Genomic DNA, 57,671 nt, shown 5'->3' on the forward strand with positions numbered 1-57,671 from the left:
ACGAAGTCGGAGGTCAGTTTTCTGTAGGGAGTTTCGTCCGTGTTCAGGGGAAACAACTCGGCGGCCGCCACATCTGACATTCATCCAACCTTTCGCAGTTGCCGGAACGCAGCAGTCGACGCTCCTTTATCGGTTGGCATCTAATTATTGAGGGGCGGCGGTGACGTCAATTATAATCGTTCGAAACTAAACCGGCCGCTTTCACGGCCGGTTGGACGTCGTTTCGCTGCTCTGCGATCGTCAGCTTTCGGTGTCGCGGATGTAGTTGGCGATGTGTCCGGAAAGCTGCTGGTACTCGCCGCATTCACGACTGCTGCAGAGCTTCTGGATCGTCGCCAGCTGTTGCAGCGCGCCTTTCAGGTCACCCTTCTGAAGAAGGGCTTCACCGTAATATTCACGCACGAGCGTATATTCGGGATCGATCTCCATCGCCTGTCTGTAATATTCCATGCCCACATCGATACGGCCGAGCTTTCGGTTGGAGAAGCCGAGGTAGTTCAGAACACGCTTGTCGCTCGCGTCTGCAGTCTGCAGCATCTCGATGGCTTTCTCATACTGGCCGGCGTTTGCGAAATCGCGACCTTGCTGAAACCGGTATTCCATTTCATTTTCTGAATTCTTCCTGACGCATTTCTTGGCCGTCTCGTCCCAGACATAGCCGGAATTGCAGGTGTTGCCGCTGTTTCCGGCGGAAAACACCGGCGTAACCGTCATAGTGCCTGCGGTGACGAACAATGCGGCGCATGTGACTTGAAATAGCTTCATTTCATTCCCTCTGATGAAGTTGCGTTTCAGCGTTTCAGATCGGATGCCAATCCAGGCTTTGAGAATAGTAAAACTCAGGATTGACGACATTACTACAACGTTACTACCGATATTGAGATAGGGAGAATGGTATTTTTTCAAGGCAGGGTAGAAAATTGGAGATCCGGATTCGATGGCAAGAACCGGAGTGTGCGTTTTTACAGTTCGAAGTAGCTTGCTGCTCGAAATCGATCCATTATTTTTGAGGACAGGACAATGCTGGACCTGACGACGCCGATGAAAAACAATCCGTCAATCGACAATGACGACGCCTGCTGGGAGGCGGTCCTGAACCGCGACCAATCCGCTGACGGACGTTTCGTTTATGCGGTCGTAACCACGGGCGTGTTTTGCCGGCCGTCATGTCCTTCCAGAAAGGGCTTGCGCAAGAATGTGCGGTACTACGAAGATCCGGCTGAAGCCCTTAAGAACGGGTTTCGTCCATGCAAACGTTGTGATCCGCTTTCCTTGGCAGTTAATCGCAAACAGGATGCGATCGAGGCGGCTTGCCGATTGATCGAAGAGAGCGTCGAAATCCCCGACCTCGACGACCTCGCCAGAGAGGCCGGCATGAGCAAGTTTCATTTCCATCGCAAGTTCAAGGCTGCGACAGGCATAACGCCCAAGGCCTATGCGGCGGCGACAAGGGCGGAGCGGATGCGCGGCAATCTGGCCTCCGGCGCTTCCGTGACCGAGGCGATCTATGACGCCGGCTACAATGCGAGCAGTCGCTTCTATGATGAAGCGGCGAACCGGCTGGGCATGCAGCCGCGACAATTCCGCGACGGAGGACGCGACGCCGAAATACGGTTCGCTGTTGGAGAATGCTCGCTCGGTTCGATACTGGTCGCCGCCACAGATAAAGGAGTGTGTTCAATCGAATTCGCCGACGATCCCGAAATTCTTGTCACTCGCCTGCAGGACCGTTTCGGCAAGGCGCGCCTCGTCGGCGCGGACAAGGATTTCGAAGAACTGGTCGCCCGCATCGTCGGGCATGTCGAGAGACCCGAAGGCTCGCTCGATCTCCCGCTGGATATTCGCGGCACGGCCTTTCAGGAAAAAGTCTGGGCGGCGCTCAGAGCAATTCCCGCCGGCGCCACTGCAAGCTACGCAGACATTGCGGCGACGATTGGCCAACCCGGCGCGCAGCGGGCCGTCGGCGCCGCCTGCCGGTCCAATCCGGTGGCCATGGCGATACCATGTCACCGGGTTGTGCGGACGGACGGTCGCATCTCGGGTTATCGGTGGGGAATTGAACGGAAGGAAGCTTTGTTGACCCGGGAATATGCCCTGGCGGCGGAATGAAAGACTGATTCTCGTGGCCCGGTCCTGTCCCGATCCTGACCGCCCGCTCCGGGCCGCCGGGTGATTGGGTGGTGCATGAATACCTCAGTTGCAATCAAATTTTCATGAGATAGCCCTAATTTTACTATTTTTAACCATGATAATATTGCATGGCATGGCTTGCACACCGTAGCTATGTTTCCGGAGAACGCGGGTGGGAACGCATCTTTCATTCATTCGTTCTTGTGCGGGATGAACAACGGAGACTGATATGCGTGTGATCGTAACGGCTCTGATTTTTACGTTGGCGGTGGGTCTGGTTTTGCCGACGACACAGCCCGTCAAAGCAGAAAATGGCATATGGAATATTTTTCGCAACAAGGAGCGGCGTGAGCGCCGCCAAGATTTGCGTCAACAGCGCCAAGTCGAAATTCAGCGTCGCCAGGCAGCTTCCACGCCGACGGTAAAGGTCAGTTCTCCGCGCTACTACAATTACAAACCGGATGCGATGAAGGCGATGGACCTGAGCGTGCTGGCCAATTCTAATCCCGCCGAACTTCATCCGATGCACCGGCCGCCATCCGTCGATCCCATGCAGGAGAGCCGTCAAAATCTCGATGGTTATCGGGTTACGGTCTTTCCGGAAGTGGGCGAAGCGATTGTTAATTACTACAAGAACAATTCCGGTTTGATCTGGGTTTCCGGTGATCAGGCCAACGACAGGGCGCGCGAGGCGCTTGAAACCATGGCGCGCGCCGACGAAGTTGGTCTCGATCCGGCGATGTATCAGCTTGATCCTCCCGATTCTGATTACGATGCGTCCGATATGGAAGCGAGACAACGCGAACTGATCCGTTTCGAAATGGACATGAGCGCGAAAGCGCTGACCTACATCCTCGATGCGACGCGCGGCCTCGTCGATCCCAACAGGCTGTCCGGATATCACGACCTGGAACGCAACACCGTCGATTTCGAACCGGTGATGCTGAAACTCTCGGTTAGCGATGATATCGAAAGCGATCTGCTGAACAGCAATCCGCGCAATGACAAGTTCCTGGCTTTGCAGCAGGAACTCGCCCGTCTGCAGGAAATCGACGAGAAGGAACATGTCGAGATTGCGGAAGGCACGTTTCTGAAACCCGGAACGTCCAATCCGGAGCTTGCCAACGTCATAAAGGCCATACAGCTTCGGGGGTCGGATACCCTGCTGATGAACCACAGCCTGACCTTTGTCGAGTTCGAAAAATCGGACAGCGACGTCTACACGCCGGAGCTCGTCAACCTGGTCAAGGATTTCCAGAAGGAAAACGGTCTGAGCGCGGACGGGATCGTCGGTCGCAACACCATCGCCAGGATGGAAGGCGTGACAAACGCCGACAAGATCGAAATGGTGAAGCTGGCGATGGAGCGCCTGCGGTGGCTGCCGAAAGAACTCGGGCCGCGCCGCGTCTTCGTAAATCAGGCAGCCTTCATGGCTGACTATGTCGAAAACGACAAGGTGGCGTTGTCCATGCGCGTCGTGGTCGGAACAAGGGCCAACCAGACCAATTTTTTCAGAGATGAGATCGAGACGGTGGAATACAATCCCTACTGGGGCGTGCCAGGTTCGATCATCGTCAACGAAATGCTGCCTCGGCTGCGCGGCAATCCACACTATCTCGACAGCCTCGGGTACGAAGTCACGGACCGAAGGGGGCGTCGGATTTCATCGGCCAGCGTGAACTGGTATTCGGTTGGCGCGAATTCGATTCCCGTGGATGTGCGTCAGCCGCCCGGTCCGAAAAACGCGCTCGGCGAACTCAAGATTCTTTTCCCGAATTCGCACGCGATTTACATGCACGATACGCCTTCCAAGAGCCTTTTCGAAAAGGATAAGCGCGCCTACAGCCACGGATGTATCCGCTTGCAGGACCCTCGCGCGATGGCGGCGGCTGTGCTTGGCAAGTCGCGCGATCACGTGGCCGCCCAGATATCACAGGGCCGCAATCTGTCCGAAGAGGTGCCGGTCAAGATGCCCGTTTACATCTCCTATTTTACCGCTTGGCCGGATGACAGCGGTAAGGTCGGATATTTCGCTGACACCTATGATCGCGACAAATATCTGGGTCAGGCTGTGGAGAAGACCGGCAAGTCCCGCGCCGCCAACGGGTAAGGTCAAAGCGGATCGGTGGGGCGGCGTGAAGCGTTGGCTCCACCGGTCGCCATCATGCTGACGGGCTTTATCCGTTCAGAGTTTCTTCGGGCAGCTTGAGCGCACTTGCGATGCGGCGAAGAAGCGTTTCATCTGTTTCCTCTCCGCTTTCAATTCTTGCGATATCGCTGGTTGTCAGCCCACAGGTCACCGCCAGATCATCAAGACTGTAACCGAAGGACTCGCGAATCGATCTCACGGCGTTTCCGCGTGTCGTGGATGCGATTTCAGACGTTTCCGAGGTTTTGATATCTGGTTTGACAGTCATGGGGAGCGTTCTCTCAATATAATCGTGCAAACGAGACGAATGGATGGCTGCGATGCTGGAAACCAGACACGACACGCTACCTTTGCGGAGCGGCCGCATGGCTGAAATTGTGGAACTTTTAGTCCGGTTTTCAGATTTTTGCAACGCAGGATACAGGCGCATCCATTCGCTCGGCCGGGAACAGGGCCTGTCGACATATATGGGCGGTCTGGCGCAGAGGAAAAGGTCTGAACAATAATTGCCTGATCGCCGCCCGCGCCAGGTTGTGTATGTTCAGGCGCTTGCGGCGTTTTTCCTGTCCGCGGCGTCAACGAGCGTGTTGACCAGTTCCGGCGTCAGCAAATTGAAATGGTCAATGATATGATCAGCGCCCAATTGCTCGACCGGTATGTCGGTGTAGCCAAACGTTACCGCGATCGAAGGAACGCGGGCCTCGCGAGCAGCGACGATATCATTCGATGAATCGCCAATCATCACGGCTTTTTCGGCGCCGGATCTGCGGATCGTTTCCAGAACATGTTCCGGATCGGGTTTGCGAACGGCGATGCTGTCGCCGCCGAGAATCGTCACGAAACTACTCGTGAGGCCAAGACATTCGATCAGCCGCACCGCCAGCTGTTCCAGCTTGTTGGTGCAGATCGCCATCGGCATTCCCGCTTCGCTCAATCGGGACATTGCGGCGTTGAGGCCGGGATAGAGAGCAGACTCACCCGGCATCGATTCCGCGTAGAACGCCAGAAAACGGTCGAACAGCGTTTCGAATTCCTCTGCGGACACTGGTCTTTCCCGCATTTCGAGGGCCCGCTGTATCATCACCCTGGCGCCGCGGCCGACGAGAAAACTCATATCGTCATACTGCACGGGTTCAACGCCGACCGGTTCGATCGCATGATTGAGACTGGCCATCAGATCCGGCGCCGTGTGGATGAGAGTGCCATCCAAATCGAAGATGACTAGGGGCTGTGTCATGGAATTTTCCGGTTTGGGCAGGGATGGGTGTTTGGTTACGGCAGCTCGGCTGCGAAGGCAAGGCCTCACGCTTTTCATTTTATCCAACTCGACGGCTCAGTCCGTATAACGTCTTTGCTTGTTGTCTGCGACGTGCTAACAGCCCGTCACGGTCAATGAAGGGGAGCGGATGGCGCATGGATGCGCGCGCGCTGAAAATCGAGGCGGCGAAGGTCGCGCTGAGCTATGTCGAGGACGGCATGCGGCTCGGCATCGGAACAGGTTCTACGGCCGAGGAATTCGTCAATCTTCTTGCTGAAAAGGTCGATGGAGGGTTTCATGTGAAGGGCGTCCCGACGTCCGAAAAAACCGCTCATCTGTGCGTCCAGCTTGGCATTCCGCTTTATTCGCTCGACGAAATGCCCGAGCTCGATCTGACCATCGACGGAACCGACGAAGTCGATGGCGATCTGCGCTTGATCAAAGGCGGAGGAGGGGCTTTGCTGCGCGAAAAAATCGTGGCGTGCGCCTCCGGCAAGATGATCGTCATCGCAGACGAAAGCAAACAGGTCGAAACCCTCGGAGCGTTTCCGCTTCCAATCGAAGCGATGCCGTTCGGGCTCGAAGCCACGCGCAAGGCGATCGCCAACGCGGCAGAAAAGCTTGGCCTGACGGGCGAGATCGCGCTTCGCCAGGACCGGGACGGACCGTTTGAAACGGACGGTGGACACTATATACTCGATGCATCATTTGGCCGTATTCCGGATGCAGAAGCCCTTTCTGAGTCCTTGAACGCCATTCCGGGTGTCGTCGAGCACGGATTGTTTCTCAATATCGCGTCCGCTGCAATTATTGCCGGTTCGTCCGGCGTGCGGACTTTGACTGCCTAAAGAGATCAGGAGTTATGAACACAATGAACAAGGCTACGGGAATTCGCCAACTGAGATTCGCCCTTTGCGGGGCTATGGTGCTGGGGGTTGCTGCGCCGGCTTTCGCGCAGGAACCTTCTGCAGAGCACATCGCCGCCGCCCGTCAGGCGATCAGGGCGCTCGGCGCGACGCAGCAGTTCGACGCGATCCTTCCCAATGCGGCCCAGGGCCTCAAGGCGAGCCTGATCCAGACTGCGCCCAACATGCAGGACGTCATCGCCGCGACTGTCGATGAGACCGCGATCAGCATGGTTGGTCGCCGCGCCGATCTCGAGAGGGAAGCGGCTTCCATATACGCCAAGAATTTCTCGATCGAGGATCTGAACGCGATCACGCAATTCTATCAAAGCCCGGCCGGTCAGCAGTTGCTGGAAACCGGACCGCTTGTCACCCGCGAATTGCTGCGCGCGGCGGAAGTCTGGTCGAATGGCATTTCCCGCGATCTGACGATCCAGACCGAAGAGACATTGCGCGATCGTCTCGGCGAGGCTCCGTCTGCGCAAACGCCTGATACGGATGACGGCTCCGAAGGAAACTGATAGCCCGCCGGTTTTCTGCGGTCGCGGCTTCAGCAAGGAACAGGCGGCGTCGGGCGTTTTTTGACGCCCCGCCGCTTGAACGCGCGTTTTACCTATCGACAGGGATGTAAACCATGTCTGACTACGATTATGATTTCTTCGTGATCGGCGGCGGCTCGGGCGGAGTCAGGGCTGCGAGGCTTGCCGCGTCGATGGGCAAGAAAGTCGGCGTTGCGGAAGAGTTTCGTTATGGCGGAACCTGTGTCATCCGCGGCTGCGTTCCCAAGAAACTCTTTGTCTATGCGTCCCAGTTCATTGAACATTTCGAGGACGCGCACGGCTATGGCTGGACTGTTGGCGAGACCCGCTTCGACTGGAACGAACTGGTCTCCAACAAGGACAAGGAAATTGCCCGCCTCGAAGCCGCCTACCGCAAGGGCCTCAGCAACGCCGGCGCCGAGATCTTCGACAGTCGCGCCGAACTGGTCGACGACCACCGCATCCGCATCGTCTCCAGCGGCAAGACGGTCACCGCCAAAAACATCCTGCTGGCGACGGGCGGGCGCCCCGACGATAGCCACGCGATTAACGGCGGAGAACTGGCGATCACCTCCAACGAGGCTTTTCATCTTGAGCGGCTACCGAAGTCCATTCTGATCGCAGGCGGCGGCTACATAGCGGTGGAGTTCGCGAACATCTTCCACGGTCTCGGCGTCGAGACGACGCTGATCTATCGCGGTCGTGAAATCCTGAAGAATTTCGACATGGACATGCGCCGCACGCTGCACGCCACGATGGAGGAAAAGGGTATCCGTATCCTCTGCGGAGAGGTGATCGACCGCATTACGCGCTCCGCCGACGAGCGGCTTGACGTGATCACCTCGGGCGATCGCAACCTGAAGGTCGACGAGGTGATGCTGGCGCTCGGGCGCACGCCGAACACAGACGGTCTTGGCCTCGAAGCGGCTGGCGTTGTGACAGACGACAAGGGCGCGATTGTCGTCGACGAATATATGCGCACGAATGTCGATCACATCTTCGCCGTTGGCGACGTGACCGACCGGGTTCAGCTGACGCCGGTTGCGATTCACGAATCCATGTGCGTCATCGAGACGCTGTTCCGGGACAATCCGACCCGTCCGGATCACGATACGATTGCAACGGCGGTCTTTTCCCAGCCGGAGATCGGCACAGTCGGACAGACAGAAGACGATGCGACCGAAAAGCTCGCCGAGGTCGAAATCTATCGCGCGGTCTTCCGCCCGATGAAACACACGTTGTCGGGCCGGCAGGAGAAGATGGTCATGAAGCTGGTGGTCGATGGTCAGAACCGAAAGGTCGTCGGCGCCCATATTCTTGGACCCGACGCCGGCGAAATGGCGCAATTGCTCGCCATCCCGATCAAGGCGGGCTGCAGCAAGGAAGATTTCGATCGCACTATGGCCGTCCACCCCACCGCCGCGGAAGAACTCGTCACCATGTACAACCCGACCTACCGGATCAAGGACGGCGTCAGGGTCGATTGACCATCGCTACCGCGAAGCCGTCATGACCGGTTCGTGGCTCAATACCCAGTTCATGATATCCGGCCACAGCGTTTCCCTGAAACGCGATCGGAAAAAGCCGAGATGACCGATCTCCGGTTCTGTGGTCATGTCCGGCGATAGCCAGACCTCGCTGATATCCGCATTGGAATAATGTTTGAGAAGGCCGTGGACAGCGCGCGGCGTACCCCACAGATCGTCTGTCATTCCGACGGATAAGAGCGGGATCGTCACGGTGGCGTATCCCTTCCGTGCGCCGACTTGCGGATCGTCGAAGAAATACTCATGGTGATTGCACCATCGGGTCCAGTCCTGGAACACTGAAGAGGGGATGCTCTCGCCAAGTCCCATGAACGGCATGGTGCGTCCGAAGAGAGCCGTGACAGGCAGGCCGACCAAATTCATGCTGATCAGGTTTTGCCAGGGCGTGTCGGTGCCGCGCCAATAGCCGGAAAGGCTGGCCACCAGGCAGTAGCGGCTGAAGCGCTGCGGGTCGCCACAAATGCCCAGCGCCTGACCGCCAAAGGATTGCCCGACGCCGACCATTTCATGGCCGGGGGCTTCCTTGTCGAGCCGCCGCATCGCAGCCGCCATGTCCTGTATCGCCCAGTCGCGCATATTGATGCGCTGCGTCCAGCCTTTGGGCCGGGGTGATTGCGGGGTTCCGCGATAATCGTAGGTCAGCACGGCGCGGCTGCCGTTCTCTACCAAGGCCCGCGCGAAAGACGCATAAAATCCTCGCGGCGCGCCGGTTGCAGATGAAATCAGCACGGACGGTTTCGAGTTCTCTCCGCTCTTGGCGGTGAAAAGAGTACCTGTCAGCGGAAATCCGTCATCGCATTCGAATGTGACGATGGTCTCTCTCACTGAAGGTTCGCCGGACATCACTGGTGCTGGCCCATTGATGCTTTCCTTTTGTGAAACAATCACTTCCTGTCCGGGGTTCATAATCAGAATCCGTTATGTATCGAAATTGGAAATTTGTGTCGGCAGCGTCTGATATGAACTCTAGCATTGACGTTTACGTCAAAGTCAATACGGCGAGATATTCCTGTTGTGAAAAATGCAATGTGGCTGTAGCAGATGCTCCCATGACTGCTGAGCAATCCCCTGTGACAGATCTAAACGAATTTCGGGAACTCGCCGAAGAAGGGAGACTTGTCGCTTATTTCGGCTACGGATCGCTGGTCAACCGGCGAACCCTGAGAACGGCGTTTCTCGGCGCGTCCGCGGCGCGCGTGACGGGTTGGCGGCGATGCTGGCGTCCGCGCGATCCCGAACTGGCCGCCCTGGGCCACGACGCGTCATTGCTGAGCGCGCGACCGCAGGAAGGCTCCGTGGTGGAAGGTCTCGTCGTCTATGATCGGCTGGACCACCTGCCAAAGGTGGACAGGCGGGAGACCGGCTACAACCGCGTCAGCGTTGCGCCGGACCGCCTTGATTTTGTCGGCAGCGCGCTTGCCGATTGTCCGGTCTATATCTACGAGGCGAAGACCAACGATGCAGTGGACGATCCGGGCCACCCCATCCTGCAGTCCTATCTGGACGCGGTTTTGCAGGGATTTCTCGTCGAATTCGGCGAGCCGGGCGTACGCGGCTTTGTCGAGAATACGCTGGGGTTCGAGCGGCCGGTGCAGAGAGACAGAAAAAGTCCGATCTATCCGCGTTCGGTCGAATTGTCCGCCGCCGAGACGGAATTGTTCGACGGTTTGCTGCTTCGGCGCGGCGTAACCTGGCTGGATTGACGGTCCCGATTTGGCCGTCTTGCAGCATTATGACATGGCGAGGCGAATTGGCTGGCAATAGCCGGCAATTGCCGTTATAAGCGCGCCTCTGAGACGAAAGGGCCTCGCAAAAAACAACGGACAGGTGAGTGATATGGCACAAAAATGGACACCGGACAGCTGGCGCAGCAAGCCGATTCTCCAGGTGCCGGATTTTCCGGACAGCGCAGAATTGGAAAAGACCGAGGCGCGTCTCGCAACCTATCCGCCGCTCGTTTTTGCAGGTGAAGCCCGCAAGCTCAAGTCAGTGCTCGCCAATGTGGCCAACGGCAATGGCTTTCTGCTTCAGGGCGGCGATTGCGCGGAGAGTTTCGCCGAACACGGCGCGGACAATATTCGCGACTTCTTTCGCGTGTTCCTGCAGATGGCGGTCGTGCTGACCTTCGGTTCGCAGCAACCCGTGGTCAAGGTCGGACGCATCGCCGGCCAGTTTGCAAAGCCGCGCTCTTCGAATACCGAAAAGATAGACGGCGTCGAACTGCCGAGCTATCGCGGCGACATCATCAACGGCATCGAGTTCGAAGAAGAGTCCCGTATTCCCGACCCGCAGAGACAGGTCATGGTCTACCGTCAGTCGGCGGCGACGCTCAACCTGCTGCGCGCTTTCGCGCAGGGCGGTTACGCCAATCTGGAGAACGTGCATCAATGGATGCTCGGTTTCGTCAAGGACAGCCCGCAGGCCGAGCGCTACCGCAAGCTCGCGGACCGCATTTCCGAAACCATGGATTTTATGAAGGCGATCGGCATTTCCGCCGAAAACCATCCAAGCTTGCGTGAAACCGATTTCTTCACCAGTCACGAGGCTCTGCTTCTGGGCTACGAGGAGGCGTTGACGCGCACCGACTCCACGTCGGGCGACTGGTACGCGACCTCCGGACACATGATCTGGATCGGCGACCGCACACGCCAGCCGGACCACGCCCACGTCGAATATTGTCGCGGCGTGAAAAACCCGCTCGGTCTCAAATGCGGCCCCAGCATGACGCCGGACGGTCTGCTCGAGCTGATCGATCTTCTCAACCCGCAGAACGAGGCCGGCCGGCTGACGCTTATCGCCCGTTTCGGACATGACAAGGTGGCTGAACACCTTCCGAAGCTGATCCGCGCCGTGGAGCGGGAAGGCAAGAAGGTCGTCTGGTCCTGCGATCCGATGCACGGCAACACGATCACGCTGAACAGCTACAAGACCCGCCCGTTCGAGCGCGTGCTGTCGGAAGTCGAGAGCTTTTTCCAGATCCATCGTTCGGAAGGCACGCATCCAGGCGGCATCCATATCGAGATGACCGGCAAGAACGTCACCGAATGCACGGGCGGCGCGCGCGCGGTGTCCGCCGAAAATCTGTCCGATCGGTATCACACGCACTGCGATCCGCGGCTCAACGCCGACCAGTCGCTTGAACTCGCCTTCCTGGTCGCCGAGCTTCTCAAGGGCGGGCGCGATCAGGACATGTGTGCTGCGGCCAACGGCTGATTGATCCTTCGAAAGGGGATTTGATCCCCTTTCGTTCCGTTTTCGTCAAATTTGTTGAACTGCGCTTCAAAAGAACTGCGTTGTGTTGATATGCGCCTGTGCCGATAACCGGATGAGTTTGGCGGGAGGCGCAGCATGGAATCACATCAGGGGTCTTGTCTTTGCGGATCCGTTCGTTACACGACGGAAGGTCCTTTGCGCGGCGTATCCGTGTGTCACTGCTCGCAGTGCCGGAAACAGTCCGGCCACGTATACGCCTCCGTCAACGTCGCCGAAGAGGCTCTGATCGTCGAAGGCGCGTCGAACCTGACCTGGTATCGCTCGTCGGAAAAGGCGAAGCGCGGATTCTGCAATGTTTGCGGCTCAGCTCTCTTTTGGAAGCATGACGACGAAAAGCAGGTGTCAATTCTCGCCGGTTCGCTCGAAGGCGCAACCGGACTGTCGATCAGTCGCCACATCTATTGCGCTGACAAGGGTGACTACTACGAAATCGATGACGGCAAGCCGCAGGTTCCGTAGGCGTTCGTCGGCGCAGTGTTCATGGAAAGCTAAATGATGTGTCGCATTCCTGTGATGGCGTGCTTTCGCGACAGCCGCCAGCGCAGGGTGGTCGGCGACCAAAATCCATAGTTCAATGGAATTCGGCGACTTGTCGATGGATGCCTGTGCGTTCACCTGATAGCTTCCCGACGGGCCAGGTCTCAACGCATCCTATCGTCAGAGCGCATTCCTCATGAAGAAATTCTATCCCGCGTTTTTGAATTCGTGGCACGGACTTGTGCATGCCGCGCGCAACGAGCAAGCCTTTCGTTATGAGGTCTATTGCTTCCTCGTCAGTGTGCCTCTGGCCGCGTGGCTGGCCGACACGGCGCTGCATTCTGCGATGCTGGTCGGTTCCGTTGCGCTGCTGATGATCGTTGAATTGCTCAATACCGGCATCGAGGCGGTGTGCGACGGTCTGTCCGGGCACTACATGAAGGAAATCAAGATCGCCAAGGACTGCGGCTCGGCTGCAGTGCTTCTTTGCATTCTGCTCGCCACACTCGTGTGGCTGGCGGCAATCATCGAACGGACTGGAATTTTCAATTGACCGCCATCGACGCGAAAGACGCGCTCTTTCAAAGATCCGGACTTCCGGATGATCTTCTGTTTCTGTTGCAGAAATATCCGCGCGACAGGTGGGGTCAGGACATAACGCTGACCGATATGTGCCAGTTCTGGATCCAGCGTCACGACATGTTCCGCGAACTCGGAGGCGCGCTCAGCGGCAGCGTGGTGATGCTGCGCGAGGAGAAGGTTGATCCGGCTTCCTTCCGGCAATGGTTTGCGCCTCGGGTCAACTTCCTCCTGTCGCAGCTGGAAGGTCACCATCATATCGAAGACACCCATTATTTTCCGAAATTCCAGGTGGCCGAGCCCCGTCTGAAACGCGGCTTCGATATTCTCGATGCGGACCACCACACGATTCACGATCTGCTGGCAAGCAATGCGGAAGCCGGAAACGCGTTCCTGAAGGGCCTTGCCGAGGGCGGCGACGCCCTGAAATACGCATCGGAAAAATACAGTCACGAAGCCGATCGCCTGCTTGCCGGACTGATGAGGCATCTCGAGGACGAGGAAGATCTGATTGTCCCGCTGCTCGTCGATCGCGAGGGGATGGGCGAGGTCCTGATGTGACAAGGCGATTGCCCTTGGACCGGGCGCGCGCTACACGGCTTTCATGAGCACTGAAATCGAAAATGTCATGAGAATTGCGATTGCCCAGCTGAACCCGACAATGGGTGATGTGGCGGGCAATCTCGAGCTTGCGCGCAAGGCGAGGGCGGACGCGGCGCGCCACGGCGCCGATCTGGTGTTGTTCACCGAGTTGTTCCTGTCCGGCTATCCGCCGGAGGATCTGGTTCTCAAACCCGCCTTCATGCGCGCCTGCGACCGGGCGCTTAACGATCTGGCCGCCGATACGGCCGACGGCGGGCCCGGCGTCGTTATCGGGTTTCCGCGCTTCAGCGAATTCGGCCGGTTCAATGCGGTCGCGCTTCTCGATGGCGGCGAGATCGTTGCTGAGCGCTACAAGGTCGATCTGCCGAACTATGGCGAGTTCGACGAAAAACGCGTGTTCGATCAGGGGCCCATGCCGGGTCCGGTGAATTTTCGCGGCGTGCGGCTCGGTCTTCCCGTTTGCGAGGATATCTGGGGCGATTTCGGCGTTTGCGAGACGCTGGCCGAAACCGGCGCAGAATTGCTGCTTGTGGTCAACGGCTCGCCCTATTACCGCGGCAAGGTCGACACGCGCCATCAGGTGGCGATCAAGCAGGTTATCGAAAGCGGCCTGTCCCTAATCTATTCCAACCAGCTTTGCGGACAGGACGAACTGGTGTTCGACGGCGCGAGCTTCGCCATCAACGCCGACAAGTCGCTCGCCTTTCAGATGAGCCAGTTCGAGGCCCAGACCGTCGTGACGACATGGCGGCGCGATGGCGACGGCTGGACTTGCAGCGACGGTCCGATGTCGCGCATTCCCGATGCGCTCGAAGCCGATTACCGCGCCTGCATGCTGGGCCTGCGCGACTACGTCAACAAGAATGGCTTCAGCAATGTGGTTCTCGGTCTGTCGGGCGGCATCGACAGCGCTATCTGCGCCGCGCTTGCCGTGGACGCGCTCGGCGAGGAACGGGTGCGCGCGGTGATGCTGCCCTATCGCTACACGTCCGGGGAATCGCTGAAGGACGCGGAGGATTGCGCGCGCGCGCTTGGCTGTCGATACGACATCGTGCCGATCTCCGAGCCGGTGGAAGGCTTCTCCAACGCGCTGTCGCAGATGTTCGAGGGAACGACCGAAGGCGTCACGGAGGAAAACTTGCAGAGCCGAACGCGCGGCGTCATCTTGATGGCGATCTCGAACAAGTTCGGCTCCATGGTGGTGACGACCGGAAACAAGTCCGAAATGTCGGTTGGCTACGCCACGCTTTACGGCGACATGAATGGCGGGTTCAATCCGATCAAGGACCTCTACAAGATGCAGGTCTACGAATTGTCGCGCTGGCGCAACGACAATGTGCCGCCCGGCGCACTGGGACCTTCCGGAGAAGTGATCCCGCAAAACATCATCGACAAGGCGCCGTCGGCCGAACTGCGGCCAGACCAGACGGATCAGGATTCTCTCCCTCCTTATCCGGTGCTGGACGACATTCTGGAGTGTCTCGTCGAGAAGGAAATGTCCGTCAGCGATATCGTCAAGCGCGGCTATGATCGCGAACTCGTCCACCGGATCGAGCACCTGCTCTATATCGCCGAATACAAGCGGCGGCAGTCTGCGCCCGGCGTCAAGATCACGCGCAAGAACTTCGGCCGAGACCGGCGCTATCCGATCACCAACCGCTTCCGCGACAGGGATTGAGCCGACGGGCTCACAAAATTCCGGCTATCGAGCGAACCAGAATGTAGACGCCGAGCACGCCGAGCGCCATCAGGAAGATGACGCGAAAGCCTTGCTCGGAGGTCCTCCGGCGCAGCCAGGTCCCGGCCGCCAGGCCGACGAAAGTCGGTATCACGGCAATGGCTGACATCACCGCCAGTTCCACGGTCAGGAGCCTGTTTCCGCCCAGCGCCAGCGCAAGCGCAACCGTCGACAGGGTGAACATGATACCCATCAGCTGGACGAGTTGCTCTCGCGGCAGGCCGACCGACTGGAAATAGATGACGCCTGGCACGGTAAAGGTTCCCGTCATCCCCGAGAGCAGCCCGCTGATCGTTCCCAGCACCGGGTTCAGGATTGGCTCCGATCGTGGTTTGACCCGAAATTTTGGATTGAGCAACGTTACCGCGACGAAGGCGAGCAGGAGAACGCCCAGCAGCGCGGTGACGTAGTTGACGTTCAACCGTGAAAGCACGAGGGCGCCGGGGAAAGTGAACAGCACAGTCATCAGGAAAAACGGCCAGAACCTTCGGATGATCTCGCGGAAATGATTGCCTGAAAGTCCCTGCCACAGATTGGTGGCGATCCCGGGAAAAATGATCAGCGCCATGGCGTTGGGCAACCCGATGAAGGCGGTCAGCACTCCGATGCTGACCGGCGGAAGACCGAATCCCACGAGACCCTTCACGAAGGCCGCGACAAAAAAGGCGCAACTGACGATGATCAGCATTTCAGTTTGGGACATGGGCGTACGGGCTGGTTTGCGGCGAGGGAGGACAGTTCAGTCTTAGCCGAAACCACCCTTGACGGCCACAAGAAACTCTGTGCATAGCGGGGCGATCCATTTCGATCGATTGAAGAATGCCGTCGGACAGGACGAAAACGTCCGATACATGCACGCCTCCGGCGAGCGAGGTTCCGACATGTCTTTCTTCGCGTTCATACGCGACAATATGCGCTGGCTCGCCGGCGGACTGCTCCTCACTCTGTTTTCCAGTTTCGGGCAGACTTTCTTCATATCCCTTTCGGCCGGACAGATCCGGGAGGAATATGGTCTGAGCCACGGCGGTTTCGGCACGCTCTACATGCTCGCTACGCTCGCCAGCGCCTTGTCGCTGCCCTATGTCGGCAGGATCGTGGACTATGTCAGTGTCGCGAAGGTAACGCTCCTGATCATCCCCATGCTCGCGCTGGCCGCTATCTCCATGGCCCTGTCCCACCATATTGCGTTGCTGGCGCTGACGATTTACGGGCTGCGCCTCTTTGGCCAAGGTATGATGACTCACAATGCGATCACGGCGATGGGCCGCTGGTACGTTGCCCGCCGGGGCAGGGCCGTGTCCATTGCGACTCTGGGTCACCAGTGCGGCGAGGCGACATTGCCGTTCGCCTTCGTCCTGCTTTCCGCTGCTATTGGTTGGCGCGGTTCATGGCTGGTGTCCGCCGCCTTCCTCGTTTTGGTCGCCTTGCCGCTCATCTATCTGCTTATGCGCGTCGAACGACAGCCGCAATCCACGGACGGCCCGGAGCTCAACGCGGCCGCCCGCGACTGGACGCGCGCTGAAGTCATGCGCGATCCGACTTTCTGGGTCTTGCTGCTTGGCGTGCTGGCGCCGGGTTTCATCGGCACCACCATATTTTTCCATCAGGTCTATCTGGTGGAATTGCGCGGCTGGACTCTCGAGCTTTTCGCCGGTTCGTTTCTGGCGATGTCGATCATGACCGTGATCTTCGCGCTCATAGGCGGTGCATTGGTCGACCGGTTCTCCGCCGTTGCGCTGCTCCCTTCCTTTCTCGTCCCGCTTGGGCTTTCCTGCATGGTTCTCAGCATGGTTGAACAGTCCTGGGGCGTATTCGCCTTCATGGGTTTGCTCGGAATTTCCTATGGGTTTTCTTCAACCCTGTTTGGCGCCCTCTGGCCGGAAATCTACGGCAGCCGCTATCTGGGCTCGATACGCTCAGTCGTCGTGGCGTTGCTTGTGTTTGCGACAGCCATGGGTCCGGGCGTCACGGGGTACCTGATCGACGCTGAAATCAGTTATCCGCTTCAAATCGGGGTCATGGGTCTGTATAGCTTCGCCATGTGTTTCTTGATGCTGTTCGTCAGCCGCAAGATCATCCGCAGAAATTCCATCGCCGCCGCCGAGGCGGCCGCATAGGCCGCGCCAAACCAAAATGACTTCCGCAATGACTGAATCAGACAAGCCCGTCGTCGTTCGCTTCGCTCCTTCGCCGACAGGCAATATTCACATCGGCAACGCCCGCACGGCGCTTTTCAACTGGCTTTACGCCAAAAAAACGGGCGGCGAATTCATCCTGCGTTTCGACGATACGGACAGGCAGCGCTCAACCGTTGAATTCGCCGAAGGCATCGAGCGAGACCTGCGTTGGCTTGGCGTTGAACCCGATCGCATGGAGTGGCAGTCGCGGCGTTTTCCGGCCTATGATGCGGCCGCGCAAAAGCTGAAAGACGCCGGCCTTCTCTATCCCTGCTACGAGACCGGAGAGGAGCTCGAACGAAAGCGGAAACTGCGTCTCGCCCGTCGTCTTCCGCCGGTCTATGGCCGGGACGCGTTAAAGCTGAGCGCCGAGGACAAGACCAGGTTCGAGGCGGAGGGAAGGCAGCCGCATTGGCGGTTCATGTTGCCGAATTTCGAGGGCGATCCATTCGAAACGCGTCGAACGGAAATCCACTGGGACGACGTCGTTCGCGGCCCGCAGACGGTTGACCTCGCCTCGATGTCGGATCCAGTCCTCGTGCGTGGAGACGGCACGTATCTCTACACCCTGCCTTCGGTCGTCGACGACATTGAAATGGGCGTTTCTCACATCATTCGGGGCGACGATCACGTCACCAATACCGGCGCTCAAATTGCGCTGTTTCAGGCGCTTGGCGCCGACGCTCCGGCGTTCGGGCATCACAATCTGTTGACGGCGGCCAGCGGCGAAGGCCTTTCCAAGCGCAGTAATGCGCTGTCCATCGCGTCGCTGCGGGAAACCGGCATCGAGCCGATGGCGGTCAACAGCCTCGCCGTTTTGATAGGAACCTCGCACAGCGTGGAGGCAGTGCCCTCCATGGCAGCGCTACAGGACATCTTTACGCCGAACATGGCGTCAAAATCCGCCGCGAAATTCGATCCGTCGGAACTTGGCGCGCTCAACAGGACGCTCATCCATGAGACACCCTATGACAGGGTCGCAGCCAGGCTGACCGATTTGGGCGTGGACGGGGAACAGGCGGAAGTCTTCTGGCTTGCCGTGCGCGGCAATCTCGATGTCGTCGAGGACGCCCGTCATTGGTGGGACGTGGTACAGAATGCCCCGGCTGGCGACGCGAACCTCGAAGATGACGACGTCGCCTATGTGCGGGAAGCCTTTGCGCTTCTGCCGCCCGAGCCGTGGGGCGCGGACACCTGGTCTTCCTGGACATCAGCCGTCAAGCAGGCCAGTGGTCGCAAGGGCAGGGCGTTGTTCATGCCGTTGAGGATCGCCCTTACGGGGAGTCGCTCCGGTCCGGAGCTTGCTGATCTGTTGCCTCTGATTGGTCGGGAAGGAACATTGGCCCGACGACCCTGACTTCGCGGTCCGGGTCCATATCCTCGAATTCGTTTTCATCATCCGCGGATCGAGGGGCCAGCTTTACCTGATTTTCCCGCGACGCGCTTTCGTCCGGCGATCCATTTGCGGAGGCGCTATTTGTTGCTTCCGAAGACGGTTGGGGTTTGGTTCCCGGTATGGGAATTTCGTTCGGAAGAATAATCGACGACTGTTTCTTCGGCGCTGTCGATCTATTGGCGGTGACCGGGGCTTTGTCGCAGCTGCAGGACGACGTCAGGCCATTGCGATAGGCGAAGGCGTTGGGAAGGCTGACATAGGGCGATCCGTCATCTGCGGAAACCATGTCTTCACTCCTCTCTTCCGGAACCGAATGAATATAGAGGCTGACATCAGCCCCCGGACATTGCCTGGCGCACTGTTCGGCGTCGCGATCAAATTCAGCCGGCGACGAGGAAAAGGAAATGGGGAAATAATAGCCGTCACAGGCGCGCACGCACATGGTCCTGTACCGGCGAGACGGGTCGTCCTGAGCGCGCTCGCGGGCCTGATCCCGAAGGCGCACGGATTCGCGAATCACGACCTGCGGCTCCGCCACCGGGCAACCGTTGGCGCGCAACGCCGCGACAATTCTGCTCCGGCCTGTCTCACGCCCTTCGGCGGCCAGCGCATCGCGTTTCTGCGTGAGGAGAGCAACTTCCTCCTCCAGCCGCGCGATACGCACGCGCATCCGGTCGCAGACAGAATTGTCGCTGGAGCCGTATACGGTGATGCTTCCGCTGGTGCACTGGCCGTCGGCGACCGCAGCGCGAGCCCGGTCCAGAACAAGTTGCTGCTCCCGAAGGGTTTCCTCGAAACGCCTGAGGTAGGGAGATTGAAGATTTTGCGAGGGATATTGGTCAAGCTGGCTCTGTAGACGCAGGCAGACATCCGAATTCTGAGCCTGTATTTCAGAGCCGAATCCGACCGCCGCCAACGCCGCTATCGCTGCAACCCGCTTCAAGAGTCCATATTTCATTGGCCAAGTCGTTGAAGATCAAAACGTTTCCTACGCGCATCATGCAACGACAATACGTTTATAATCTGACCTGGACATGAACAAACCGATCAAGACGGATCGTCTATGCCGGCATGGAGGCCTCGACAACCGCAAGCGTCGCCATGTTGACGACGCCGCGCGATGTCACGGAAGGCGACAGGATATGGGCGGGCTTGGCGCTGCCCAGCAGGATCGGGCCGACATGCAGCGCGTCCATCATCGTCTTCAAAAGGCCGGTTGCGATATTGGCCGCGTCCAAATTGGGAAAGACGAGAAGATTGGCTTCTCCTGTCAGGATGCTGTCTGGCATGACCCGCCGTCGCAGGTCCTCGGAAATCGCGGAATCGCCGTGCATCTCGCCGTCAACCTCCAGATCCGGGGCCATTGCGCGGATCAGTTCCAGCGCTTTGCGCATTTTCAGCGAGGACGCGGTGTCGCGGGTCCCGAAGTTTGAATGCGATACCAGCGCCGCGCGCGGCGTGATGCCGAAGCGACGGATTTCATGGGCCGCCATCAATGTGGTTTCCGCAATTTGTTCCGCCGGCGGATCGAAGGTGACGTAGGTGTCGGTCAGAAAGGTCGCGCCGCGTTGCGAAATCAGCAAGCTGAGCGCGGAGAACTCCTGAACGCCCTCGCGCTTGCGCAAAACGTCCTCGACCACTGTAAGGTGGTTGGCGTATCCGCCTTCAATACCGCAAATCATGGCGTCAGCCTCGCCACGGCGCACTGCAAGGGCGGCGATGACTGTCGTGTTGGACCGGACAGCGGTGCGCGCGGCCTCCGGATTGACGCCCTTGCGCCCGACCAGTGAGAAATAGAGATCCACATAGTCGCGATAGCGCGGATCATCGCTGGGGTTGGTGATGCTGAAGTCTCGCTCCGGCTTGATCTTCAGGCCGAAACGCTTCAGCCGCGTTTCTATGATCGCCGGCCGGCCGATCAGGATCGGCTCCGCGATCTTTTCCTCGATCAGCACCTGAGCCGCGCGCAAAACCCTCTCATCCTCGCCTTCGGCGAAGATCACCCGCTTGTTTGTCGCCGCCTTGGCTGCGGTGAAGAGCGGTTTCATGACGATGCCGGAGCGGAAGACGAAGCGGTTGAGCTGGTCGTTGTAAGCGTCCCAGTCGGTTATGGGGCGGGTTGCAACGCCTGTTTGGCAGGCGGCTTCTGCGACCGCGGGTGCGATACGCAGGATCAGGCGGGGGTCAAAGGGCGAGGGGATGAGATAGTCCGGCCCAAAGACCGGCGTTTCGCCGGAATAGGCCTTCGCCGCCACGTCCGACGGTTCCTCTCGCGCCAACCCGGCGATCGCCTTGACCGCAGCCATCTTCATTTCCTCGTTGATCGTCGTCGCGCCGCAATCCAGCGCGCCGCGGAAGATGAAAGGGAAACAAAGGACGTTGTTGACCTGGTTCGGGAAATCCGATCGGCCGGTGCATATCATCGCGTCCGGCCGGGCATTTCGAGCGTCTTCCGGCATGATTTCCGGCACCGGGTTCGCCAGGGCCATAATCAGCGGATGCTCCGCCATGGTTTTGAGCATCTCGGGCTTGAGCACGTTAGCGGCGGACAGGCCAATGAAAATATCGGCGTCCTTGATGTTGTCGGCGAGCGAATGCGCATCGGACGCCTGCGCGTAAGCGCCCTTCCAGCGATCCATGTTCTTCGTCCGGCCTTCAAAGACCAGGCCGTCGATATCATGCGCCCAGATATTTTCCTTCCTGGCTCCGAGAAAGACCAGGAGGTTAAGGCAGGCGACCGCCGCAGCGCCTGCGCCGCTGGTGACGATTTTCACGTCCTGCAACTTCTTGCCCGACAATTCCAGCCCATTGATGATCGCCGCCGCGACTATGATCGCGGTGCCGTGCTGGTCGTCATGGAACACCGGAATGTTCATGCGCTCGCGCAGTTGATGCTCGACCTCGAAACATTCAGGCGCCTTGATATCTTCCAGATTGATGCCGCCAAAAGTCGGTTCGAGCGCGGAGACGACGGAGACCATCCGGTCGACGTCCTGGGCGTCGATCTCGATGTCGAACACGTCGATGCCGGCGAACTTCTTGAACAGGACCGCCTTGCCCTCCATCACCGGCTTGGAGGCCAGCGGGCCGATCGGGCCAAGTCCGAGAACAGCGGTTCCGTTGGAGACGACGGCCACCAGGTTGGCGCGTGACGTATAGTCTGCGGCGGTGGCCGGATCGTCGCGGATTTCCAGGCATGGAGCGGCCACGCCCGGCGAGTAGGCGAGCGCGAGGTCGCGCTGGTTGCCGAGCGGCTTTGTGGCCTGGATCTCCAGTTTGCCGGGCCTCGGATATTTGTGGAAAAACAGCGCGCTCTGGTCGAGTTCCGACAGAGCGGGTTTGCTGGTCTTGCTCATGTGATTGTCCACCCCTTCAGCCCTTCGGCAGATTGCTCCAGCGCAATTGGCGCGTCAACCGTCAGAAAGACTTCGGTACGAGACCGCCGTCGACGAGCAGGTTCTGTCCGGTGATATAGCCCGCCTGGCGGGAGCAGAGAAAGGCGCATGCGCTTCCGAATTCCTCTGCGGTGCCCGCGCGTCCAGCCGGAACAAGCCGCAAAACGCTCTTTTCGGCCTCTTCGTAGCTGACGCCTTTCTTCTGCGCCGTCGCCTTGATGTTGTTCGTCAGGCGGTCGGTGTCCATCTTGCCGGGAAGCACGGTGTTGATCGTCACATTCCGGTTCGCGACGGTGCGGGCGACGCCGCCCAGGAAAGAGGTCAGGCCGGCGCGCGCTCCCGACGACAGGTCGAGTCCCGGGATCGGCATATAGACGGAGGACGATGTGATATTGACGATGCGGCCGAACCCGCGCTCACACATGCCGTCGATCACCGCCTGGATCAGTTCGATGGGCGTGACCATGTTCTGCGTCACGCCTTTGAGGATCGCCTCGCGGTCAAGCTCCCGGAAATCCTTCAGGGGAGGGCCGCCATTGTTGTTGATGAGAATATCCGGTTTCGGGCAGGCCGCGAGCAGAGCGTCCTGTCCTTCCTTCGTCGATACGTCTGCAGCGACTTCGGTGACTTGAGCTCCGGTGGTCTTGCGAATCTCCTCGGCTGTGGCGGCGAGCGTCGACGCGTCCCGTCCGTTGACAACGATGTCGCAGCCGGCTTCTGCAAGCGCGATCGCGCAGCCCTTGCCGAGACCCTTGCTGGATGCGCAGATGATGGCCTTCTTGCCGGCTATACCGAGATCCATTGCGATTTCCTTCCCGATTACTGTGACTCTTTGTCGGATCCAGCTTCGAATTTGTCCTTATCGAAGCCTTGTCATCTGATTGTGACACGACTCTGGTTAGCCAACCATCAACGGACATGCAATGGTGGCGCAGATGACGAAAGCTCCAAAGGCTCGGCAATTCAGGACCCTGTTCCTCTCCGATATTCATCTGGGTTCTCGCGCCGCCAAGGCGGACTGGCTGATCGATTTCCTTCGCTATCATCATGCTGACACGATCATTTTGGTTGGCGACATCGTCGACGGATGGCGCCTCAAACGCAACTGGTACTGGCCACAGGACTGCAACAATGTGGTCCAGAAACTGTTGCGTCAGGCCCGCAAGGGGACGCGGATCATTTATATTCCCGGCAATCACGACGAATTCCTGAGAGATTTTCCCGGAACCCATTTCGGCGGGATCGAGGTGGAGTTGACGACGATCCATGAAGCCGCTGACGGGCGTCGTTATCTCGTCATGCATGGCGACGAGTTTGACGTCGTTGTGCGCCATGCGCGCATGCTCGCCCATCTCGGCGACTGGGCCTACGACCTGGCGATTTTCATCAATCGGCTCGTGAATTACGGCAGACGCCGGCTCGGACTGCCCTATTGGTCGTTCTCCGCCTGGGCGAAGCTGCAGGTCAAGCAGGCCGTCAACTTCATCGGCGAGTTCCAGCGCGTTGTCGTCGAGGAAGCCAGAAAACATGACGTCGACGGGGTCATTTGCGGTCACATCCACCACGCCGTCATCGAGGACATGGATGGAATACGCTACATCAACACCGGCGACTGGGTGGAAAGCTGCACGGCGGTGGCGGAAGACTTCGACGGCGAAATGCATCTTATCGAGTGGCGTCGCCCCGTCGCCCTGCCTGCTGAACCGAAGCGCCGCAAGGCGTTGGACGCCAGCGACGCCAGTTCTGAAAAACCCGCCAGGGCTGCGTGATACTTCGGCAACGCCGGCGTCGATAACGTTCCCGATCCGGAATTCCGTTGGATTGTCATAGCGGTATGCGGTGACAGACGGTGATTTACTGGCTATGTAAAATCAATGTCCAGCCAGCAAGCTACAGAGTCGGTTGCCTCCGGCGCCGCAGGTTCGTCCGCCATCGCGGAAAAGGAACGTGTGGCGGCGCAGTTTGAAACCTCCGGTCCCGAAGACGGCAAGGTTGTCGTCAGGCTGTCGGGCGGCTGGAACCTGTTCGGCGTGTCCGGCATCGACGCTGCGATGCGCCAGTTGGGGCGTAATCTTGACGGCGTCGAAGTCACGATAGACTTGTCGGCCATCACGGCGTTCGACACGTCGGGCGCGCTTGTGATCGTGCGCCTGAAGGACCGGCTGGAATCGCGCAGCAAGACTGTTGCCTACAAGGCGATCAGGCAGGATCGGCTTGTGCTTCTCGACGCTGTCGAGAAGGCGATGCACTCGGAATACGACGCCGACGATGCGCCGAAGCAAAAAGCCGGATTGGTTGAGAGAATCTTCGCGCCTATCGGCGAGATGGCCTACGAGCTGTATAACGACTTTCTTGCGATGATGTTTATTCTGGGCTCGACGGTGTGGGGCGCTCGCGTCCGAAGAAAGAAGTCCTCGGGCATCTCCTCCGCCGCGATCTTCAGCCAGATGGATCATGTCGGCGTTCGCGCCATTCCCATCATCACGCTGATGTCCTTTCTGATCGGCGGCATCATCGCTCAGCAGGGGGCTTTCCAGCTGAGATATTTCGGCGCCGAGATCTTCGTCGTGGATCTGGTCGGAATCCTGCAATTGCGCGAGATCGGCGTGCTTTTGACGGCGATCATGATCGCCGGCCGATCGGGCTCCGCAATCACCGCTGAAATCGGCTCGATGAAGATGCGCGAGGAGGTCGACGCCCTCAAGGTGATGGGCCTCAACCCGATCAGCGTCCTTGTTTTCCCGCGTCTCGTTGCACTGACGATCATGTTGCCGCTGCTTACGATCATGGCGAATTTCTCGGCCCTGTTCGGCGCCTTGCTCACCACCTGGATCTATTCCGGCATCCAGCCGGAGACCTTCATCAACCGGTTGCGCGAGGCCATCGATTACACGTCCGTCGCCTCCGGAATGATCAAGGCGCCGTTCATGGCGCTCATCATCGGCATTGTGGCGTCGGTGGAAGGCCTCAAGGTCGAGGGCAGCGCGGAATCGCTCGGCCGCCATGTGACGTCGGCTGTCGTCAAGGCCATTTTCGTGGTCATTCTCGTGGACGGCTTGTTCGCTATCTTTTACGGGGCGATTGATTTTTGATGTCTGTGACAGAGACGATAACCGGCCCTCAGGATTCGACGCGGGAACGCCATCCGGACTTCGGCAAGGTCATTCTCGAGGCGCGGGGCATCAATGTCGCCTTTGGCTCGCACAAGGTGCTGGAGAATCTCGATCTCGATATCCGGCGCGGCGAGATACTTGGATTTGTCGGCGCTTCAGGCGCTGGCAAGTCGGTGCTGTTGCGCACGATCCTCCAGCTCACGTCAAGACAAGGCGGCGCCATACGCATCCTGGGCGTGGACTACGACGCTGCGACGCCCGCCCAGAAAACCCAGCTCGACATGAAGCTTGGCGTGCTGTTCCAGCAAGGCGCCCTGTTTTCTGCGCTCACGGTGCTTGAGAACATCCAGGTGCCGATGCGCGAATATCTGGAGTTGCCGCAGAAGCTGATGGACGAGCTGGCGCTGCTGAAGATTGAACTCGTCGGCCTGCGGCCGGAGGCGGCCTCGCTCTATCCCTCGGAACTCTCCGGCGGCATGATCAAGCGCGCAGGCCTCGCAAGAGCTTTGGCGCTCGATCCCGACCTTGTGTTTCTCGACGAGCCGACGTCGGGTCTCGATCCGATCAGCGCCGCCGAGTTCGACGAGTTGATCGCGAAACTGCGCGACACTCTCGGCCTGACCGTGTATATGGTGACGCACGATCTCGACAGCCTGTTTTCGGTGTGCGACCGCATTGCGGTCCTCGGCAACAGGAAAATACTTGTCGAAGGAACGATAGAGGACATGCTTGCGTGCGAAGACCCCTGGGTCAGGTCCTATTTCCACGGGAAAAGAGCCCGTTCTATTGTGCCGCAGAACTAGACCTTTAGTGTATCAGCGAGAATCACCCGGAAAGGAATGACGGGAACGCGAATATGGAGACAAAAGCCAACTATACCATCGTCGGTATTGTCATCATCCTCATTATTACCGCCGGTTTTATGGGCGTCTACTGGATGGCCACGGCCAACAACCAGGGAGAGACGGCTCGTCTGGAGATTCGCATTCCGGGTTCCGCGAGCGGCCTATCGGTCGGGGCGCCGGTTCTGTTCAACGGCATTCGCGTCGGTTCCGTGCGGTCTCTGACGATTGACGGCGTCGATCCAAACTACGTGCTCGCCATGACGGAAGTTCGCGCCACCGCGCCGGTATACGCGTCCACCAAGGCGGTGCTTGGCATCCAGGGGCTGACCGGTTCTGCGCATATCGAGCTCAGCGGCGGCAACACCAGCGACCTCAATATTCTCGGGGAAGCCGTCGAGAAGGGCAGTTACGCGGTTCTGACAGCCGATGAATCCAGCGTTACCAACCTCCTTGCAACCGCAGACGCCATCCTGCAGCGGGTCAACAAGGCCGTCGTCGGCATCGAGGAATTCGTCACGACCGCGAAAGGCCCGCTGACCCAGACCGTCCAGAACGCTGAAAAATTCTCCGAAGCGCTTGCAGCCAATTCAGGCGGCGTCGACAGTTTCCTCAAAAACGTCTCCTCGCTGTCCAAAACTCTCGAGGGCGTTTCCGGCAAGCTTGAAGGGCTGGTCACCCGCGCCGAGGCGATCGTCGGCGCAGTGGAGCCTGCGAAAGTCTCCGAGATCGTTCAGAATGTCGAGACTGTCAGCAAGAACATTTCGGATGCATCCGGTGATTTCAAGCCGATGATCGAGGAGTTCAAGACGGCGGCCACAAACATCGCCGAGCTCAGCCAGAACGCCGAATCCGCGGTGTCAAAGGTCGAAGGGTTGCTCAATTCGGTTGACACCCAGAAGGTGCAGGAAGTCGTCGACAATATCACCGTCGCCAGCGCCCAGGCCCGTGAGGGCATTGCCAATCTGACCATGGTGTCGGAGACGATCGGTCAGCGAAACCAGGAAATCGGACAGATCATAGAGAATACGGATCAATTGACCGCGCGCCTGAACGAGGCCGCCCTGCAGGTTCAGACGACGCTCAACAAGCTCAACGGCGTCATTGACGGCGCAGATGGTCAGGGCCTTGTGGCCGAAGCGAAGGATACGTTGAAATCCTTCCAGGACGTCGCCAACAAGATCAACGCGCAGATCGGTCCGATCATGAGCAATGTCGACCGGTTCTCGAATTCCGGTCTCAAGGATATTGAGGCCCTGGTCAATGAGGCGCGCCGATCGGTCGCCCGGATCGAGAGAGCAGTCGCGCAGATAGGGGAAGATCCGCAGAGTTTGATTTTCGGTGGATCGGGAAGCGTAAAACAATATGATGGGCGTCGTCGTCGTTGACAAAGCAGAGTTAAGGTCCAAGAGTTCGTAAATCCTGCGTGGATGGCAGGGACGAGGGGTATTCGTGAAGAGTTGTAGTCAATCCGGACTGGCCGTAGCTGTCCTGCTGGCTGGCGCTGCATTTTTGAGTGGATGCGGCGGCGGACCATTTGCTCCAAAGCCCGACACCTACGAATTGACGGGTATTCCGACAGTCAAGGGACCGTCCTCGAGAAACCGTCAGATTGTCGTAACCGATCCGGCTGCGCTGAAGTCTCTGGACGGCTCAAATATCGTTGTGCGGACCTCTCCGGAGGCGATCCAGTACCTCTCCCGATCGCAATGGAATGACAATCTGCCGTCGATCATTCAGGAACAGCTGATAGCGGCTTTCGAGGACAGCGACCGCCTTGGCGGCGTGGCGAAACCCGGCGACAGCATCGCCGCCGACTATCTCATCTCTCCGACGATCCGCGCCTTCGAGATTGTCGCCAGCGACAACGGGGACACGGCCGTCGTCGAGATTTCCGTTCGCATCGTCAATGATCGCAACGGCGTGGTGCGGTCGCAGAAGGTCTTCCAGGCGACTGCGCCTGTCAGGGGATCTAACAATATCGATTTCATCCGCGCGCTTGATCAGGCCAATGGCAAGGTCGTCACCGACATCGTCGCCTGGACGTTGAAGATCGTCTGATCGTCTAAACAGTTTTATGAACGGCAAAGGCCGGCTCGCGAGAGCCGGCCTTTTTGGTTGTGCGTATTCGACCGTTCGTCTATTTCAGCCTGCCGCTGGCATGGGCGAGCATTGTGTAGACCTTGCCCGTATCCGACGTCAGATAGGTCTGGGCCACGGACTTGTCCCGATTGTTTGCGGAGACATCGGCCAGCAGTTTCTCGAAGTCGGAGATGTAGTGATCCACGGCGCTGCGGAACTCCGGTTCCTGGCCGTATTTCTTCTTGATCTCCTCGAAGGTCTTCTGGCCCTTCAGCGTGTACAGGCGGCGGGTGAAGATGTCCCTTTCGCCGGCCTGGTAACGGCGCCACAGCTCCACGGATGCGTCGTGGTCGATGGCGCGGGCGATGTCGACCGACAGCGAGTTCAGGGACTCGACCACTTGGCGCGGGTTGCGGGAACGGCTGCTGTTGGCGGACTGCGCATTGGAGTTGGACGCGCGCTGTTCGCCGCCGGTGTCGCCTTCCTCGCGTGATGCGCCGCGCAGCAGGTCCTTGACCCAGCCTTCACCGAAAGACTTGCGCGATGCATTGCCGGCGTCCGCCTTCGGTTTGGCGCCGCCGCTGTCCATCACGCCGAGGCCGCCGCGCAGGCTCGATGTGGTGTTTGGCGTCGGGCGCTTGGCCGGCTCGACAAGTCGAGCGGTCGCGGCGCCGGTCGTTCCTGTGCCCTGCGCGGCTGCAGCCGGCTGCGGGGCAGGGGCGGCCTGCGCCTGCACAGGTTCGGCGACAACTGCCGCAGCTGCTGCGACGGGACGCGCTCCCGGACCGGAATGCTCGAACAGGCCGGATGACTGGTCGACGATGTTCGCAAGGTCCTTGAGAGCCTTGATCTGGTCGGCGACCGCCTGACGCATCGCTGCGGTGCTTTCGCGGGTTTCCTCAGGCAGGTCGAACACGCCGCGCTTGATTTCCGAGCGGGTGGTGTTCAGCTCCTCGCGGATCTCGCCGGCGGCGCGACGGATTTCTTCCGTTGCTCCGTTGAAGCGCGACACAGCTTCTTCGACGGCTTCCTTGATCGCCTGCTTCATGTTCTGCGACGCGTTCGTCGAGCGCGTTTCGGTTTCGGAAAGCAGTTCGCTCAATTCCTTCATGGAGGAAGACAGGCTGCCGGAAAGCTGCTTGGCCGTGCTGTCGGCCTTTTCGGAGGCCTTGCCGAACGCATCCTGAACTATGCCTTCCAGCGAACGCATGGTCACGCCGATTTCCTCGGAGCGCTCGACCAGACCCTTCGACAGGTTGTCGAGCGCCTCGCGGCGTTCGTCGAGCGTATTGGCGAGGCTCGACTGCGCAGCGCCCAGCAGGTCGGAGGCGGTGGAAAGCACCTTCGAATGATCGGAGAAGCTTTCGGCGATCTCGCCGATCCGGCCGAGCGTCGATCCCGAGATGCCGTCGAGCTTGGCAAGGTTGCTTTCAAGCAGTTGCGCCGAATTCGAGATCGTTTCCGCCGAGTTGGTGGCCGAAGAGTTGAACTTCTCCGTGGTTTCCACCAACCTGGTGTCGACGCTGGAAAGCGTCGTTGCGGCGTTCTCGATAAGATGGGAGATCGACGTGTTGCTCTCTCCCAGTTGCTCGATAAGGCTGACGACGTCCGACCTGAGGCTTGCGCCGGCGCGTTCGATAGCAGCCAGCGTTTCGCCCGTGCGGGAGGAGAGGGCGCTGACCAGAGCAGAACTCTGCGCCTGCAGCTGATCGGTGCTCGACAGAGTGATCTGCTCGATCTCGGCTGCGATTTCCTTGCCGCTTTCGAGATAGCGATCGATCAGCGGGCGAGCCTTCTGCTCGATGAGGTTAGACAGCTCCGTGGAGCGGCCGGCGAGCATCGAGTTGAGTTCGCGGGTCTGCTCGTCGAGAACCGACTTGATCGACTCGTTGCGCGCGGCGATCGCCTGTTCGCTGTTCTCAAGCTGCGCAGCGAAGTTCGTTGCCTGCTGGCCGATCTTTTCTTCGGCGTTCATGGCAGCGCTGGTGATCGACTCCGCAGCGCCCAGGAAACTGTTCTCGCTGTCGACCAGCCGGGTGGAAAGGTCGGCAAGCTGGTTGGTCCAGGATTCCGAACGTTCCGACAGACGACTGTCGATGGCGTCGGAGTAGCTGGCGGCTGCGGCGCTGAGCTGGCTTGCGAACTGTTCGCCGAGACCCTGCAGCGACTGCGCGGAGCGCAACGCCTCGGTATCGAACTGGTTGACAGTTTCGGAAACCGTGTCGCGCAGTGTCGTTGCGAGATTGCGCGCCTGTTCCTCTATCATCGAATTGACGTTCTGCATGCCGGTGCTGAGCGCGCTGTCCATTGTGCCCAGACGTTGCTCCATATTCGACATCTGCTCTTCGACGGATTGGTTCATCCGGCCGATATTCGACTCGAACACGGTGTCGAGCGCCTTGACGCCGTCGTTGATACGACCTGAAAGTTCTTCCGTTTCCTTGGAAAGCGTATCGTAGATGGCTCCCGAGCCGCCGCTCAGAAGCGCATCGATGCGTGCGGCGTTGGTTTCCAGCGTGTTTGCCAGTTGTTCCGTATTGCCGACTACGGAATTCGAAATTGTTTCCGAATGATCGCGCATGATGCCGTCGATACGCTCGGCGTTGGAGCCGAGGGTGACTGCCAGCGCATGCGTATTGTCGGTGACAGCCCTTTCGACAGCCGATGCGCCGTCGCGCAACAGGGTTTCCAGACGGTCGGTGTTCGAGCCCAGCGTATTGGCGATGGACTGGGTGCCTTCCGTGGAGGCGTTGGTGATGATGGCTTCGCCTTCGCGGATCAGGGCGGCCATGCGCTCCGTATTGGAGCTGAGAGTGGTTTCCAGATCGCTGGAGCTGGATTTCGCCGCCTCGTTGATGGCGGACGTGCCCGAGGTGATGAGACCTTCCAGGCGGTCGGCGGATGCGCCCATCGTGCGCTCGAGCGCGTTGGCTCCCTGTTCCGCCGCCTGATTGAGGCCGGACGTACCGGTGTTGATCAGGTTTTCGAGCCGGTCTGCCGACGAGCTCAGCGTCCGCTCGAGAGCGCCGCTGCTCTGTTCCGCGGCTTCGTTGATTGAAGCGGATCCGGATGTGATCAGTTCTTCCAGGCGCGCGGACGAGGAACTCAAAGTCTGTTCCAGTTCCGAAGCGCTCTGCTGGGCGGTAAGGCTGATGGAAGAGGTTCCCGAAGCGATAAGGTTTTCCAGGCGATCCGAGGATGCGCCGAGGGTCTGTTCGATCGCACCCACGCTCTGTTCTGTGGTGTGCTGGATCGACGATGTGCCGGTGCTGATCAGGTCTTCGAGGCGTTCTGTCGAAGAACCGAAGGTGCTTTCGATCGCGCCTGCGCCCTTTTCGGCCGCCTGGTTCAGCGTGGAGGCCCCGTTGTCGATCAGCCCCTCGAGCCTGTCGGTAGAGGCGCTGATGCTCTCGCTGAAGCTGCTTGTTCCCTGCTCAACGGCGCGGTTCAGCGTTGATGCGCCGGTGTTTATCAGACTTTCAAGCCTGTCAGTGGATGCCCCGATGCTTTCGCTGAAGCTGCTGGTTCCCTGTTCCACGACCTGTCCAAGCGAGATCGTGCCGTTGTCGATCAGGTTCTTGAGACGCTCGGCGTTGCCGCTGAGCGTTGTTTCCAGCTTTTGGGAACTCTCGGTGGTGGCGTTGTTGATTGCGGCCGTTCCGAAGCTGATGAGGCCCTCCAGCCGTTCAGCGTTTGCCGAAAGCGTCGATTCAAGTTCGCGGTTGCCGCTGGTGGAGGCTTCGTTCAGATCCGACACGCCGCGGCCGATGAGGCTTGCGAAATTGTCGGCGCTTTCTTCCAGCTTGGAGGCGAGCGCTTCCGTCTGGCCGCTGACGGCGCCGGAAATGGTCGCTGCGCCGTCCTTGAGCAGGATGTCCACGCGCTCGGAGGTGTCGGACAGAGCGCGTTCGACCGCGCCGACCTTTTCCTCGATCTTGCTGGTGATATCCTCGCTGCTCCGGGACAGATTGTGCTCGAGCTCCTGCGAACGCTGGGTAAGCGACTCGTCGAGTTGACGCGCGCGCTGGTCCAGAGATCCGTCGATCTGGCGCGTATGCCTGTCGAGATATTCGTCGATCTGGCTGGTTCTCTCGCTGAGCGAATCCTCGAGATGGCGCGTGCGCTGGTCCATGGACTCGGCGATTTGCTGGGCGTTTGTGCTCAGGATCGAGTCGATGGAGCCGCTGGTGTGCGACAGCGTATCGTTGATCGCAACAAGGCTTTCACCCAGCTTGTCGGCAAGAGTTCCGCTGCGCTGGTCGAAAGCGGTAGTGAACTGCTTGACCCGATCGTCGAACGCGGAGTTGAGCTGCGAAATGGTTCCCTGCAGACGGTCTTCGAAGAAGCTGGACCGGGTGTCCAGGTCGTTCATCGCGTCTTCGGTGTGCTGCTGCAGGCTCTGCCTGAAATTCACGGCCTTTTCGTCGAGACGCTGGTTCAGCGTGTCGATAACGCCGCCGAGACCTGCGGAGAAGGCCTTCTCGCCGGTGCTTACGCTTTCGGTGATGTCGCGAGTGCGGGCAAGCAGGGTTTCGTTGAGCTGACGCGCGCGCTCATTCAGGATCGTGTTGAGCTTCTTCGTATTGTTGTCGATCGAGGAAGCGCGGGTTTCGAACTCGCTCAGAAGCTGCTGACCGTATTCCGAAATCGATCCATGAAGGACTTCAAGGCGGCTGTCGAACTCCTCGGCCAGCGTGCGTCCGGAATTGCCGAACGCAAGCATCAGCGCCTCGAGGCGCTTCTGCAGAAGTTCTGCTACCGACTCGGAGACTTCCTCCGCCTGTGTCGAGAGTTGGGTCGTTCTCGTATCGACAAGCGCGGCGGCGGCCTTGCCGGACGTCGAGATCTTGTTCGAGATGTCGTCGCCCGCCGAATGCAATTCCTCGCGCAACTGCTCGTGCGCCTTGACGATACGCGCGCGCACCCGCTCGGAGTGCGCGATGATGGCTTCACGCTCATTGCCGAGACCTTCGACGAGGTTGCGGATCCGCACCTCGTTGTCCGAATAGCTCTGTTCGAGCGCGCTGATTTCGGAATGGACCAGCGTTTCCAGTTCGGAGGCGCGTGCGATGGTCCGCTCGATGCCGTCATTCATTGCCGATACTTCGCGGCGGATCGCCTGGCCGACGCTGGTGATGTTGTCGGCCGCGATGTTTTCCGGTTCGGAGAGACGCAACGCCAGTTCGGTCATCGAACGCGCAACGGAACGCATTTCCTGTGCGCGCGCGATCATCATACCAAAACCGACGATCATCATCGCCGGCAGCACGATCGTGGCGATTGCGCCGAGGATGTCCGGATTGGCGGACAGATTGGCGAAGGTGGAGAAACTCCAGATGCGCGATCCGTATACCATTCCTGTCAAAATGAAGCCTGCGACAAGCCAGATGCCGGCCGCGACATAGGCGGTGATGCGCGTTGAACGACCCGAATTGCTGTCCAGGGACTTCAAAATGTAGGCTGTTGAACGGCGGCTGTCGTCATTGGCCGGTGCAAAAGCCGGGCCGGATTTGCGCCCCGAACCGGCCTGTGTTCTCTGGTTTTGCTGGCCGGAGGCGCGTTTCGTGTCCGGTGCGGAATTGGCGACGTCCTGCGGCGTCGCCCGCTGGACGCGGCGTGACTCCGGACGGTCTTGCTGGGAGCGGGTAGCGGGTGGGCGTTCGCGCTCGCGGCGCGCAACCGGGCGAGCCGGACGCTTGGCGGGCGTCGATTTTTTCGAGGCGCCAGCTTCATCCGGTTCATTGCCGGCTTCGGCCAGCTCGGCCGCCGCCGAGGCGACCTGGGCTTCCAGGTCTTCCATCGACAGTTCTACGTCTGCGTCACTGTCGGCGTTCGCCGTATTACCTTCGTCAATGTCGACGTCGCGCAGTGCGTCTTCAAGCGCTTTCAGCGCGTTTTCATCGACCGACTTCCGAGCGTTCTGCTTTACCATCCCAATGCCTCGTACTCTAAACCTACCGCCATGGCTTGCGACGGAACAGGGCGCAATGTCCTTTGCCGTCGCTTAATCGGGTGTGCACATATGACAATACTATGTCTATGTTCAGTCTGTCTAAAACCCGGCTGACCGTCCCATAACGGCTGCCGGCGCTACCCCGTTTTTTCTTTGTGACACAGATATTTGCCACTGACAAATTCTATAAGGTGAATAAGGAACGATGTCGCGTGATGATTCATTTCAGGCTTTCGCAATGATTAAAAAAATTTGCGCCATTTCCGGCCTTTACCAACGATTAACCATGTTTACAGTTTTTTACCGAATTCCCGGCACATTTAAGGCCTTACCGAGACTTGTGCGCTCCACTGGTCAGGTGGGAACGGGAAAGGACCAAATTCATGGCAACTCGTCATCGTCCGGAAGAACCGCCGGAACTGCTTCACCGGGTCTGTCCATCTAGCGGCCGCCCCATCGATCTCGTGCATCTGGCGCGTCACACGATGGGCGACAAGGACATGGAGGCGCATATGCTCGGCCTCTTTGCCCGCCAGGCGCGTTTGTGCGTCAACCAGTTGTGCGGCTCGGCGATCAAGATCAGGAAAGCCGACAGGGTCAAGGTCGTCCATACGCTCAAATGCTCGGCGACAAGCGTCGGGGCTTTCGGCGTGTCGAAAGTTGCCGAGAGCCTGGAGCACAATCCAAACGATGGCGGCTTGCGCGAAGCGCTCACAGACGCCGTCATCGACGTCGAAAACTTCATATCGGGTCTGTCCCGCTGAAGCGATCGTCCTTGCGCAGCGTCGCCAAGGCTGCGTGCATGATCCGCGCTGCAGAAGCTGCGGAATAATCGGCAGGCGTTTGTCCGCCAATAAGCGGGCTGGTCGTCGAAATTCCCGCCTGACCTGGAGCGGGCTAAAACCATGCTGCTTTGGGCCATGGAACCCGCGTTTCCCGCAACAATGCTTGACTTTCCCGACCGTCTATTTCACTTCGCTCTTTAACAGGAGCATGGAGCCTATCAATTTATGACGAAACTGACATTCGTATCCTTCGATGGCGTGCGTTACGATGTTGACGCCGAAGACGGGACATCGGTCATGGAAAACGCAGTGCGCAACGGTATTCCCGGCATCGAGGCGGAATGTGGCGGCGCCTGCGCCTGTGCGACCTGTCACGTCTATGTGGATGACGAATGGTCGGAAAAGGTCGGTGGTCCCGACGTCATGGAAGAGGACATGCTGGATTTCGCTTACGACATGAAGCCCAGTTCCCGGCTTTCATGTCAGATCAAGGTGTCGACGGAACTTGACGGTCTTGTCTTGCATGTCCCGGAGCGACAGGCCTGATCCACTTCCGCTACCGGCTCCGTTACTGACGAGGCGACCGGCGTGACCATGACAACCCTGCGCGAAGCACTGGCGACCGCGTTTCGACCGCGCATCTGGCGGCTTGCGCATGGCCGTACCCTGACGGTCGGGCCCCGCGGTCTGCCGATGGCGATCATCAATGTAACGCCGGATTCCTTTTCTGACGGAGGTCGTTTCAACAACGTCGCGGGAGCGGTTGACGCGGCGAGAAAAGCTTTGGCGCTGGGCGCGACGATCATAGACGTCGGTGGTGAATCCACGCGCCCCGGAGGCGAAGCGGTCGATGCGGGCACGGAGCAGGCCCGCGTATTGCCGGTCATCGAGGCGATCGCGGCTGAAGGCGAGGCGATCATATCGGTGGACACCTATCGCGCCCAAACCGCCCGCCTTGCCGTCGAAAGCGGCGCCCATATCATCAACGACGTCTGGGGTCTTCAGAAAGACCGGGGAATCGCAAGCGTCGCCGCCGACACCGGCGCCGGCGTCTGTATTATGCATACCGGGCGCGAGCGCGAGAAGCTTGAAGACATCATTGACGACCAGACCTGGTTTCTGCGTCGATCACTAGAAGTCGCGCGGGACGCGGGTATCGACGATACGGCTATTGTGCTTGATCCAGGGTTCGGCTTCGCAAAGAACCCGGACGAGAACATGCAATTGATCGCGCGTTTTTCCGAGTTGCATGATATCGGTTTTCCGCTGCTGGTCGGCGCCTCCCGAAAAAGATTTCTCGGGGCTGTCACCGGCCGGGAAATCGCTGCGGATCGCGATATCGCAACGGCGGCGACCACCGCGCTGCTGCGGATGCAGGGAGCCGCCATATTCCGTGTCCATGACGTCGCCGCTAGCCGCGACGCACTGCGCGTCGCCGACGCCGTGCTCGCGGCTTCCAATTTGGATGATTGACTATGCTTTATACGATTACTCTTAAAAACTGCGCGTTCTTTGCCCGTCACGGGCTGTTTGAAAGCGAAGAAAATCTGGGGCAGCGTTTTTTCGTCGACATTGTTCTGAATGTGGAAGCAAGCACGGCCCTTACGGTGGATGATGAATCGGATGTCGTCGACTACGGCGCCGTCTACGCTTCGGTGACGCGGATCGTGACAAGCGAGCGTTTCCGTCTGATCGAGGCGCTGGCCTGGCGCATCGGTTCAGTGTTGTGCGAGGAATTCGCAGCCGTGCGTCACGCCCGTATCACGGTGAGAAAACCGAGCGTGCCCATAGAAGGCGTGCTGGATTACGCCGAGGTGATGGTCGATCATGCCGCCGATTGACGGTGACCGGTCCGGTTCCCGCGCAACACTGGGGCTCGGCGGAAATGTCGGCGACCCCCGCCGGTCGATGGCAGAAGCCCTGAAGACCCTCGACGCTGATCCATCGATCGAGGTCGAAGCGGTTTCCCGCCTGTACCGGACTCCGCCCTGGGGTCCGGTGGCGCAAGACTGGTTCCTGAATAGCTGTGCTGTTGTTCGCACGACAATCGAGCCGTTGCAGTTGCTGGAAAAGTGCAAGGACATCGAACAGGCGCTCAAACGTCAGCGGATCGTTCGCTGGGGACCGCGGACCATCGACATCGATATCCTCACCTTCGACGATCTGTCACTGGAGAACGAACGGCTGACAATACCGCATCCGCGCATGCAAGATCGCGGCTTTGTCCTGCTTCCGCTTTCTGAAATTGCGGGTGACGTCCAGGTAAGGGGGAGAACGGTGTCAGACTGGTCGCAGAAATGCGACAAGGAGGGAATTGAGGTCGCCAGTGAAAACGGAGACTGGTGGCGGGGTTCTTAGTCTCTCGGCTAACGCCGATCCATTCTCAGTGAACCGACCTTGCTGTTGCGAGTCAACGTGATGCCGATCACCGGCACAAGCGTTCCCTGCACCTCGACGGAGACGGTGACGTTCATCTGGTTCTGGTCGGTTAGATGGGCAACCATTGCGCCGTCCAGCTTGGCGCGATTGAGGCCGACGACAATCTTGTTGCCGGAAATCTTGCCCGAAACGATGTCCAGTCCCTTTCCGTCGCCGCCATCCATGAAAGAGCCGGAATATCTGCCGCGGTCGCTGTTGATGGAGGCGGACATTTTCTGTGTGAACATGCCGACCCTGCACTTGCCGTCGAGCAGTAGGCCAACCTTTGCGGTCTCCGAAGGGCCGCCTTCAAAGTCGCAGACGAATTTGGTGCCCTTGTATTTGCCGGCGACGATTTCACCCGGGCCGCGCCATTTTCCGGCAACGGACTGAAAGAAGGCGCTGTCGCTTGCCATGGCGACGGTGGAGCCCGTCAATCCGATGGCGAAGGCGCCGGCAGCGATGACACTTCTACAAAACATTTTCCTTGCCCCCGGGAGGATCCAGACTCGTCAACCAGAGCATACAATCGTCCGGAATGGTTAATGACGCGTTGATTGACGCCTTTGATGGTAGCAGAAAAACCGGACGCTTGGAAATATTCGCCGTTTTCAGCTCTGCTTGTCGGTTGATGAACGGCTTCCAGCAGCCTGACGGGTCAGATCGGCGAGAAAGTCGCCGATGCCTGGCCGCTTGACCGCATGAAAGCGCATGGGGCGGCACAGATCCATGGCCGCAATGCCGATCCGGGCTGTCAGCAGACCATTGATCACGCCTTCGCCCAGACGCGCCGATAGCCGCGACGCCACGCCATGGCCCACCACCTGTTGAACAAGGCTGTCGCCGACCGCGATCGATCCGGTGACAGCCAGGTGTCCCACAACGTCGCGCGACAACCGCAACAGTCCAAGAGTGCCGGGGCGTGCGCCGTAGAGATAAGCGAGCGTGCGGATCAGTCGAATGGATTCAAACAGGACGTAGCCGACGTCGACAAGCGCGCGCGGGCTGATGGCGGTTACGATCGACACGCGCTTGGACGCGGCGAGGATCATGGCGCGCGCCTCTCTGTCGATCGGCCCAAGAAGTTCGCTCTCGGCGAGCTCCATCAGATGCGGCGCGTCGATGATATCGTCATCAAGCTCCTTCAGACGTTCCCGGCTGCGGGCGGTTTCCGGCCGTTTGTCGAACGTATTGATCAATCCTTTGAGAACGGCGCGGGCCTTGGAGTGACGCGGGTCGTCGCGCGCGGCTTCCGCCTCCTGACGCAATCGGTGCACCGAATTGAGCCTGGCGATCGCCAGCGCTTCCCTGAGCGCTATGATTGCAAGAGAAAACAGGCCGATCGCCGTGAGGCCTGTCGCGACCCATCCGAGCCATTCGGCGCGTTCGAAGAGCGCGCGGATCAGATTGTCGATCCACAGCGCCAGGGCCAGGGAAAATAGCAGTCCGAAAGCCGATAGCGCGATTTTGCGGAAAGACCAGCGGCGTTCAGGCGTCTTTGCCGGTTCAGGCGTCAGACTGTCTACGGCGTCGGCGTCGATAGGCTCCGGATCTTCATTCAGAAACTGGTCTTCCGCCTCGCTGACAATCGCGACCTTATGGGATGAAGGCGGGCGTTTCCGTTCCTTTGTCATTGCCGTCGTCTTCGCCTCCGCCGGTTCGTCGTCAGCGAGCCGGTAAGCCGCAGGCTTTCGTGCGGGTTCCCTGGTCATGCGAGTAGGTCTCCAAGTAGGAATTCAAGCGCCCTGTCGAGGCGAATATGGGGCAGGGACAGTGTGAGGCCTTCCGCCGTGGTTTCCAGCTTCGGCGGCCGGAAACGCACGAAATTGATATGAGGCCTTTCCGAGTCATCTTTTGATTCAAGCGCTTGAAAGAATGATTCCGGATCTTCCGGCAAATCCCCGGGAAATATGCCTGTTTTGGTGTTCCCGTCGAAGGTTTCGCTGGCGATCTTTTCTCCTGCCAGAGGCGTGCCTACGATCAGCGGCAGGTCTTCGCCGGCCTCTTTGACGTTTGCTTCGCGCGTCGCCCTGACGGCTGCCAGCGCCAGGACTTCTGTCGTCACTCGCGCGCCTTGCGTCCGCGCGAGCGCCCGATCGACCAGTCGTCCGGCGATGTTTTGCAGACGGTCATGGCTTTCGTGATGGAGGTGGTCGGCCTTGGTCGCGCCGACCAGAAGGCGGTCGATGCGGCGGGTGAAGAGCGACGTCAGGATGTTCGACGAGCCGTGGCGAAAACAGGCGAGGATGTCGGTCAGCGCGCGTTCGAGATCCTGCACCGCCTCCGGCCCTGCGTTCATCGCCTGCAATGCGTCGATCAGCAGGATCTGGCGGTCGAGCCGGGCGAAGTGATCCCGGAAGAATGGCCGCACCACGATCCGCTTGTAGGCTTCGTAGCGGTGTTCCATCATGTGCCACAGACTGCCTGCAGGCGCGCTGCCGACGGGCAGATCGGGCAGGGGTGCGAAGGTCAGCGCCGGCGAACCTTCGAGATCGCCCGGCATGAGGAGACGTCCCGGCGGAAGCGTGGAGAGCGCGCGTTCGTCGCTCTTGCAGGCCTTGAGGTATTGCGCAAACAGCTCGGACAGTTCACGCGCCAGGGTCTCGTCGGCCGCCTGTTTCACGTCGATTGCGCGGGATCTGGAAATCCACGCTTCGGCAAGGTCTGCGCGCGCCGGAGACGCGGCGAGCCTGACTGCGTTCTCGCTGAAGGTCCGATAGTCCTGCTCGAGCAACGGCAGGTCCAGCAACCACTCGCCGGGATAGTCGACAATGTCGACAGACAGCTTGCCTGCGGAGAAAAGGCGGTTCCAGCCGCTGGCGGATTCATAATTGATGGTCAGCCGCATTTCGGAAATTGCGCGGGTTGATTGCGGCCAGATCCGCTCCTTGATCAGCGCTTCGGCGTGATCCTCGTACTGGAAACGGGGAACGGCGTCGTCGGGCTGCGGCTCGAGCCGCGCCGAGGAAATGCGGCCGGACCTATACGCCTTGAACATCGGAAGGCGTCCGCCATGCAGCAGGTTATGCACCAGCGCCGTGATGAACACCGTCTTGCCGGCCCGCGACAACCCGGTCACCCCGAGCCGCACGGTCGGACGCATCATGGTTCCGGCGCGGTCGACGATGTTGTCGAAGGATATCTGGGCTTCGTCGGTGAAGCGGGAAAGCATAGACGCCAATGCAAGGCTCCGTCTCGGTTGTCTCCCATATAGATACTGTCTTGATTGGATTGAAGCTTTTGCCTGCGGGAAATCGCGCAGCGTTACGCCCAGGCTTAGCCGTTTTGGCCGGACGTCAGTGGTTCGTCAGCTTCGAGGCTTTCTTCGGAGACAGCAATTCGCTCAGATGCCCGCCTTTTTCCGCGTTCGCTTCCGACCGGTTCGTTTGGAAAATGGCGAGACCGGCGGTGGGGAAGCCTTTTTGCAAGCGGCGCGCCGCTTTTTCATCGGCTGTGAATGCGAGGGCGACCGCCGTGTCTTCGATCATCGGATTGTGGCCGATGATCATGACGCTCTGCGCCCGGCTGTCTGCAATCTGCTTGACGTAGTAATGGTAGTCGTCGCTGTAGAGGCTTTCCAGCAGTCGAATGTCGGTGTCCGGCGGCAGGGCGGAGGATATGATGTCGCAGGTCTGGTTGCAGCGAACGGCGCTGGAACACAGCACCAGTTCCGGCGCGATGCCCCGATCGCGAATGACGGAAGCGATCGTCGAAGCGTCGGCTTCGCCGCGTTGGTCGAGCGGCCGGTCGAAATCGCGAAGTCCCGGCCGCGCCCAGGCTGCGTGGGCGTGGCGCAGCAGATAGACTGTCTTCGGGAAACGGATTGCGTTGTTCATGGATATTCGGCACGGCTGGTTCGCGGATCAGACGCGACTGTATTGGCAAACCCGGCGCGAAACAACAATTGCCGGGCTTCGTTCTCCGACGGTGCGCCAATTGGTCCATGCCCTGCACAATTCCTGCGCGACGCCTTGAGGACGACGTTCAGAGGCGGCGTGGGAGGCAACCAACTGCGCGAGAGCGGGCCGTGAAGTGCCAAAGCTTGATCATTAACATCGTTAGCTGTTTGAAAATATGATAATTTCGTGACAAAAAGATTAATGATTGCAGGTAGTTAATATAATTTCCCCATTTCACGAAAAACTGAATGCCGATTGCTTTTCCTGCTTGTCTGATCAGGGCTGTGTGGATATACACGGGCCAAAAAGTCACCAGTTGGGGATTCGTAATGAATGATACTGCAGAAATCGATTCATATGTCCCGTCGGATGACGAGGAGTTCATGAACGAAAAGCAGCGGACTTACTTCCGCGCCAAACTGAACACCTGGAAGAACGATATACTGAGGGAAGCCCGCGAAACTCTGGGCAACCTGCAGGAAGACAGCGCAAACCATCCCGACATCGCCGACCGCGCCTCGTCCGAGACCGACCGCGCCATCGAGTTGCGCGCTCGAGACCGGCAGCGCAAGCTGATTTCCAAGATCGACGCCGCCTTGCAGCGCATCGAGGACGGCACCTACGGCTATTGCGAGGAAACTGGCGAACCGATCAGCCTGAAGCGCCTCGACGCCCGTCCGATCGCCACGCTTTCGATCGAGGCGCAGGAGCGTCACGAGAGACGCGAGAAGGTTTACCGGGACGAATAGGGGGCTGCCTCGAAAGGCAGTCTTTCAGGATCAACGCTTGGTGGACAGGTCGCCGAGCAGTTTCTTCATTTCGTCTTCAAGAGAGGCGTTCGGACTGGACGTACTCTTGCCGCCGGCGTCATCGAAGACCGGAGGCTCGACGGTTATCGGCTCGTCCTTGATCAACTCTGATTCCAGCATTTCGTCGAATTCGCCGATCAGTTCCCTGGCCTTCGACGGCCCTGCGGCGTCGATACTTTCCACGTCAGCCTCGGGGGCCTTGTCCTGGTTGGCGGCGCTTGCCTCCTGCTTGTCGTTTGCCGGTTCGACGGCGGGCGGTTCCGATTTCAGATCCTTCGATTGATCTTCAGAGGTTTTCTTTTCCGCCTTGGCTTCTGCGGCTACTGGAATGACGACTGCAGTCGGCGCGGGCGGCGTCTGTGTGGCCGAAGCAGATTTCTCGACATCCTGCTTACTTGGGCCGGGAACGGGCTGAACGATGTCCTGCGACGGTGATTTTGACGGTTTCGCCGCGCCTGCAGGGTCGGTCGTTGCGTTCGCCTTTGCCGCGCTCTGCTTTCTTGCGGTCGGGGTGACAACCGATGCGCGCGCGGGGCGAGGCTCCTGTGCTGGAGCCGGAATAGGCTCAATCGCCTTCGGCGGCGCGGCGGGTTTCGCCTCCTGCACAGGACGGGGCGGCTGCGGCGCCGGCATTTGATCGTTGGCGGCGTTCGCGGGGCGCGTCGTCTTTTCCGGCGCGGCTTCGGGCGCTGGCGCCGCCGTTGGAGCTGGCGGTTGCGGAGCAGGAACCGGCGCCGGCACGGGAACGGGCGCTGGCTTGCGGTCTTCGACCGGCGTGGCGCGGGCTGACTGCGCCGGTTTTTTCGCAATGCGCGTGTTGTCGGCGCGGACGATCCGGCTTTCCACTACGATGTCGGAGGGACCGCCAATCATCACTAGATGCTCGACATTGTCGCGCCGCACCAGAACAAGACGGCGGCGGGAGTCGACCGGCGCTGCGTCGATCACGGCGAGACGGGGCTGGCGGCTGGAGCCGCCACGCAGAAAGGTCATCGGACCGCGGCGCTTCACAATCCAGTAGATCAGCAACAGAACCACAACCACTGCAGCGGCGATAATAGCGATGCCGGCCGGCGTGAGGCCGCTTTCACCGAACACTGATTCGATCATACTCTTCATTCCGCAATCTTCCCGAGCACTCGCCGGCGGCGCGCGCGTCACAACCCTCCGGACACGTGGAGCGCGAGGCTTACATCCCGCACACTGCGCCGTCAATTCCATTGTATCACAGGAGGGTTGCAGGGAGTAAATGCGCCCGGAAATATTTGAAAGGGCATGATTTGACGCGGTAAATACCTGTTGAACGGCCTCCAGCCCGGCAAGATGACAGCTTGTTGTGGCTTTCAGGGGTCGATCCCTTCCCATGCCCGCTGGAATGTGATTCAAACGGGAACGATTTACGGAATCACCTTCTTCTGCGAGGCCGAATGGCGCAAAAGAAACCGGCGGGGAGCTATCCGACACCGATTATTGACCGGAATGCAAAACCGGGAACGGTGGTCCGCCTCGTCATTCTGGGCATAGCCCTCATCGCGGCGGCCGGCGCCATCATCCTGGTCGAGGGGCGTTTCAGCTCAAGCTTTGGCCTCGGGCTGCTCTTCGTGCTGTCGATGCTCGGCGTCCTTTATCTGCTTTTGCATTTCATCGGTTTCCTGCAGGTTCTGCCGAAAGGCGGCGGCGATGAACTCTCGCGGCTTTTCCTGGACAGCCATCCGGAGGGCGTCATCGTCACCGACGGCCGGGGCAGGGTGGTCTACGCCAACCAGGCCTACGCCAAGCTGACGGGAGCGACGACGGCCGAAACGGTGCAGTCGATCGAGGCGCTTCTGTCGCGTGACAACATGGCTTCCGAAGCGCTCTACCGGCTCGCCAACAAGGTGCGCGACGGCTCCGGAGGACGGGAAGAGTTCCGGCTGATCAAACGGCTGGACGGCGTGGAGACCGACGAAGCCTCTCCTTGCTGGTATCGTCTCAAGGCGCGGTCGCTGCGGATGGAAACAGTGCGCGACCCTCTCTTCGTCTGGCAGCTGTCTGACATCACGGCCGAGCGCGAGGAGCAGGAAAATGTCTTCAAGCAGCTGCAGCACGCGATCGACTATCTCGACCACGCGCCTGCCGGCTTCCTGTCAGTCGGCGAGGATCGGGAGATCGTCTATATCAACGCGACGCTCGCAGAGTGGATTGGGCTTGACCTGACATCCTTCACGCCGGGGTCCATCCGGCTCGGCGACATTATTGCGGGCGACGGCATGGCGCTGATCGATTCCGTGCAGGCCGCCCCCGGCCTCAACAAGACCGCCAGCCTCGACCTCGACATGCTGGCGCGCGACGGCCGCAGTCTTCCCGTGCGTCTCGTCCACAACGCCACGGCGACCCGAGACGGCGCGCCCGGCGAAAGCCGCACCATCGTCCTGCAGCGAAGCGGCAAGGACGGCGACAGCGATTCCGCGGCGTCGGCCGAAATGCGCTTCACCCGCTTCTTCAACAACACGCCGATGGCGATCGCCTCGGTCGATAGCGACGGCCGCATTCTGCGCACCAACGCGCCTTTCCTGAAAATGTTCTCGGGCGCGGTTTCCCGCGATGATCTTGAACGCAAGGCGCCGTTTACGCAGGTCGTCCGGGATGTTGATCGCGCCGGACTGCAAATGGCGATTGCGGATGCTTCGCGCGGTCTCGCTGACATCGCGCCTGTCGACACCGGTCACGCCGCTGACGGCGAAAGGCATTTCCGCTTCTACGTCACGGCCGTGATCGACAGTCCCGCCGGCGAGGAAGCGGCCATTATTTACGCCGTCGAAACCACCGAGCAGAAGGCGCTCGAGGCCCAGATGGCCGAAAACCAGAAGATGAACGCCGTCGGAACGCTCGCCGGCGGCATCGCGCATGATTTCAACAATGTGCTCACCGCGATCCTTCTGTCCGCGGACCATCTGCTTCTGTCGCTGCGCCCGTCCGACACCAGCTTCGCCGATCTGATGGAGATAAAGCGCAACGCCAATCGCGCGGCCGTTCTCGTGCGCCAGTTGCTCGCCTTCTCGCGCAAGCAGACGATGCGGCCGACAGTCCTGTCGATGACCGATGTTATCGGCGACCTGAGAATGCTGATAGACCGTCTGACCGGCGCCGACGTCAAGCTCGAGATCGAGTACGGCCGGGATCTCTGGCTCGTGAAGACCGATCTTGGTCAGTTCGAGCAGGTGATCATCAACCTCGCCGTCAATGCCCGCGACGCCATGCCCGAAGGCGGCGTGCTGACCGTCAGAACCGCCAACGTGACCGGCGAAGACGCCGGAAAGCTCAACTATCGCGGGCTCGAAGCGGCTGACTATGTGCTGGTCGAGGTGCAGGACGAAGGCACCGGCATCGCGCCCGAACTTATAGAAAAGATCTTCGAACCCTTCTTCACCACCAAGGATATCGGCAAGGGAACCGGTCTCGGCCTGTCCATGGTTTACGGGATCATCAAGCAGTCGGGCGGCTACATCTACCCGATTTCCGAGGTGGGCAAGGGCACGACGTTCCGGATATTCCTCCCGCGCCATATCGAGATCGTGGAGGAGGTTGAACCCGCGAAGGTCGAATCCGGCGCAAAGGCGTCCGTATCTGCGTCCGGCGAGACGAAACCCGGCGCCGAGGCTGTCAAGAAACCGGCGGCGTCCGAACCGCGGGATCTGACCGGCGCGGCGACCGTGCTGCTTGTCGAGGACGAAGAGGCCGTGCGGCGCGGCGGCAAGCGCATGCTGGAAACAAGGGGTTACTCAGTGCACGAGGCGAGCTCGGGCGTCGAGGCGCTTGAGATCGTCCGCGAGCTCGAAGGCGCGATCGACATCGTGGTCTCGGACGTCGTCATGCCGGAAATGGACGGACCGACCTTGCTGCGCGAATTGCGCAAGGATTACCCGGAGCTCAAGTTCATTTTCGTTTCCGGATACGCCGAGGAAGCCTTCGCCAAAAACCTTCCGGAAGACGCCAATTTCGGCTTCCTTCCGAAGCCGTTCTCGCTCAAACAGCTCGCGACCGCGGTTCGCGAGGTGCTTGACGACTGACCGGCGTTTTCATCCACAATCGTGCCGCAATGTTGGTATTGAAGCCGACTCCGGCGTTACATTCACGAGAGGGAATATTGCAATGTATAAGCAACTGGCTGCATTGATCGCAGGCGCGCTGTTTCTGACCGCGTGCACCACCGATCCGTACACCGGTCAACAGAAGGTCGGCAATACGGCGACGGGCGCGGCGCTCGGCGCGGCCGCGGGCGCTGGCCTCGGGCTTCTCGCTGGCGGCAACGATCGCCGCAACGCGCTGGTGGGCGCAGGCATCGGCCTGCTCGCCGGCGGCGCGATCGGCGCCTATATGGACCGTCAGGAAGCCGAGCTGAGGGCGCAGCTGCAGGGCACCGGAATTTCGGTGACCCGCGTCGGCAACAATCTCGTGCTCAACATGCCGTCCAACATCACCTTCGCAACGGACCAGGCGAATATCGACACCGGATTCTATCCGACGCTCAATTCCGTCGCGATCGTATTGAAAAAGTATAATCAAACGCTTGTCGACGTTTACGGATTTACTGATTCAACCGGTTCGGCGCAGTACAATCTTGAGCTTTCGCAGCGCCGCGCGCAGTCGGTCGCAAGTTATCTCGGCGGACAGGGCGTCAACCGCCAGCGCATGTATGTCACCGGCTTCGGACAGGATCGTCCGGTTGCAAGCAACGCGACAGCCGAAGGCCGCGCGCAGAACCGCCGCGTCGAAATCCAGATCGCTCCGCTGAGCTAAGGCTCTTTGGTAATCCGTTCGCCCGCTTGTCTGCGCGGGCGATCGGACTGCTTTCTCAACCCTCTCTAGACGTGACCGCGATCTCCGCCGCCAGACGCGCATTGCTGGCGACGAGAGCGATGTTGGTCTGCAGGCTGCGGCCTTGCGTAATGTCGAAGATCGCGGCAAGCAGGAATGGCGTCACGTCCTTGCCGCTGACGCCGCGCTCATCCGCCATCCGCAGGGCGGCGGCGATATAACCTTCCATTTCTTCACGCGGAATCTCGTCGGCTTCCGGCACGGGATTGGCGACCAGCATTCCGCCCGTGACCCCGTATTGCGTTCGCGCCCGCTGAAAGGCGGCGATCTCGCCGGCCGTGTCTAGCCGAAGGGGCGAGGTAAGTCCCGAATCGCGCGACCAGAAAGCTGGAAAGGCGTCGCTGCCGAAGGTCACCACCGGCACGCCTTTGGTTTCCAGCACTTCAAGCGTCTTCGGAATGTCGAGGATCGCCTTTGCCCCGGCACAGACGACCGTCACCCGCGTGCGCGCCAGTTCCTCGAGATCGGCTGATATGTCGAAGCTTGTCTCCGCGCCGCGATGCACGCCGCCGATGCCGCCGGTCGCGAACACGCCGATCCCGGCGAGATGGGCGCCGATCATGGTGGCGGCGACAGTTGTCGCCCCGGTGCGTCCCGTTGCAATGGCGAAAGCGAGATCGGCGCGCGAGACTTTGAGCGCGTCCTTCGTCTGCGCAAGTTTTTCCAGTTCCGCGTCTTCGAGGCCGACATACAGCCGGCCCTCGATCACGGCGATCGTCGCGGGCGTGGCGCCGCCGTCGCGAATGATCGCCTCCACGCTTTTGGCCATTTCAAGGTTGCGGGGCCAGGGCATGCCATGGGTGATGATCGTGGATTCGAGAGCCACCACCGGTTGGCCGGCGTCGAGCGCCGCGCGAACGTCAGTAGAAAAGGCAATGTCAGGGGCAGGGGTCACGCTGGGTATCCGGTTGTCTGTCGATTGAAGATGGTTGCGGGGGCGATCTCAGCCTCCGCCGCGTTGAGGGCAGGCCGGTCAAGCGCGCTTGAAACCGCTTCGGCCGAGCGCACGGTGATCCAGGCTGCAGCCACGCCTCGGCGCACGGCTTTGGCAAGGTCGAGCCCGCGCGCGAGGCCGTCGATGGTCGCAGCGGCAAGCGCATCGCCGGCGCCGGTGACGTCGGCGAGCCCGTCGGTTTCGCGCGTCGCGATGCTCAACACAGCCTCGCCGTCAAAGGCAATGACCGGTCGCGCGCCGCGCGTGATGACTGCACATTTCAGCCCCTTGGCGCGAAGGGCGCCGGGCCAGGCGTCAGCGTCGCTGTCGGGGCCGCACAGTTCCCGGGCTTCTGCTTCGTTCAGGAACAGCACCGAGAGTTGGTCGAGAAGCGGCGCCAGGCGCACGACCTTGGCTGGCGAAATTGCGATCGCCGCCACCGGTTTGCCGTTCCGCGCCGCAGTGGAGACGAGCGCCGCAAGCGAAGCCGTCTGGAAGTTCGCGTCGCACAGGATCCATTCGGATGATTCCACTGCTTCCCGAATGTGTCTGCGGGAAAACTGTCGGGGTCCGAACCGGTCGTAGAGCTCCATATCGGCGACGGCGATCACCAGATTGCCGTCCTGTTCCAGAATGGCCGAATAGCTGGGCGTCGTCCGGTCGAGAAAGATCTGCTGCCGAAAATCGACGCCGGCGTCCGCCGCGCGACGCTCCACGGCCTCCGCCGCCGCGTCGCCGCCGCCGACCGAAACCATGGTCACTGCATTGCCAAGTTGCGCCAGGTTGCGCGCCGCGTTGAAACCGCCGCCGCCTGGCTCCTCGCGCCAGCGTCCCGGATTGCTCGCGCCCGGTATGGTCCGGGTGGATATGCGGGCGCGCCGGTCGAGATGGGCGCCGCCAAGGACGAAGATACGTGCCATCGGGTTTGGTTTTTCCGTCGAATTCCGTCGCTTGCCGATAAGCGTTAAGGATCTGAATCAGTTTGATTGTCTCATTCGCAAACTTCCAGCACTATAACAATGGCGCTGAAGCGACGCGACCTTGAAAAACCGCCTCCGGCGAGGGAGCTGCATATGCTTGAAGAAGCAAAGGCGAGAACTGCAAGGCTGCAGTCTCTCATGGCCGAAAACGCCATTCCGCTTGCAATCTTCACCGATGAGGCGTCGATCGCCTATCTCGCCGGTTTCTGGGGGTATCTCGGCATAGAATTCGGCAGGCCGACGATGCTTGTCCTAAGGCCGGATGTGGAGCCGGTCGTCCTTGCGCCGCTGCTTGAATCCGAGATGGTGTCCACTATGACCTGGGTCGACGATGTGCGCGCCTGGGAAGATTCCGGTCAGCGGAGCTGGATGCGCCTGCTTTCCGAAATCGTTGGCGATGCGCCAGGCGAAATATGGATCGAGCGCAATCACATTCCCGCCCTCGTGCGCAACCATATCGATGAAGCCTGGCCCGACGCGGCGAAGAACGACATTTCTCCGCATCTTGGACGGATGCGTATGATCAAGTCGCCCTTCGAGATCGAGGTGATGCGGCAGGCCGGCCGGGTCGCTGGCGCCATGATGAAGGCCGCCCACGGGTCGCTCGCGGAAGGCGTGCCGGAATTCGAGTCGGCGCTCGCCGTGATTGACGCCGGAACGCGTGAAGCGGCGGGCTTTCTGACGGACAAGGGGCTCGACCGCTTCGTGTCGCCGATGATCCACAATCTTCAGATCCTGCAAAGCGGCGCCGACACCTCGATGGTGCACAGGCGTGCCAGTACGCGCCGCTACGAGCGCGGCGATCCGGTTTATTTCTGTTTCTGTAACATGGCGCAGTTCCGCCAGTACAAGCTCGGTTTCGACCGCATGTTCCATATCGGCGAGATTTCGGACAATGAAGCGCAGGTGCAACAGGCCGCAATCGACGCCCAGCAGGCCGCCATTGCGGCGATCCGGCCAGGAGTCGTCGCCGAGGATGTGGCGGCTGCGGCGAACGAAGTCTATCGGGATCGGGGCTACGAGACCGGCTATCGCACCGGCCGTTCAATCGGCGTCTCCTATCTCGAAGCGCCGGAACTGAAAGCCGGCGACAGGACGGTGCTCGAGCCCGGAATGACTTTCGCAGTGGACGGCGGCATTTCAGTCGAAAAGTCCTGCGCGGGACGGATCGGCGATTCCGTCGTGGTCACGCAAGACGGGTGCGACTACCTGACAAGCTATCCCCGCGAATTGATGGTGTCGGAGAGCTGACTTCATGGACGCTGAACTCACCATCGCCGTCATGCAGAGCCCGGGTTCCCTTGGCGAGCCCGAAGAGCGGCTCAACTGGCTGGAGCAGACGCTCCAGCGGCATCGTTCCGGCGACTATGATATCGTTGCGCTGCCCGAACTCTTTCTTTCCGGCTACAATGTCGGGCGCAAACTGAAGGAGAGGGGCGAGCCCGCCGACGGGCCGTCCAGCCGGCGCATTGCGGACACGGCGCGCCGGTTTGGCCTCGCCATCCACTATGGCTATGCGGAGCGCGCCGAGGGCGGGCTTTACAGTTCCTCACAAACTTTCACCGCCGACGGCGCGCTCGCCAGCAGGCATCGCAAACTGGTCATACCGCCGGGTTTCGAGGAAGACCATTTCGTCTCCGGCGCCGGTTGCGTCCTGTTCGAAATGAACGGTTTTCGCATCGCCCCGCTCATCTGCTACGACGCGGAGTTTCCCGAGACCTTTCGCCATGTCTGCGAGATCGGCGCCGATCTGGTCATCGTGCCGACGGCGCTGTCGAGCCAGTGGGAAGTCGTTGCTCGCAATCTCATTCCCACCCGAGCTCTCGAGAACGGAGTCTATATCGCCTACGCCAACCATTGCGGAGAAGATGGCGACCTGCGCTTTCTCGGGCACAGCTGCATCGTCGGGCCGGACGGCCGCGATCTCGCGCGCGCCGGACGGGATGAAGAAGTCATCGCCGCGAAACTCCATGTCGGCCGCGTCGCCGCCTCCCGAAAACGCTTGCCTTATCACGTCGACCGCAAGCGTATTCGGTTGGAAGGGGTGTGATCTGCTTCCAATTGCGGGAACGTGATCAGGACCTCTTGCAGCGTTGCTACAAATGATTAGTCAAACGCAAGACCGAATCAGGCAGTATCTCTGAGGGTCATGGTTCTTACGGCGACGCTGGCTGTCAGTCACGCTTTTCTTTTTCGGACAAAAATAGAACATTCTGCCGTTTATCACACATTTACAATAATTTAACCGCCTCTTGCGAAACTGGAACAAATAGGGTACAAATGAACGCGTGCGGCGCTCATTGCCTGTCATGCCCAGATAACCTAAAGGTGGATTGAATGGCTCAGAATTCATTGCGGCTCGTAGAGGAAAATTCGGTGGACAAAAGCAAGGCACTTGATGCGGCGCTCTCGCAGATCGAGCGGGCCTTCGGCAAGGGCTCGATCATGAAGCTCGGCTCGAACGAGAACGTCGTCGAGATCGAGACAATCTCCACCGGTTCGCTCGGGCTGGACATAGCGCTCGGCGTCGGCGGCCTGCCAAAGGGGCGCATCATCGAGATTTACGGTCCGGAAAGCTCCGGCAAGACGACCATGGCGCTGCATACCGTCGCCGAGGCTCAGAAGAAGGGCGGCATTTGCGGCTTCATCGACGCCGAGCATGCGCTTGACCCTATCTATGCGCGCAAACTTGGCGTTGACCTTGAAAACCTCCTGATCTCGCAGCCGGACACCGGCGAGCAGGCGCTGGAAATCGCCGATACGCTCGTGCGTTCCGGCGCGATCGACGTGCTGGTCATCGACTCTGTCGCAGCACTCACGCCGCGCGCCGAAATCGAGGGCGAGATGGGCGATTCGCTGCCCGGCCTGCAGGCCCGGTTGATGAGCCAGGCGCTGCGCAAGCTGACGGGCTCGATCTCGCGCTCCAAATGCATGGTCATCTTCATCAACCAGATCCGCATGAAGATCGGCGTCATGTTCGGTTCGCCCGAGACGACCTCCGGCGGCAATGCGTTGAAATTCTACGCCTCCGTGCGCCTCGACATTCGCCGCATTGGCTCAGTCAAGGATCGCGACGAGGTCGTCGGCAACCAGACCCGCATCAAGGTCGTCAAGAACAAGATGGCGCCGCCCTTCAAGCAGGTGGAATTCGACATCATGTACGGCGAAGGCGTGTCGAAGACCGGCGAACTTGTCGACCTCGGCGTCAAGGCGGGCATCGTCGAGAAGTCCGGCGCATGGTTCTCCTACAACAGCCAGCGGCTGGGGCAGGGGCGCGAGAACGCAAAGCAGTTCCTCAAGGACAATCCCGAGATGGCGGCCGAGATCGAATTGGCCCTGCGCCAGAATGCGGGCCTTATCGCCGAGCAGATGCTCGATGACACGGGTCCGGAGGAAGACGACGCGGCCGAAGCATGATCCATCCCCGCTGATATTTGTCAGCGTTCCCAGGAACCGGCGGCGTCCTCGTGACGCCGCCGGTTTCGTCCGTATTTGCGGCGGGTGAATGCTGGCGTCCGCGCACCCGAACAAGGCCCGTCAAGTGTATCTGGACAGTCCGCGGCGAGATGGATAAAAGCCGCAAGGATCAAGGTGACCGCATCAGGGTTGCCGCAAGGCGTGGGGTAAAGGGCTGGCGATGAGCAGCAGCGTAAACGATATTCGGACGGCGTTTCTCGACTATTTCGGCCGTAACGGTCATGAGATTGTCGCATCCGGCCCGCTTGTGCCGCGCAACGACCCGACGCTGATGTTCACGAACGCCGGAATGGTGCAGTTCAAGAACGTCTTCACCGGTCTCGAGCACCGTCCCTACAATCGCGCCACGACCTCGCAGAAATGCGTGCGCGCCGGCGGCAAGCACAACGACCTCGATAATGTCGGCTATACGGCGCGCCACCACACATTCTTCGAGATGCTCGGCAATTTCTCCTTCGGAGATTATTTCAAGGATTTCGCCATCGAGCTTGCCTGGAACCTGATCACGAAGGAATTCGGGCTCGACAAGGACAGGCTTCTGGTCACCGTCTATCATACGGACGACGAAGCCTTCGACCTGTGGAGAAAGATCGCCGGTCTTCCGGAAGATCGGATCATTCGTATTCCTACCAGCGACAACTTCTGGGCTATGGGCGATACCGGGCCGTGCGGTCCGTGTTCGGAAATTTTCTATGATCACGGCGAACATATCTGGGGAGGTCCTCCCGGCTCCGCAGAAGAGGACGGCGACCGATTCATAGAAATATGGAACCTCGTCTTCATGCAGTACGAGCAGTTGACGGCCGAAGAGCGTGTTGATCTGCCGAAACCGTCGATCGACACGGGTATGGGGCTTGAGCGCATCGCCGCCGTCCTGCAGGGCGAACACGACAATTACGACATTGACCTCTTCAAGACGCTCATCGGCGCGTCGGTCGAATTGACGGGTGTTCCGGCCGAGGGCAAAGCGCGGGCGAGCCACCGGGTGATTGCCGATCACCTGCGGTCTTCCGCTTTCCTCATTGCAGATGGTGTTCTGCCGTCGAACGAGGGTCGCGGCTATGTCCTTCGCCGGATCATGCGGCGCGCTATGCGTCACGCCCAGTTGCTTGGCGCGAGCGAACCGCTCATGTGGCGCCTGCTTCCCGCGCTGGTCGCCGAAATGGGTCGCGCCTATCCGGAACTGGTCCGCGCCGAAGCGTTGATTTCCGAGACGCTGAAGCTCGAAGAGACCCGCTTCGGACGGACGCTTGAGCGCGGCCTGTCGCTGCTCACCGACGCTTCCGTCGACATGACGGAAGGCGACGTGCTTGATGGCGAGACGGCCTTCAAGCTTTACGACACTTATGGCTTCCCGCTGGATCTTACCCAGGATGCGCTGCGCCAGCGCGGCATCTCCGTGGACGACGATGGTTTTAAGGCCGCCATGGAGCGCCAGAAGGCCGAAGCCCGCAAGAATTGGGCGGGCTCCGGTGAGGCTGCGACCGAAACTGTATGGTTCGAGTTGAAGGATAAACTCGGCGCAACGGATTTTCTTGGCTACGACACGGAGCGCGCCGAGGGCGTGATCACGGCGATCGTTAGAAACGGCAAGGAAGCGGATGAAGCGAAAGCCGGCGACGATATCCAGGTCATCGTCAACCAGACGCCATTCTACGGCGAGTCCGGTGGCCAGATGGGCGACACGGGTGTGATCAGCGCCGATGGCCTGCGCCTTGTCGTCACCGACACGCAGAAAAAGGCCGATGGTCTTTTCATCCACCACGCCAGCGTGGAGGAGGGCGCGCCGCGCAAGGGGATGGAAGTCGTGCTAGACGTCGATCACCGGCGCCGCTCGAAACTGCGCGCCAACCATTCCGCCACCCATCTGATCCACGAGGCGCTTCGCGAGGTGCTGGGCGCTCACGTCGCGCAGAAAGGTTCGCTCGTGGCCCCGGATCGGTTGCGCTTCGATATCTCCCATCCAAAACCTGTGGAGGCGGAGGAACTGGAAGTCGTCGAAGGCATGGCCAACGAGATCGTGATCCAGAACAGCCCGGTCACCACGCGGCTGATGGCCGTCGACGACGCCATTGCCGAAGGCGCCATGGCGCTTTTCGGAGAGAAATATGGCGACGAGGTCCGCGTCGTTTCCATGGGCTCCGCTCTGCGCGGCGACAAGAAAGGCAAGACCTATTCGACGGAGCTTTGCGGCGGCACCCATGTCAAGGCCACCGGCGACATTGGCCTCATCCACATCATTGGCGAGAGCGCCGTCGGCGCCGGCGTGCGGCGCATCGAGGCGCTGACGGGTAAGGCTGCGCGGGATTATCTCGCCGAGCAGGAAAAGCGCGTGCGCGAACTGGCGTCGAAACTGCGCGTCCAGCCGTCCGAACTCGTCGCCCGCGTCGAGACCCTCGTCGAGGAACGTCGCAAGCTCGAAAAGGAAGTGGCCGATCTTAAAAAGAAAGTCGCCATGGGCGGTCCGACTCAGGCTTCCGACGAGACCCGGGATCTCAAGGGCGTAAAATATCTCGGCAAAGCGCTCGCCGGCGTTGCGCCGCGCGATCTGAAGGGGCTCGTCGACGAGGCCAAGGCCTCGCTCGGCTCCGGCGTCGTTGTGCTGGTCGGCGTATCCGACGATGGCAAGGCCAGCGTCGTGGTCGGCGTGACTGCAGACCTGACAGACCGGTTCAGCGCCGTCGATCTGGTGCGCGTCGCCTCCGCCACGCTTGGCGGCAAGGGCGGCGGCGGCCGGCCCGATCTCGCTCAGGCCGGAGGCCCCGACGCCAGCAAGGCGGACGCCGCCGTCGAGGCAGTGGCCGAGGCCATCGCGGCCTGACGAAACCGCTAAAACCGAAATTCCCGAAACAAAGCCAGATCGGGATTCGAGGCGGCGCGGATGACGTTTTTGCGGATTCCCGAAACGAAGCCAGATGAGGCGTTTGGCCCGCAAGGGCCGATTCCCGAAACAAAGCCAGATTTCATTGGCTTATGCAAAACAGCATTTAGCAATATAAAAACAATAACTTAAAGACAAATCCTCCCTCGTGCCGGCCTTGACCCGGCATCCAGAAAAGCCTCTCGGCAGCAGCAATGTCGAAGGCGGAATTTCGAAAACTTTACACGACGAATTCGCCGCCGGTTGTAGCCTTTGGTCATGAAACCTGTAGTATTTCCCCGATCTATTCGGGAGTTATTCAATGAAAGCATTTTCAGCCGCCGCAGTCGTGTTTGTCTTTACAGCAACCTCGCAGGTTAATGCCCAAGAGGATGTTCGAGGCGCGCTGGAAAGGTGGCTTAATGTCAATGATGTCCCAGGGCTTACTTTATCCCACGGCGCGATAGAAGAGCGAGACGATTTAACGGTAATCGAGGATATCAAACTCGAGTATCAGGTAACCCTCGACAGCGAATTGGGCGTCCATGTCAATGGCGTGTACGGAACTTGGGTATTGAACTTCAGTTTGGATATACCGGAAGCGGTTCTTCATGGTCTCGATTTCAGGAGTGATGGTGTTGAGGCAAGCAAGATCAGCTATCCCGAGGACATGCAGTACCTGCTGTCGCTCGCATCCGAGGGAGGCCGAATATCCGTTAAAGGCGGTGTCGAGGAATACAGCGTCGAAGGATTCTTCTTTCCTGCTCTACCTGAAATCGCCGACGATCCGGACCGGCCGGTCAGTCGGTTTGTACCCCTGATCCAGGCCTTGCAGGAAATACAGGTCGACCGGGCCGGGATGGGGCTTCTTTACGGCGAGATCGATGCCGACTTGTCCGACGCCGGAGGAGGGGTCGTTTCAGGAAAGTTTACACGGCGTGATATTGCGCTTTCCAGGTGGGAGAACGGAGTTATTGGCGCCTATGACAGCGGAGAGGCGCGCGAGGAATATACGTATCCTGATGAAAACGGAAAAATGACGACCCAGGTTGCGTCCACCAGAGAACTGCAATTTCGTGACTACAATTTGTTTGGTTCAGTTGACTTGCTGCAGCCGGGGTCCATCGAAGAAACCGTGGTCCTGGGATCGATGATCCAGCGGGGGTATATAAGTAATGTGTCCGGACAGCGGACTTCGATCGATGAAGTGTTGATCGAGGGACTTACGATGAAACGCCCGGATTTCGATGTTCTTGGCTACGTGGACTCCCTGATCACCGGCAGCGAAGTCGACGATACGCAATTCGAACGCATGTATTTGGAAACTCTGCGGAGCTTTTCACTCGCCCGCGCTGGTCTCCGCGGAATCTCCGTCGATGCCGAGCAGGATGGAAACCAGATCGACTTGAATCTGAATGAAATCTTGTTCACGGATCTGGGTTCGCAAGGCCTCGGTGAGTTCTCGATGACCGATCTCGAATTCGGAGTCGAAAACGTGTTGGACATCAATTTCGAGAAGGTCTTCATCAAGGATGTCGACTTTCCGTCCGTTTCCTGGATCAGACAAGTGATCGATAGTCCAGAAATTTTGGAAGATGTTGACCCACTTCTACTGGCGCGCGCTTTCACGCCAACTGCTCTCACGGCGGGTCTCGGGGATTTGTCGCTTCAGATTGCTGACACCGATGATGCTCTGATCTTGAAGGGATTTCACACCAGACTTGAGTCGGCGGTCTCACCGATTCCGACCCTCGTAGAGCTTGCAATTGATGGATTCGAGATATCTGCCGACATAATTGAGGATCCGGAAGCCATCGTCATCTTCGAAAGCCTAGGCATCGAAAAGATCGCGCTTAATGAAGATTTCCGGATCGCCTGGGATGAGGCCACCGGCGATGTCACGATCGATCGCCTCGTATTTGATCTTGGAAATGTCGGCAAGGTCAGCGGGCGCATGCAGATCGGTGGCGTACCGCGCTTCGTGCTGGAAAACCCTGAAAATCCGGAGGCCTTGATGGCCACGGCCAACCTGAAATCGCTTGAGCTGGATTTCGAGAACGCCGGCGCGGTTGAGGCGCTCCTCGCTGCGCGGGCGGGCAATGATGGGATCAGCGAGGTTGAGGCGCAAAACGCGCTGATCCTGGAGGCGCTGAACAGTCTCAGCCCGTTCGCAAGCAAGGAATTCCTCTCAGACGTGGACGCGGAGTTGTCAGCTTTCCTTGAGAACCCGAAATCGTTTCGCGTCACGCTGAAACCAGCAAATCCCTTGCCGGTCGCCCAGATCGCGGCCGGCTTCATGACGTCGCCGCAGACCCTGCCGCAACTGCTCGGGCTGACGATCGAAGCCAATCACTGATTTCTCAAACAAAAACCCCGCCGATGAGGCGGGGTTGATCGTTCGTCTGTATTGAACAATTGGCCTCAGGCCATCGCCTTCTGCAGGTTCTCGTCCACCTTGTCGAGGAAGCCGGTGGTCGAAAGCCAGGGCTGGTCAGG

49 protein-coding genes (2 of these 49 cut by a window edge) are annotated in these 57,671 nt (G+C 59.7%); 31 read left to right on the forward strand and 18 right to left on the reverse strand.

Going from position 1 to position 57,671, the window contains the following annotated elements; all coding sequences use genetic code 11:
• Both AAFN47_RS04920 and AAFN47_RS04925 read right to left on the reverse strand, forming a co-directional pair.
• Positions 1-80, reverse strand: partial view of a fumarate hydratase gene (locus tag AAFN47_RS04920; RefSeq protein WP_499808100.1) — the 5' portion only. It extends 1,540 nt beyond the left edge of the window; 80 of the gene's 1,620 nt are visible here — the first part of the coding sequence; its start codon is at positions 78-80; the stop codon falls past the left edge of the window.
• A gap of 160 nt (positions 81-240) precedes the next feature.
• Positions 241-765: a tetratricopeptide repeat protein gene (locus AAFN47_RS04925; RefSeq protein ID WP_499808101.1), complete on the reverse strand. Its 525-nt coding sequence runs from the start codon at positions 763-765 to the stop codon at positions 241-243.
• A 255-nt stretch (positions 766-1,020) separates the two neighbouring features.
• On the opposite strand from AAFN47_RS04925, the gene ada reads away from it, so the two are divergent.
• A complete protein-coding gene (gene ada, locus AAFN47_RS04930) occupies positions 1,021-2,109 on the forward strand; it encodes a bifunctional DNA-binding transcriptional regulator/O6-methylguanine-DNA methyltransferase Ada (RefSeq protein WP_499808102.1) in 1,089 nt (362 codons plus the stop codon).
• Positions 2,110-2,359: 250 nt separating this feature from the next.
• Complete coding sequence (locus tag AAFN47_RS04935; RefSeq protein ID WP_499808103.1) at positions 2,360-4,240, forward strand: L,D-transpeptidase family protein; 1,881 nt, start codon at positions 2,360-2,362, stop codon at positions 4,238-4,240.
• A gap of 67 nt (positions 4,241-4,307) precedes the next feature.
• Here AAFN47_RS04935 and AAFN47_RS04940 read toward each other — a convergent pair whose 3' ends face one another.
• Both AAFN47_RS04940 and AAFN47_RS04945 read right to left on the reverse strand, forming a co-directional pair.
• Positions 4,308-4,709: a helix-turn-helix domain-containing protein gene (locus tag AAFN47_RS04940; protein WP_499808104.1), complete on the reverse strand. Its 402-nt coding sequence runs from the start codon at positions 4,707-4,709 to the stop codon at positions 4,308-4,310.
• A 111-nt stretch (positions 4,710-4,820) separates the two neighbouring features.
• Positions 4,821-5,516: an HAD family hydrolase gene (locus AAFN47_RS04945; protein WP_499808105.1), complete on the reverse strand. Its 696-nt coding sequence runs from the start codon at positions 5,514-5,516 to the stop codon at positions 4,821-4,823.
• A 176-nt stretch (positions 5,517-5,692) separates the two neighbouring features.
• On the opposite strand from AAFN47_RS04945, the gene rpiA reads away from it, so the two are divergent.
• The 3 genes from rpiA to gor all read left to right on the forward strand — a co-directional run bounded on the left by rpiA (position 5,693) and on the right by gor (position 8,468).
• Positions 5,693-6,385, forward strand: a complete 693-nt coding sequence (gene rpiA / locus AAFN47_RS04950; RefSeq protein ID WP_499808106.1) for a ribose-5-phosphate isomerase RpiA — start codon at positions 5,693-5,695, stop codon at positions 6,383-6,385.
• A 23-nt stretch (positions 6,386-6,408) separates the two neighbouring features.
• Positions 6,409-6,963, forward strand: coding sequence for a DUF2059 domain-containing protein (locus tag AAFN47_RS04955; RefSeq protein WP_499808107.1), 555 nt, complete (start codon positions 6,409-6,411; stop codon positions 6,961-6,963).
• A gap of 113 nt (positions 6,964-7,076) precedes the next feature.
• Positions 7,077-8,468 carry a glutathione-disulfide reductase gene (gor, locus tag AAFN47_RS04960; RefSeq protein WP_499808108.1) on the forward strand — a complete coding sequence of 464 codons (1,392 nt, stop codon included), beginning with the start codon at positions 7,077-7,079 and terminating at the stop codon, positions 8,466-8,468.
• 6 nt (positions 8,469-8,474) lie between these two features.
• Here gor and AAFN47_RS04965 read toward each other — a convergent pair whose 3' ends face one another.
• A complete protein-coding gene (locus AAFN47_RS04965; protein ID WP_499808109.1) occupies positions 8,475-9,353 on the reverse strand; it encodes an alpha/beta hydrolase family protein in 879 nt (292 codons plus the stop codon).
• 245 nt (positions 9,354-9,598) lie between these two features.
• On the opposite strand from AAFN47_RS04965, the gene AAFN47_RS04970 reads away from it, so the two are divergent.
• From AAFN47_RS04970 to AAFN47_RS04995, 6 genes are all read left to right on the forward strand, one after another.
• Complete coding sequence (locus AAFN47_RS04970) at positions 9,599-10,231, forward strand: gamma-glutamylcyclotransferase family protein (protein ID WP_499808110.1); 633 nt, start codon at positions 9,599-9,601, stop codon at positions 10,229-10,231.
• Positions 10,232-10,364: 133 nt separating this feature from the next.
• Positions 10,365-11,741, forward strand: coding sequence for a class II 3-deoxy-7-phosphoheptulonate synthase (locus tag AAFN47_RS04975; protein ID WP_499808111.1), 1,377 nt, complete (start codon positions 10,365-10,367; stop codon positions 11,739-11,741).
• A gap of 135 nt (positions 11,742-11,876) precedes the next feature.
• Positions 11,877-12,260, forward strand: a complete 384-nt coding sequence (locus tag AAFN47_RS04980; RefSeq protein WP_499808112.1) for a GFA family protein — start codon at positions 11,877-11,879, stop codon at positions 12,258-12,260.
• Between the two features lie 214 nt (positions 12,261-12,474).
• A complete protein-coding gene (locus AAFN47_RS04985) occupies positions 12,475-12,831 on the forward strand; it encodes a diacylglycerol kinase (RefSeq protein ID WP_499808113.1) in 357 nt (118 codons plus the stop codon).
• Entirely contained in the window at positions 12,828-13,418 is a 591-nt protein-coding gene (locus AAFN47_RS04990) for a hemerythrin domain-containing protein (protein WP_499808114.1), read from the forward strand. The genes AAFN47_RS04985 and AAFN47_RS04990 overlap by 4 nt, the downstream gene beginning before the upstream one ends.
• 43 nt (positions 13,419-13,461) lie before the next feature.
• Positions 13,462-15,138 (forward strand): NAD+ synthase, encoded by a 1,677-nt coding sequence (locus AAFN47_RS04995; protein ID WP_499808115.1) that lies wholly within the window; start codon positions 13,462-13,464, stop codon positions 15,136-15,138.
• Between the two features lie 10 nt (positions 15,139-15,148).
• Here AAFN47_RS04995 and AAFN47_RS05000 read toward each other — a convergent pair whose 3' ends face one another.
• Positions 15,149-15,901 (reverse strand): sulfite exporter TauE/SafE family protein, encoded by a 753-nt coding sequence (locus AAFN47_RS05000; RefSeq protein WP_499808116.1) that lies wholly within the window; start codon positions 15,899-15,901, stop codon positions 15,149-15,151.
• A gap of 178 nt (positions 15,902-16,079) precedes the next feature.
• On the opposite strand from AAFN47_RS05000, the gene AAFN47_RS05005 reads away from it, so the two are divergent.
• Both AAFN47_RS05005 and gltX read left to right on the forward strand, forming a co-directional pair.
• On the forward strand, positions 16,080-17,315 hold the full coding sequence (locus tag AAFN47_RS05005; protein WP_499808117.1) for an MFS transporter: 1,236 nt from the start codon (positions 16,080-16,082) through the stop codon (positions 17,313-17,315).
• Between the two features lie 28 nt (positions 17,316-17,343).
• Positions 17,344-18,732 (forward strand): glutamate--tRNA ligase, encoded by a 1,389-nt coding sequence (gene gltX, locus AAFN47_RS05010; protein WP_499808118.1) that lies wholly within the window; start codon positions 17,344-17,346, stop codon positions 18,730-18,732.
• Here gltX and AAFN47_RS05015 read toward each other — a convergent pair.
• The 3 genes from AAFN47_RS05015 to AAFN47_RS05025 form a co-directional block, all read right to left on the reverse strand.
• On the reverse strand, positions 18,650-19,729 hold the full coding sequence (locus AAFN47_RS05015) for a DUF2865 domain-containing protein (protein WP_499808119.1): 1,080 nt from the start codon (positions 19,727-19,729) through the stop codon (positions 18,650-18,652). The two genes, gltX and AAFN47_RS05015, sit on opposite strands and share 83 nt — an antisense overlap.
• Positions 19,730-19,832: 103 nt before the next feature.
• A complete protein-coding gene (locus AAFN47_RS05020) occupies positions 19,833-22,139 on the reverse strand; it encodes an NADP-dependent malic enzyme (protein ID WP_499808120.1) in 2,307 nt (768 codons plus the stop codon).
• Positions 22,140-22,188: 49 nt separating this feature from the next.
• On the reverse strand, positions 22,189-22,968 hold the full coding sequence (locus AAFN47_RS05025) for an SDR family oxidoreductase (RefSeq protein WP_499808121.1): 780 nt from the start codon (positions 22,966-22,968) through the stop codon (positions 22,189-22,191).
• 133 nt (positions 22,969-23,101) lie between these two features.
• On the opposite strand from AAFN47_RS05025, the gene AAFN47_RS05030 reads away from it, so the two are divergent.
• From AAFN47_RS05030 to AAFN47_RS05050, 5 genes are all read left to right on the forward strand, one after another.
• Entirely contained in the window at positions 23,102-23,935 is an 834-nt protein-coding gene (locus tag AAFN47_RS05030; protein ID WP_499808122.1) for a UDP-2,3-diacylglucosamine diphosphatase, read from the forward strand.
• A 105-nt stretch (positions 23,936-24,040) separates the two neighbouring features.
• Complete coding sequence (locus AAFN47_RS05035) at positions 24,041-25,258, forward strand: ABC transporter permease (RefSeq protein ID WP_499808123.1); 1,218 nt, start codon at positions 24,041-24,043, stop codon at positions 25,256-25,258.
• Positions 25,258-26,082, forward strand: a complete 825-nt coding sequence (locus AAFN47_RS05040) for an ABC transporter ATP-binding protein (RefSeq protein ID WP_499808124.1) — start codon at positions 25,258-25,260, stop codon at positions 26,080-26,082. Before AAFN47_RS05035 ends, AAFN47_RS05040 begins: the two co-directional genes overlap by 1 nt.
• Positions 26,083-26,135: 53 nt before the next feature.
• Positions 26,136-27,509, forward strand: a complete 1,374-nt coding sequence (locus AAFN47_RS05045) for an MlaD family protein (protein ID WP_499808125.1) — start codon at positions 26,136-26,138, stop codon at positions 27,507-27,509.
• A 64-nt stretch (positions 27,510-27,573) separates the two neighbouring features.
• Positions 27,574-28,182: an ABC-type transport auxiliary lipoprotein family protein gene (locus tag AAFN47_RS05050; RefSeq protein ID WP_499808126.1), complete on the forward strand. Its 609-nt coding sequence runs from the start codon at positions 27,574-27,576 to the stop codon at positions 28,180-28,182.
• A gap of 79 nt (positions 28,183-28,261) precedes the next feature.
• Here AAFN47_RS05050 and AAFN47_RS05055 read toward each other — a convergent pair whose 3' ends face one another.
• Entirely contained in the window at positions 28,262-34,135 is a 5,874-nt protein-coding gene (locus tag AAFN47_RS05055; RefSeq protein WP_499808127.1) for an apolipoprotein A-IV repeat region-like domain-containing protein, read from the reverse strand.
• Between the two features lie 404 nt (positions 34,136-34,539).
• Between AAFN47_RS05055 and AAFN47_RS05060 the strand changes: the two genes are divergently transcribed.
• The 5 genes from AAFN47_RS05060 to folK all read left to right on the forward strand — a co-directional run bounded on the left by AAFN47_RS05060 (position 34,540) and on the right by folK (position 37,299).
• Positions 34,540-34,920, forward strand: a complete 381-nt coding sequence (locus AAFN47_RS05060) for an Hpt domain-containing protein (protein WP_499808128.1) — start codon at positions 34,540-34,542, stop codon at positions 34,918-34,920.
• A 246-nt stretch (positions 34,921-35,166) separates the two neighbouring features.
• Positions 35,167-35,487: a 2Fe-2S iron-sulfur cluster-binding protein gene (locus AAFN47_RS05065; protein ID WP_499808129.1), complete on the forward strand. Its 321-nt coding sequence runs from the start codon at positions 35,167-35,169 to the stop codon at positions 35,485-35,487.
• 48 nt (positions 35,488-35,535) lie between these two features.
• Positions 35,536-36,414 carry a dihydropteroate synthase gene (gene folP / locus AAFN47_RS05070; RefSeq protein ID WP_499808371.1) on the forward strand — a complete coding sequence of 293 codons (879 nt, stop codon included), beginning with the start codon at positions 35,536-35,538 and terminating at the stop codon, positions 36,412-36,414.
• The gene (gene folB / locus AAFN47_RS05075) at positions 36,411-36,782 is read left to right on the forward strand and encodes a dihydroneopterin aldolase (RefSeq protein ID WP_499808130.1); all 372 of its coding nucleotides are present in this window, start codon (positions 36,411-36,413) and stop codon (positions 36,780-36,782) included. The genes folP and folB overlap by 4 nt, the downstream gene beginning before the upstream one ends.
• Positions 36,778-37,299 (forward strand): 2-amino-4-hydroxy-6-hydroxymethyldihydropteridine diphosphokinase, encoded by a 522-nt coding sequence (gene folK / locus AAFN47_RS05080; protein WP_499808372.1) that lies wholly within the window; start codon positions 36,778-36,780, stop codon positions 37,297-37,299. Before folB ends, folK begins: the two co-directional genes overlap by 5 nt.
• 8 nt (positions 37,300-37,307) lie before the next feature.
• On the opposite strand, the gene AAFN47_RS05085 is transcribed toward folK, so the two are convergent.
• The 4 genes from AAFN47_RS05085 to AAFN47_RS05100 all read right to left on the reverse strand — a co-directional run bounded on the left by AAFN47_RS05085 (position 37,308) and on the right by AAFN47_RS05100 (position 41,195).
• Positions 37,308-37,841: a hypothetical protein gene (locus AAFN47_RS05085; RefSeq protein WP_499808131.1), complete on the reverse strand. Its 534-nt coding sequence runs from the start codon at positions 37,839-37,841 to the stop codon at positions 37,308-37,310.
• 129 nt (positions 37,842-37,970) lie between these two features.
• Entirely contained in the window at positions 37,971-39,071 is a 1,101-nt protein-coding gene (locus tag AAFN47_RS05090) for a YcjF family protein (RefSeq protein ID WP_499808132.1), read from the reverse strand.
• The gene (locus AAFN47_RS05095) at positions 39,068-40,540 is read right to left on the reverse strand and encodes a YcjX family GTP-binding protein (RefSeq protein WP_499808133.1); all 1,473 of its coding nucleotides are present in this window, start codon (positions 40,538-40,540) and stop codon (positions 39,068-39,070) included. Before AAFN47_RS05095 ends, AAFN47_RS05090 begins: the two co-directional genes overlap by 4 nt.
• 115 nt (positions 40,541-40,655) lie before the next feature.
• A complete protein-coding gene (locus AAFN47_RS05100) occupies positions 40,656-41,195 on the reverse strand; it encodes a SixA phosphatase family protein (RefSeq protein WP_499808134.1) in 540 nt (179 codons plus the stop codon).
• 392 nt (positions 41,196-41,587) lie between these two features.
• Here AAFN47_RS05100 and dksA point away from each other — a divergent pair, with 392 nt between their 5' ends.
• Complete coding sequence (dksA, locus tag AAFN47_RS05105; RefSeq protein ID WP_499808135.1) at positions 41,588-42,007, forward strand: RNA polymerase-binding protein DksA; 420 nt, start codon at positions 41,588-41,590, stop codon at positions 42,005-42,007.
• A gap of 30 nt (positions 42,008-42,037) precedes the next feature.
• Here the strand turns inward: dksA and AAFN47_RS05110 are convergent, their stop codons facing one another.
• Positions 42,038-43,186: a flagellar biosynthetic protein FliO gene (locus AAFN47_RS05110; RefSeq protein ID WP_499808136.1), complete on the reverse strand. Its 1,149-nt coding sequence runs from the start codon at positions 43,184-43,186 to the stop codon at positions 42,038-42,040.
• A 308-nt stretch (positions 43,187-43,494) separates the two neighbouring features.
• On the opposite strand from AAFN47_RS05110, the gene cckA reads away from it, so the two are divergent.
• On the forward strand, positions 43,495-46,116 hold the full coding sequence (gene cckA, locus AAFN47_RS05115) for a cell cycle histidine kinase CckA (RefSeq protein WP_499808137.1): 2,622 nt from the start codon (positions 43,495-43,497) through the stop codon (positions 46,114-46,116).
• An 82-nt stretch (positions 46,117-46,198) separates the two neighbouring features.
• On the forward strand, positions 46,199-46,846 hold the full coding sequence (locus AAFN47_RS05120) for a YiaD family glycine zipper/OmpA-like lipoprotein (protein WP_499808138.1): 648 nt from the start codon (positions 46,199-46,201) through the stop codon (positions 46,844-46,846).
• A gap of 55 nt (positions 46,847-46,901) precedes the next feature.
• Here the strand turns inward: AAFN47_RS05120 and AAFN47_RS05125 are convergent, their stop codons facing one another.
• Together AAFN47_RS05125 and AAFN47_RS05130 are read right to left on the reverse strand one after the other, a co-directional pair.
• Complete coding sequence (locus AAFN47_RS05125; protein ID WP_499808139.1) at positions 46,902-47,819, reverse strand: pseudouridine-5'-phosphate glycosidase; 918 nt, start codon at positions 47,817-47,819, stop codon at positions 46,902-46,904.
• A complete protein-coding gene (locus AAFN47_RS05130; protein ID WP_499808140.1) occupies positions 47,816-48,778 on the reverse strand; it encodes a carbohydrate kinase family protein in 963 nt (320 codons plus the stop codon). Before AAFN47_RS05130 ends, AAFN47_RS05125 begins: the two co-directional genes overlap by 4 nt.
• 153 nt (positions 48,779-48,931) lie before the next feature.
• On the opposite strand from AAFN47_RS05130, the gene AAFN47_RS05135 reads away from it, so the two are divergent.
• The 5 genes from AAFN47_RS05135 (at position 48,932) to AAFN47_RS05155 (ending at position 57,531) form a co-directional block, all read left to right on the forward strand.
• The gene (locus AAFN47_RS05135) at positions 48,932-50,089 is read left to right on the forward strand and encodes a M24 family metallopeptidase (protein ID WP_499808141.1); all 1,158 of its coding nucleotides are present in this window, start codon (positions 48,932-48,934) and stop codon (positions 50,087-50,089) included.
• A 4-nt stretch (positions 50,090-50,093) separates the two neighbouring features.
• Positions 50,094-50,888 (forward strand): carbon-nitrogen hydrolase family protein, encoded by a 795-nt coding sequence (locus AAFN47_RS05140; protein WP_499808142.1) that lies wholly within the window; start codon positions 50,094-50,096, stop codon positions 50,886-50,888.
• 287 nt (positions 50,889-51,175) lie between these two features.
• Entirely contained in the window at positions 51,176-52,255 is a 1,080-nt protein-coding gene (gene recA, locus AAFN47_RS05145) for a recombinase RecA (protein WP_499808143.1), read from the forward strand.
• Positions 52,256-52,475: 220 nt separating this feature from the next.
• Positions 52,476-55,136, forward strand: a complete 2,661-nt coding sequence (gene alaS / locus AAFN47_RS05150) for an alanine--tRNA ligase (RefSeq protein WP_499808144.1) — start codon at positions 52,476-52,478, stop codon at positions 55,134-55,136.
• Between the two features lie 361 nt (positions 55,137-55,497).
• On the forward strand, positions 55,498-57,531 hold the full coding sequence (locus AAFN47_RS05155; protein ID WP_499808145.1) for an aq_1923 C-terminal domain: 2,034 nt from the start codon (positions 55,498-55,500) through the stop codon (positions 57,529-57,531).
• Between the two features lie 65 nt (positions 57,532-57,596).
• Here AAFN47_RS05155 and AAFN47_RS05160 read toward each other — a convergent pair whose 3' ends face one another.
• Positions 57,597-57,671: the final stretch of an NADP-dependent isocitrate dehydrogenase gene (locus AAFN47_RS05160; protein WP_499808146.1), read on the reverse strand. The gene runs 1,137 nt beyond the window's last position; only the last 75 of its 1,212 coding nucleotides appear in the window; its start codon lies beyond the right edge, outside the window; its stop codon occupies positions 57,597-57,599.

The organism is Hoeflea sp. CAU 1731, assembly GCF_039888615.1.
Lineage (GTDB): Bacteria > Pseudomonadota > Alphaproteobacteria > Rhizobiales > Rhizobiaceae > Flavimaribacter.

What these genes read in the sequence shown, in the direction of transcription:
- AAFN47_RS04935 (WP_499808103.1), top strand. Translation starts at nt 2,360, where the DNA reads ATGCGTGTGATCGTAACGGCTCTGATTTTTACGTTGGCGGTGGGTCTG.
- gltX (WP_499808118.1), top strand. Translation starts at nt 17,344, where the DNA reads ATGACTGAATCAGACAAGCCCGTCGTCGTTCGCTTCGCTCCTTCGCCG.
- gor (WP_499808108.1), top strand. Translation starts at nt 7,077, where the DNA reads ATGTCTGACTACGATTATGATTTCTTCGTGATCGGCGGCGGCTCGGGC.
- dksA (WP_499808135.1), top strand. Translation starts at nt 41,588, where the DNA reads ATGAATGATACTGCAGAAATCGATTCATATGTCCCGTCGGATGACGAG.
- alaS (WP_499808144.1), top strand. Translation starts at nt 52,476, where the DNA reads ATGAGCAGCAGCGTAAACGATATTCGGACGGCGTTTCTCGACTATTTC.
- AAFN47_RS05040 (WP_499808124.1), top strand. Translation starts at nt 25,258, where the DNA reads ATGTCTGTGACAGAGACGATAACCGGCCCTCAGGATTCGACGCGGGAA.
- AAFN47_RS05065 (WP_499808129.1), top strand. Translation starts at nt 35,167, where the DNA reads ATGACGAAACTGACATTCGTATCCTTCGATGGCGTGCGTTACGATGTT.
- AAFN47_RS04955 (WP_499808107.1), top strand. Translation starts at nt 6,409, where the DNA reads ATGAACAAGGCTACGGGAATTCGCCAACTGAGATTCGCCCTTTGCGGG.
- folP (WP_499808371.1), top strand. Translation starts at nt 35,536, where the DNA reads ATGACAACCCTGCGCGAAGCACTGGCGACCGCGTTTCGACCGCGCATC.
- AAFN47_RS05000 (WP_499808116.1), bottom strand. Translation starts at nt 15,901, where the DNA reads ATGTCCCAAACTGAAATGCTGATCATCGTCAGTTGCGCCTTTTTTGTC.
- AAFN47_RS05135 (WP_499808141.1), top strand. Translation starts at nt 48,932, where the DNA reads ATGCTTGAAGAAGCAAAGGCGAGAACTGCAAGGCTGCAGTCTCTCATG.
- AAFN47_RS05025 (WP_499808121.1), bottom strand. Translation starts at nt 22,968, where the DNA reads ATGGATCTCGGTATAGCCGGCAAGAAGGCCATCATCTGCGCATCCAGC.
- AAFN47_RS05090 (WP_499808132.1), bottom strand. Translation starts at nt 39,071, where the DNA reads ATGACCAGGGAACCCGCACGAAAGCCTGCGGCTTACCGGCTCGCTGAC.
- AAFN47_RS05005 (WP_499808117.1), top strand. Translation starts at nt 16,080, where the DNA reads ATGTCTTTCTTCGCGTTCATACGCGACAATATGCGCTGGCTCGCCGGC.
- ada (WP_499808102.1), top strand. Translation starts at nt 1,021, where the DNA reads ATGCTGGACCTGACGACGCCGATGAAAAACAATCCGTCAATCGACAAT.
- AAFN47_RS05015 (WP_499808119.1), bottom strand. Translation starts at nt 19,729, where the DNA reads ATGAAATATGGACTCTTGAAGCGGGTTGCAGCGATAGCGGCGTTGGCG.
- AAFN47_RS05045 (WP_499808125.1), top strand. Translation starts at nt 26,136, where the DNA reads ATGGAGACAAAAGCCAACTATACCATCGTCGGTATTGTCATCATCCTC.
- AAFN47_RS04945 (WP_499808105.1), bottom strand. Translation starts at nt 5,516, where the DNA reads ATGACACAGCCCCTAGTCATCTTCGATTTGGATGGCACTCTCATCCAC.
- AAFN47_RS04925 (WP_499808101.1), bottom strand. Translation starts at nt 765, where the DNA reads ATGAAGCTATTTCAAGTCACATGCGCCGCATTGTTCGTCACCGCAGGC.
- AAFN47_RS05155 (WP_499808145.1), top strand. Translation starts at nt 55,498, where the DNA reads ATGAAAGCATTTTCAGCCGCCGCAGTCGTGTTTGTCTTTACAGCAACC.
- AAFN47_RS05030 (WP_499808122.1), top strand. Translation starts at nt 23,102, where the DNA reads ATGACGAAAGCTCCAAAGGCTCGGCAATTCAGGACCCTGTTCCTCTCC.
- rpiA (WP_499808106.1), top strand. Translation starts at nt 5,693, where the DNA reads ATGGATGCGCGCGCGCTGAAAATCGAGGCGGCGAAGGTCGCGCTGAGC.
- AAFN47_RS04980 (WP_499808112.1), top strand. Translation starts at nt 11,877, where the DNA reads ATGGAATCACATCAGGGGTCTTGTCTTTGCGGATCCGTTCGTTACACG.
- recA (WP_499808143.1), top strand. Translation starts at nt 51,176, where the DNA reads ATGGCTCAGAATTCATTGCGGCTCGTAGAGGAAAATTCGGTGGACAAA.
- AAFN47_RS05110 (WP_499808136.1), bottom strand. Translation starts at nt 43,186, where the DNA reads ATGAAGAGTATGATCGAATCAGTGTTCGGTGAAAGCGGCCTCACGCCG.
- AAFN47_RS05035 (WP_499808123.1), top strand. Translation starts at nt 24,041, where the DNA reads ATGTCCAGCCAGCAAGCTACAGAGTCGGTTGCCTCCGGCGCCGCAGGT.
- cckA (WP_499808137.1), top strand. Translation starts at nt 43,495, where the DNA reads ATGGCGCAAAAGAAACCGGCGGGGAGCTATCCGACACCGATTATTGAC.
- AAFN47_RS04995 (WP_499808115.1), top strand. Translation starts at nt 13,462, where the DNA reads ATGAGCACTGAAATCGAAAATGTCATGAGAATTGCGATTGCCCAGCTG.
- AAFN47_RS05060 (WP_499808128.1), top strand. Translation starts at nt 34,540, where the DNA reads ATGGCAACTCGTCATCGTCCGGAAGAACCGCCGGAACTGCTTCACCGG.
- AAFN47_RS05120 (WP_499808138.1), top strand. Translation starts at nt 46,199, where the DNA reads ATGTATAAGCAACTGGCTGCATTGATCGCAGGCGCGCTGTTTCTGACC.
- AAFN47_RS05130 (WP_499808140.1), bottom strand. Translation starts at nt 48,778, where the DNA reads ATGGCACGTATCTTCGTCCTTGGCGGCGCCCATCTCGACCGGCGCGCC.
- AAFN47_RS05055 (WP_499808127.1), bottom strand. Translation starts at nt 34,135, where the DNA reads ATGGTAAAGCAGAACGCTCGGAAGTCGGTCGATGAAAACGCGCTGAAA.
- AAFN47_RS05140 (WP_499808142.1), top strand. Translation starts at nt 50,094, where the DNA reads ATGGACGCTGAACTCACCATCGCCGTCATGCAGAGCCCGGGTTCCCTT.
- AAFN47_RS05085 (WP_499808131.1), bottom strand. Translation starts at nt 37,841, where the DNA reads ATGTTTTGTAGAAGTGTCATCGCTGCCGGCGCCTTCGCCATCGGATTG.
- AAFN47_RS04985 (WP_499808113.1), top strand. Translation starts at nt 12,475, where the DNA reads ATGAAGAAATTCTATCCCGCGTTTTTGAATTCGTGGCACGGACTTGTG.
- AAFN47_RS04940 (WP_499808104.1), bottom strand. Translation starts at nt 4,709, where the DNA reads ATGCGCCTGTATCCTGCGTTGCAAAAATCTGAAAACCGGACTAAAAGT.
- AAFN47_RS05100 (WP_499808134.1), bottom strand. Translation starts at nt 41,195, where the DNA reads ATGAACAACGCAATCCGTTTCCCGAAGACAGTCTATCTGCTGCGCCAC.
- AAFN47_RS04975 (WP_499808111.1), top strand. Translation starts at nt 10,365, where the DNA reads ATGGCACAAAAATGGACACCGGACAGCTGGCGCAGCAAGCCGATTCTC.